The organism is Micromonospora sp. NPDC049060, from assembly GCF_040649055.1.
GTDB lineage: Bacteria > Actinomycetota > Actinomycetes > Mycobacteriales > Micromonosporaceae > Micromonospora > Micromonospora reichwaldensis.
In genome coordinates this window covers 1-55,282 of sequence record NZ_JBEZEV010000013.1, presented here as the reverse complement: position 1 = coordinate 55,282, position 55,282 = coordinate 1, and the positions used below count along the sequence as shown (strand labels likewise).

Sequence of the window (55,282 nt, the reverse complement as noted above, 5' to 3'; positions counted from 1 at the left end):
GCTGGTCGACCAGCAGGCGAGCGATGACGAACGGCGAGAGCATCGCCACGGGTCCGCCGATGAGAACCAAGGCCAGGGCGTGAGCGGCAGTGGCGTTCATCGGCCACCCGCCAGAGCCTCGGAGCGGCACGCGCCGCAACGGTGGGCGGGCATCCCTCGGTGCTTCGGGCACTGCGCCATGTCCCGCTGAACGGGCAGGGCAGCGCCGGTGAGAGCGCGAGGGGTGAAGGTCTTCTTGCCGTTGATCTTCGGAGAGATCTCTCCCGCGCTTGCGCGGTAGGACGGTTCTTGATGGTTCAAGGACGGTTTGTAGGAAGCTTGCTTCCGGTCGGTGCGGAAGCCTGCTTCCGGCCGCTCAACGCTGTGCTTCCGGTCGGTCGGTACCGGGCGGAAGTCTGCTTCCGGGCGGTTATCCACAGGCTCGGGAACCTCGGTCGGGCGACCGGGCTGCGGCTCGGCGAACGGGTCAAGAGCAACCGGAACGGTCCGCCGACGCTCCATCGCGAGATCCCACACCACCGGCCGCCGGTCGGTCGGCAGGTGGAAGACGTGCCGCTGATCGCCACGCCGGATGATGCCGAGCCGTTCCAGCGTCGCCAGGTCGGTACGAACCGAGCGGGTCGACTTGCGGGAGTAGTGGGCGAGCCGTTCCTGAGACGGGTACGCGGCTCGGCCGTTGGCGTGCGCGTGGTTGGCGAGACCGATCAGCACAGCCAGGCAGGCGGGGGGTACGTCAGGCGCGTCGTTCAACGCCCACGAGACAGCCTCTACACTCACAGCGGGCGGACCTCCTGTGTCCGTCAAGAGCCCGGATCACAGGTGTTGGCGCACCTGCCGGGCTCGTTTCTACTCACCTCCCTAAGTCGCGTTCACTGGCTCCAACGTGGCCATCGTCGTCGGGGCGGTGCTGCTGCTGGCCCGGTGGGCGCGGGCCGGGCCGTGGCTGGCCGCCGGGCTCTGCGGGCTGGCGCTGGTGGGCTTCGTCATCCTGGTCCGTCCCTCGCCGAGCGTGGTACGCGCCGCCACCATGGGCGCCATCGGGCTGGCGGCGTTGGCGGCCGGGCGCCCCCGGGCGGCGCTGCCCGCCCTCTCCGCCGGGGTGGCCGTGCTGGTGCTGGTCGACCCGGAGCTGGCCGGCGACGCCGGCTTCGCGCTCTCCGTGCTGGCCACCGGCGGCCTGCTGCTGCTCGCCCCGAGGTGGCGCGACGGGCTGCGTCGGCGCGGGGTGCCGGCCGGGCTCGCCGAGGCGCTGGCCGTGCCGGCGGCCGCGCAGCTCGCCTGCGCCCCGGTGGTGGCCGGGATCTCGGGCACGGTGAGCCTGGTTGCCGTGCCGGCCAATCTGCTGGCGGTGCCGGCCATCGCGCCCGCCACGGTGCTCGGGGTGCTGGCGGCGGCGGTGTCGCCCGTCTGGCCGGCGGGGGCGGAGTTCGTCGCGTGGCTGGCCAGCTGGCCGGCCTGGTGGCTGGTCATGGTGGCGCGGCACGGCGCGCGGCTGCCGGCGGGCACGCTGCCGTGGCCGGGCGGGGTGCCGGGGGCCCTGCTGCTGGCCGGGCTGACCGTCGCGCTGCTGGTGGCCACCCGGCACCCGGTCGTACGCCGGCTGGTGGCGGTGGTCGTCGTCGCCGTCGTGGCCGGCACGCTGCCTGTACGGCTGGCCGCCCCCGGCTGGCCCCCGGCGGGCTGGGTGGTCGCCGCCTGCGCGGTCGGCCAGGGCGACACCGTCGTGCTGCCGGTGGCGGCCGGCCGGGCGGTGGTGGTCGACGCCGGGCCGGACCCGGGGGCGGCGGACGGCTGCCTGCGTCGGCTGGGCGTACGGGAGGTCGCGCTGCTGGTGGTCAGCCACTTCCACGTCGACCACACCGGCGGCGTGGCGGGCGTGTTCCGGGGTCGACCGGTGGGCGCCGTGCTCACCCCGCAGTGGTCCGAGCCCGCCGCCGGGCGGGAGTTGGTCCTCGCCGAGGCCGCGGCGCACTCCGTCGACGTGGTGGCGGGCGCGGCCGGGTGGCGGTACCGGGAGGGTGGCGTCGAGTTCACCGTCATCGGCCCGCCCCGCCCGTTGCGCGGCACCCGGTCGGATCCCAACAACAACTCGCTGATGCTGCTCGCCACGGTCTCCGGCGTACGGATCCTGCTCGCCGGGGACGCCGAGACCGAGGAGCAGCGGGCGCTGCTGGACGGCACCTCGCCGGGCGGCCTGCGGGCCGAGGTGCTGAAGGTCGCGCACCACGGGTCGGCCTACCAGGACCCGGCCTTCCTGGACGCGGTGCGTCCCGTGGTGGCCCTGGTGCCGGTGGGGACGGGCAACACCTACGGGCATCCCAATCCGGCGGTGCTCGGGCGGCTGGTCCGGGGCGGGGCGCGGGTGCTGCGTACCGACACGGAGGGGGACGTGGCGGCGGTGCTCGGCCGGGCCGGCCTGGGGGTGGCGACACGAGGCACGCCGCCGGGCCGACAACGGTAGGAATCGACGCCGATTATCGGCTTTAGCGGCGTACTGAGGTAAATGTCTGGATTTGCGCTGAGTGCGGGCTCCGCAACCGGAGTGCCGACGAGCAGACTGGATCCAACCGCCGGCCGTGCGAATATGGGCGGCGTGACCGCCGCCAGCTTCGCTCCTATTCTGCTCGTCCTCGGCGACGAGGAGCTGCTCGCCACGCGTGCGGTCACCGAAGCCGTCGCGAAGGCCCGCAGCGTCGACCCCGACGTGGACGTCCGCGAATACCAGGCGGGGGCCCTCGTCGTCGGCGAGATCGCCGAGATGCTCAGCCCGTCCCTCTTCGGCGGGCGACGGGTGCTCGTGCTGCGCGCCGGCCAGGACGCCCGCAAGGACCTGGTGGCGGCTCTGCTGGCGTACGCGAAGAATCCCGACCCGGACGTGCAACTGATCGTGCTGCACCTCGGCGGGGCCAAGGGCAAGGCGTTCGCCGACGGGCTGAAGGCGGCCGGGGCGACGGTGGTGCCGGCGGCAAAGCTCAAGGGGCCCGGCGCGCACCGGGACCGGGTGGCCTTCGTCCGGGACGAGATCCGCCGGGCCGGCGGGAAGTGCACCGACGACGCGGCCGAGGCGCTCATCGCGGCGGTCGGCAACGACCTGCGCGAGCTGGCCGCCGCCTGCTCCCAGCTGATGGCCGACACCGACGGCCGCATCGGCGCCGACACGGTCTCCCGCTACTACCGGGGGCGGGTCGAGGTGACCGGCTTCACCGTCGCCGACGCCGCGATGGTGGGCGACGTGCCGGCGGCGCTGGAGGCGTTGCGCTGGGCGCTGCACGTGGGGGTCGACCCGGTGCCGATCGCCGACGCGATCGCCGACGGCGTACGCACCGTGGCCCGGGTGGCCGCCGCTGGCCGGGGCGACCCCTTCCAGTTGGCGAGCAGCCTCGGCATGCCGGCGTGGAAGATCAGGTCCGCTCAGCAGCGGGCCCGTGGCTGGACGCCCGAGGGGCTGGTCGAGGCGATGCGGGCCGCGGCCGAGTGCAACGCGGCCGTCAAGGGCGGCTCGGACGACCGCGCGTACGCGCTGGAGCGGGCCGTGTTCTCGGTCGCCGCCGCCCGGCAGGGTGGCGCCCGGTGAGCGGAGCACCCCGCGGCTCGTGGGCCACGATCCCCGCCGACGAGGAGCGGTACCGTCCGCTCTACGCGCGCCTGCTCCGGCTGCGCTTCGTCAACCCGGGCGGGGTGCTCTGCTTCCTCTTCTTCGAGGGCACCGTCGCGCTCGCCGCGCTGCTCGCCCTCGCCGAGCTGGTCACCTGGTGGTCGGTGCTCGTCCTGCCCGCCACGGTGGCCGCGATGGTGAAGCTCAACGACATGGTGGCCGCGATGGTGGTCCGCACCGCCGCCCTCGTGCCCGAGCAGGAACGGGACCGCTTCCGCCAGCAGATGGAGCCGGTGGTCGGGCGGGCCAGGGTCGACTGGGTCGCGCACACCGTGCAGGGCATCGTCGTCACGGCGTCGCCGGTGCCGCACGCCGCGCGTGCCGTACGCGACCGGCAGATGTACCTGGACGCGCAGCGCGGCACGGGGGAGCGCGACGGTGGCCGCGCGGACGCCGAGTTCGGCCCGCAGCGCGCCCACCCCGATCCGCTGGGCTGACGACCCGCCACCGGTCACGGCGATCCGACGACCGACCCGCCGGCGACCGATCGGTGCCTGGCAGGCCGTGGCGCACCCGGTGTCGCCCCGCTTGAGATCTTGGAAGGAAACGGCCCCGGTGAGGGCCCGTTCCCGCCAAGATCTGCTGTGCGACCGACGGCGAGCCACGAAGAGCCGCAGCGAACGACGCCAGGGCACGGCGGACGACGGGCGTCCGCAGCGCGGCGCGTGAAACGCAGACAGCCGGAAGCCCCGGGTCGTGCCCGGGGCTTCCGGTCAGGTCTGAGGTCGCCTCGTCAGGCGGAGAGCGACACCACGCGCCGGGCGATCGCGGACTTGCGGTTCGCGGCCTGGTTCGAGTGGATCACGCCCTTGCTGACCGCCTTGTCCAGCTTGCGCGAGGCGTCCCGCATGAGGATGGTGGCCTTCTCGACGTCACCGGCCTCAGCGGCCTCGTTGAACTTCCGGACGGCGGTCTTCAGCGACGACTTGACCGACTTGTTACGCAGCCGGCGCTTCTCGTTCTGCCGGTTGCGCTTGATCTGGGACTTGATGTTCGCCACGCGACAGCCTCGTCTTGATAGCTCGGGTTGGTCTGCATTCCGCGCGCGACGAGCATGCGTCATCGCTGCGCGAAGAGCCAGGTTACCAGGTCGCCCGGGACGAGCCAAAACGGCTCGGTCCCCGCCCTGGTCGGCGCCGCGGGCATGGCACCACGGCGAGCGGTCGTGGGCATGCCACAACGCGGCGAGCGGTCCGGTCAGGTCCAGCCCTGCCGGCGGGCGAGCCAGCCGAGTGACTGCTCGCCGCTCCACCGCTGGTGCGCCGGCAGGTGCGGCGACGCGGTACCGGGCGCCGAGGCGGCGGTGGTGAGGAAGTAGCCGGACAGGGCGGCGAGGCTGGCGTCCAGCGCGTCGGGAGGTGCGCCGGCCGATGCCGGGTGCCGGGCGAAGAGCGCGTCGGCGTCCAGGCCGTCGGCGTACGCGGTGAGCAGGAGGGTCACCAGGTCGAACCAGGGCGGCCCCTGGCAGAGCCACGTCCAGTCGCAGAACCAGGCCCGCCCCGCCCCGTCGATCAGCACGTTGTCCAGCCGCAGGTCGCCGTGGATCAGGCCGGTGGCGCCGGCGGCGTACGCGGGGAGACGGGACTCCAGCGCGACCAGCTCGGGCAGGCGGTCCCGGAGCGGCGTGGGCAGCGGCGGTGCCGGCTCCCGGCCGGCGGCCACCTCGCCCCACCAGAGGATGTCGTCGCGGGCCAGGTCGGCGAGGTGGGGCAGCCCGAGTTCGCGCAGCCCGGCCGGCGCACCGGCCAGCGCGGCGGCGACGTCGGCGTACCCGGTCAGGGTCGCGGTCAGCTCGGTGGGGTCCCAGGGCAGCCGGGGCGTGTGCCCGTCGACGGCGTCCAGGCAGAGCGCGAACCAGCCGGCCTCGTACAGGGTCCACCGGGGGCGGGGCGCCGGCAGTCCGGCCGGGAGCCGGTCGAGGATCGCGGCCTCCCGGGCGTACCAGTCGACCAGCCGCGGTTGCGCGGCGGTGGCCGCGGCCTTGACGAAGGCCCGGCCCCCGGCGGCGGTGCGGAGCACGGCGGCGAAGCCGCGGGTGAAGCCGGCGCCGGCGACCCGGGCCGCGACCACGGGCGCGCCGAGTCGGTCGCCGATGGCGGTACGCAGCGCCGCCGGCAGCGTCGCCCACTCCGGCCGACGGGCGGTCGCGTGGTACGGCACGGGCGGCGGGGACGTCGGGGTCACGCCACCATGCTGCCGGGTGGCGGGCCGGCCCGCACCGCCTCTGCGCCCGGCGCCCGCGACCCGCCGTGCCTGCCGTGGCGGGGCGGGAGCGGCGCGCGGTCTGCCAGACTGCCAGGCCATGAGGACCGACGACTTCTGGCAGTTGATCGACCGGGCCCGGGCCGGCGGCGGGGGAGAGCCGCACGCGGTCGCCGCGCGGGCCGTCGCCCTGCTCGCCGAGCGCGACCCGGAGGACATCGTCGGGTACGCCCGCCACCAGGCGCGGGTGCTGTCCGCCTCGCACAAGGTCGACCTCTGGGGCGCCGCCTACCTGATCAACGGTGGCGTGTCCGACGAGGGCTTCCACCACTTCCGGGGCTGGCTGATGACCCAGGGGCGCGAGGTGTTCGCACGTGCCGTCGCCGACCCGGACTCGCTGGCCGGGCTGTCCCAGGTGCGGGCGGCCTCGCTCAGCGGTGAGGAGTTCTCAGCCGCCGGGATGCTGGCGGCGCCGTGGGACGCGTACCGCCGGGTCACCGCCGCCGAGCTGCCGGCGGACCCGGAGCCGGCGCCGGTGCCCGACCTCAACGACTTCTGGGACTTCGACGACGAGGAGGAGGCGAAGCGGCGGCTGCCCAGGCTCGCCGCCCTCTTCGTCGAGCCCCCCGCCGAGTGACCCCGCTCGGCCCTCCGCCGCTCGGCGCGACACCGGGCGCGGTGCGCCAGGCGACGCTGGGCGAGGCGGCGCTCGCGGGGTGGTCCCGGCGGCGGGGATCGCCCGCGCAGCGGACGCGCGGCGGCGACGTGGGAGCATAGAGGGGGCCGGCGACGTGCCGGCCCGCTCACGTCAGCCGATCAGAACGGACCGCTGTGCCACCGACGCTCGATTCCGGCGCGAACGCTCCTGGTGCCACCGACCCGGCGCGCATCCGGAACTTCTGCATCATCGCCCACATCGACCACGGGAAGTCGACCCTGGCCGACCGGATGTTGCAGCTCACCGGCGTGGTCGACCCCCGGCAGATGCGTGCGCAGTACCTCGACCGGATGGACATCGAGCGCGAGCGCGGCATCACGATCAAGAGCCAGGCCGTCCGGATGCCCTGGACCATCCGGGAGGGCGACCGGACCGGCGAGACCGCCGTGCTCAACATGATCGACACCCCGGGCCACGTCGACTTCACCTACGAGGTGTCCCGGTCGCTGGCCGCCTGCGAGGGCGCGGTCCTGCTTGTCGACGCCGCGCAGGGCATCGAGGCGCAGACCCTGGCGAACCTCTACCTGGCGCTCGAGAACGACCTGCACGTCATCCCGGTGCTCAACAAGATCGACCTGCCGGCCGCCCAGCCGGAGAAGTACGCGGAGGAGTTGGCGCACCTCATCGGCGGCGACCCGGCGGACTGCATCAAGGTCTCCGGCAAGACCGGCGAGGGCGTGCCGTACCTGCTCGACGAGATCGTCCGGCAGTTCAAGCCACCGGTCGGCGACGCGGAGGCGTCCGCCCGCGCCATGATCTTCGACTCGGTCTACGACGTCTACCGGGGCGTGGTCACCTACGTCCGGGTCATCGACGGGCGGATCAGCGCCCGCGACCGGATCAAGATGATGTCCACCGCCGCCGTGCACGAGCTGCTGGAGATCGGCGTCATCTCGCCCGAGATGGTGAAGGCCGACGCGCTCGGCGTCGGCGAGGTGGGTTACCTGATCACCGGCGTGAAGGACGTCCGCCAGTCCCGGGTGGGTGACACGATCACCATCAACTCGCGGCCGGCGAAGGAGGCCCTCGGCGGCTACAAGGACCCGAAGCCGATGGTCTACTCGGGCCTCTACCCGATCGACGGCTCCGACTACCCCAACCTGCGCGAGGCGCTGGACAAGCTCAAGCTCAACGACGCCGCGCTCGACTACGAGCCGGAGACGTCGGGCGCGCTCGGCTTCGGCTTCCGGTGCGGCTTCCTCGGCCTGCTGCACCTGGAGATCATCCGGGAGCGGCTGGAGCGCGAGTACAACCTCGACCTCATCTCCACCGCGCCGAACGTGGTCTACCGGGCCATCACGGAGGACGGCGAGGAGATCGTCGTGACGAACCCGAGCGAGTACCCCACGGGCAAGATCGCCGAGGTGTACGAGCCGGTCGTGCGCGCCACGGTGCTCACCCCGAACGACTACGTCGGCGCGGTGATGGAGCTCTGCCAGGGCCGCCGGGGCAGCCTGCTCGGCATGGACTACCTCTCCGCCGACCGGGTCGAACTCCGTTACACGCTGCCCCTCGCGGAGATCATCTTCGACTTCTTCGACCAGTTGAAGAGCCGCACCAAGGGCTACGCCTCGCTGGACTACGAGCCCTCCACCGAGCAGGCGTCCGACCTGGTGAAGGTCGACATCCTGCTGCACGGTGAGCCGGTGGACGCGTTCAGCGCGATCGTGCACAAGGACAAGGCGTACAACTACGGCGTCACGATCGCGGCCAAGCTGCGCAACCTGATCCCGCGCCAGCAGTTCGAGGTGCCGATCCAGGCGGCGATCGGCAGCCGGGTGATCGCCCGGGAGACCATCCGGGCGATCCGCAAGGACGTGCTCGCCAAGTGCTACGGCGGTGACATCAGCCGCAAGCGCAAGCTGCTGGAGAAGCAGAAGGAGGGCAAGAAGCGGATGAAGATGGTGGGCCGGGTGGAGGTCCCCCAGGAGGCCTTCATCGCCGCGCTCTCCTCCGACTCCGGCGACGGGAAGGCCCCCGGCAAGAAGTGACCCGCCGCCGGTGCGTCCGGCGGATGACGACGTACGACGGCCGGCGCCCCGGCCGGGCTGCGGACCCTCGGTGGTCCCGCCCGCCCCGGGGCGCCGGCCGTTCGCGTTGAAGGAATTTTTCGGCCCCGTGGCCCCGCGCTCCGCTCGCCGGGCAGAAGGGCGCCACCTGCGCGAATGATCGCGCGGGTGTGGTCGCCGCCTGTGCGCCATTGATGTACGACGTCGTCTTCGTCGGTCGAACCGGTTTGGGTTTTCTGCGGGTCGGGAACTTAGCGGTCACGACAGGAACACCACAGACAGTGGAACTGATTCTTTTTGAAGGAGGAGGGCGACGTGGAGCTCACCGTTTGGGGCATCGTCACTGCGCTCATCGTTGGTCTTATCATCGGCGCTCTGGGTCGCCTGCTCGTGCCGGGCCGCCAGAACATGCCGATGTGGCTGCACATGCTGATCGGTGTCGGCGCCGCGCTGCTGGGCACCGTGCTGGCCCGGGCGATGGGTATCGCCACGGAGACCGCCGGTGTCGACTGGGGCGAGCTGCTGGTCCAGGTGGTGCTGGCTGCGATCGCCGTGGCGCTGGTCGCCGGTGTGGGTCGTCGCCGCAGCGTCACCCACCGGTAATCCCCGTACCGCTCGACGGGCGTCCGACCGCACAGGTCGGGCGCCCGTTTCGCGTACGCCGCGGGGCCCTTCGCGGGCAGTCCGGGGCGTCTGTCCGCCCGGTCCCGGCCGGACCCGGCGGCGCTGCGGCGGTGCCGGAAGTCCGGTCTGGAGCGTGCCGAACCGGTGCCCCAGAAAAGCGGTTTGGAATTTCGGCGGGTCGGGAACTTAGCGGTCACGACAGGAACACCACAGATCGTGGAACTGACTTTCTCAAGGAGGAGGGCGACATGGAGCTCACCGTTTGGGGCATCGTCACTGCGCTCATCGTCGGTCTCATTGTCGGCGCTCTGGGTCGCCTGCTCGTGCCGGGCCGCCAGAACATGCCGATGTGGCTGCACATGCTGATCGGTGTCGGCGCCGCGCTGCTGGGCACCGTGCTGGCCCGGGCGATGGGTATCGCCACGGAGACCGCCGGTATCGACTGGGGCGAGCTGCTGGTCCAGGTGGTGCTGGCTGCGATCGCCGTGGCGCTGGTCGCCGGTGTGGGTCGTCGCCGCAGCGTCACCCACCGGTAATTCCCGTACCGCTCGACGGGCGTCCGACCGCACAGGTCGGGCGCCCGTTTCGCGTACGCCCCGATCGTCTGGGTGCGCCCGGTTTCGCCCCTGCGGCCGGCCGCGCGTGACCGACCCGCTGCGGTACCGTCGCCTCTCTTTCGCCAACCGCCCACTGTCGTAAAGGAATTTTTCCTACTAAGGTGCGGCGGAGAAGGTTAGTGCCAAGCGGCGCGAGGGAGATGTGGCGTGAACAGGTGGAAGCGGCTGGCTCCGGTCACCGCCGTCGTGGCCTCGGCCGCGATGGTCCTGGCCGGTTGCGGTGGCTCGGATGACGACAAGGCCGCCGACAACAGCAAGCTGACGGTCTGGATGATGGGCGAGGGCAGCGAGGCGCAGACCAAGTTCCTCGACGGCGTCGAGACCGAGTTCCGGCAGAAGCACCCGGACACGGACGTGGTGGTCCAGTACATCCCCTGGCTCGAGGCGCCGAAGAAGTTCCAGGCCGCGCTCGCCGGTGGCGAGGGGCCGGACATCACCGAGCTGGGCAACACCGAGACCCAGGGCTGGGCGGCGCAGGAGGCGCTGGCCGACGTGACCGACCGGATGAACGGCTGGACCGAGGGCAAGGACCTCCTCCCCGACCTGGTCAAGAACGCCCAGCTCGACGGCAAGCAGTACGGCGTTCCGTGGTACGCCGGCGTCCGGGGGATGTACTACCGCGCCGACTGGTTCGCCGAGGCGGGCGTGAAGCCGCCGACCAACTGGGACGAGCTGGTCGCCGCCGCCAAGACCGTGCAGGCCAAGAAGCCGGGCACCTACGGCATCGCGCTGCCGGGCAACTCCGAACTGCCCTTCTACTCGTTCCTGTGGGGCGCCGGCGCGGAGATCGCCACGCAGCAGGGCGACTCCTGGAAGTCGGGCTACAACACGCCCGAGGCGCAGAAGGCCGTCAAGTTCTGGACCGACCTGGTGACCGTGCACAAGGTGGCCCCGCCGGCCGCCGCGGGCTGGAACGAGATCGACGCCCGGACCCAGTTCGCCACCGGCAAGGCGGCGATGGCCTTCGGCGGCAGCTGGCAGCAGGGCGCCATCAAGAAGGACAACCCGGAGATCGAGAAGGTCTGGGGTACGTTCCCGATTCCCGGCCCCGACGGCAAGGCGGCACCCGGCTTCGCCGGCGGCTCCGACGTCGCGATCTGGAAGGACAGCGAGCGGCAGGATCTCGCCTGGGACTACCTGACCGTGCTGGTGAACAAGAAGAACGACCAGGCCTTCGCCGACAGCCTCGGCTTCTTCCCGGTCTACAAGGACCTGGTCGGCGGCGACAAGTACGCCAACGACAAGATCATGTCGGCGTTCGCCACCACGATGCAGAACACCAAGCTCACGCCGCTCACCCCGAAGTGGGTGGAGGTCAGCCGGACCAAGACGGTGACCCAGGCGATGAACAGCTCGGTCATGAAGGGTCAGAAGACGGTCGAGAAGGCTACCGCCGACGCGGCCGCGGAGATGGAAAGCATCCTCAACGCCAAGTGACCACGCTGACCGAGGCGCCGGAGACGGCCGCCGCGCGGGAGACCCCCGCGCGGCGGCGTCGCCGGGTGGACCGCCTGCCCTACCTGCTGCTCCTGCCCTGCCTGGTGATCATCGGCGTGCTGCTGCTCTGGCCGCTCGGCCAGGTGGTGGTGATGTCCTTCCACCAGCTCAACAACGTCCGACAGTTGCGCGGCGACCGTGAGTGGCCGTGGGTGGGCTTCGGCAACTACGCCGAGATCCTCAGCGATCCGTTCTTCCTGACGGTGCTGCGCAACACCGTGCTCTTCGCGGTGGCCAACGTCGTGCTCACGATGGTCCTGGGCACCCTGGTCGGGCTGCTGCTCAACCGGCTCGGCAAGAAGATGGCCGCATTCGTGGCCAGTTGCGTGATGCTCGCCTGGGCCACCCCCGCGCTGACCGGCACGATCGTCTGGAAATGGATCTTCGACGACACCAGCGGCCTGGTCACCTGGTTGTTCAACGCGCTGCCCGACGGGCTGTCGCAGAGCCTCTTCGGGCGCAGCGACTGGACGGGCTACGGCTGGTTCAACTCGCCGCTGCTGTTCTTCTCGATCCTGACGCTGGTGGTGGTCTGGCACTCGTTCCCGTTCATCGCGGTCAGCGTGCTCGCCGGCCTGAAGAGCGTGCCGAGCGAGCTGCACGAGGCGGCCCGGGTCGACGGGGCCGGACCGTGGAAGGTGTTCTGGAAGATCACCTTCCCGCTGCTGCGGCCGGTCTTCGGGATCCTGATCGTGCTCTCCACGATCTGGGACTTCAAGGTCTTCACCCAGCAGTTCGTGCTGGCCGGCGGCACGCAGGACCGGCCGACGTTCATGCTCTCCATCTACTCGTACGCGGAGGCGTTCTCACCCCCGCCGAAGTACGGTCTCGGCGCCGCGATCGCGGTGATCCTCACCCTGATCCTGCTGGTGGTGACCGGCCTCTACGTCCGCATGGTGCTCAAGCAGGAGGAGGACGCGTGACGCGACGCGGAGGCGGCGGGGGCGCGAAGCGACTCGCGCTCAACGGCGCGGGGCTGCTGGTGGCGCTCTTCGCCGCGTTCCCGGTCTACTGGATGATCGCGACCTCGCTGAAGCCGAGTTCGGAGATCTTCTCGTCCACCCCCCGGCCGGTGCCCACCGAGCCGACCCTGGAGCACTACCGGCAGATCCTCACCGGGAACCTGATCCCGGGCGTCACCTTCGGCGACTTCTTCCTCAACAGCGCGCTGGTCGCGGTCTGCACCGTGGTGCTCAGCGGGCTGGTGGCGCTGCTGGCCGCCACCGCCGTGGCCCGGTTCCGGTTCAAGCTGCGGACGACCTTCCTGATCATGCTGCTGATAGTGCAGATGATCCCGCTGGAGGCGCTGGTCATCCCGCTGTTCCTGATGATCCAGCGGCTCGGGCTCTACAACACCCTGCCGAGCCTGATCCTCACCTACCTCGGCTTCTCGCTGCCGTTCGCGGTGTGGATGCTGCGCGGCTTCGTCGCCGCGGTGCCCAAGGAACTGGAGGAGGCCGCCGCCATCGACGGGGCCAGCCGGGCGCAGATCTTCCGCAAGGTCCTCTTCCCGCTGGTGGCGCCCGGGCTGGTGGCCACGAGCATCTTCTCGTTCATCACCGCTTGGAACGAGCTGATCTTCGCGCTGACCTTCATCAACGACCAGGAGAGCTACACCCTGCCGGTCGCGATGACGTTCTTCTTCGGTCGCGACGACACCGCCTGGGGCCCGGTGATGGCCGCGTCCACGCTGTTCACCCTGCCGGTGATCATCTTCTTCCTGCTGGTGCAGCGGCGGATGGTCTCCGGGCTGGTGGCCGGCGCCGTCAAGGGCTGACCCCGCACGCGTCGGGGCGGTCTGCGGGGCGGGCTAGGCTGGCCGCCATGACGGGCAGGCTGGCTTCGGTGAACCTCGGCGGCGTGACCGAGGCGGAATGGGCGGGCGACGCGAGCGGTCGCAGCGGCATCGACAAGCGGCCGGTCGGCGGCCCGGTGCTGCTGCGCGTGGACGGGGTGGCCGGCGACTTCATCGGCGAACGCGCCCACCACGGCGGTCCGGAGCAGGCGGTCTACGCGTACGCCGAGGAGGACGCGTCCTGGTGGGCGGGGGAGATGGGCCGCAGCATCCGCCCCGGCGGCTTCGGGGAGAACCTGACCACGTACGCGGTGGACGTGACAGGTGCCGTCATCGGCGAGCAGTGGGCGGTCGGGTCGGCGCTGCTCCAGGTGACCAAGCCGCGCACGCCGTGCACCACCTTCGCCGGCTTCTGGGGCGTACCCGACCTGATCAAACGGTTCACGGTACGGGCGACGCCCGGGGCGTACCTGCGGGTGCTGCGCGAGGGGGAGGTCGGCGCGGGGGACCCGGTCGAGGTGGTGGACCGGCCCGCGCACGGGGTGACGATCGGCGAGGTGTTCCGGGCCCTGAGCCTGGAGCCTGAGCTGCTGCCCCGGCTGCTCGACGCGCCCGACCTGCCGGACGGGGTCCGGGAGAAGGTGCGCCGCCGGCTCGCCGGCCGGAGCTGACGGCGGGCGGGTGAACGGGAACGGGCCCCGTCCCGTGGGGGAGGGGGCCCGTCCGACGTCGGCTCGGCGCGCGCCAGGTGACCGGCTCAGCGCAGCCAGGGCACGTTGCGGTCGAGCAGGCCGCGCTGCTTGAGCTCCTTGCGCAGCGGGATCTCGTCGTCGATGTAGCCGTCCCAGTTGATGCCCCAGTAGTTGGCGGTGTGGGTGCCCTCACCGCAGAGCTGGCGCTGCACCGGCGTGCGGTTGGCCCACCACTCGCCGTCCTTGTCGATGTGCAGCTCGTCCAGCGGCCGGATCCACCGGTAGGTGTAGCCGACGAAGAGCATCTTGCGGGTGATGGTCGACAGGTTGGTGGACCGCGAGTGCCACTGGCGGCGGTCGAAGATGAAGGCGTCACCGGGGTTGGCGGTGATCTCCACCGTGCCCTCCGGGTCCGGGTTGTGCACGGAGGTGTCCGCCGGGCGGGGCAGCGAGTTCCACAGGTGGCTGCCCGGGATCACCTTGGTGGCGCCCCGGCCGTTCTCCGACAGGTCGGAGAGGACGTAGGCCACCTTGAGCGAGAACATCGGCCGGGGCAGGTTCGGGTCCATCGTCTCCGGGTCGGAGTTCTGCCGGTAGCCGTCCTGGTGCCACCCCCAGTAGGGCTTCTCCGGCTCCGCAGCCGGCGGGGTGACGTCCAGGTGGTTGTGGTGGGTGTAGATGTTCCAGCCGGCCAGGCCCCACATGTACGGGAAGGCGATCGGGTGGGTCAGCAGGTCGCCGAAGAGCTCGTCGCGCTCCAGGAAGCCCAGCAGGTGCAGGGTGCCGTCCTTGGTGGTGGTGCCCTTCGCCTTCTCCTCGGCGTAGACGCGGTCGACCGCCGCCTCCAGCGCCGCCCGGTGGTCCTCCGTCAGGACGTTGCGCAGCAGGAGGAAGCCCTGCTCGTGGAATTCCTTGCGGTCGGTGTCACTGATCGGTTCGTAACCGGTCCGGTCGCCGTAGTCGAACACTTCGACGTACCCCTCCCCATGAGGCGAAACCATTGCTGGCACAGGCCGCCGATCGTAACCCGCTGGTTCCGAGGCGGGGTACTGCCCAGCACGATATGCGACCGTTGTCCGGACTGTGGGGAGCGGCGCGGTGACGAAAAGTCACAGTCGGGTGGCGAGACGGGACTTATCACCGGTAATGCCGGTTTGCGCGGTGACTGCCGGTAAGGAGATCGGGGCCACTACGCCTCGGCGAAGACCTCCGCGACGACCCGCCCGGTGGCCGGCGTGTCGTCGGTCCGGTTCCAGGTGCCGTCGCGGGCCGTCCACTCCAGGTCGCCGAAGCGCACCCGCTTCACGCCGTGGTCCTGGGCGTGCGAGACCAGCCAGTGCGCGTACCGCCAGCCCCGCAGCTCGTCGGCGGCCGGGACCGTCAGGCCCGTCAGGTCCGCCGCGGTGGTCGCGCCGGCCAGGCCCCAGTCCAACGACAGGCCGCGGGTCAGCGCGGTCGCCGCGGCCTCGCCGCGCATCGCCGGGTCGCGGCCCACCGTGCAGGCGACCGCGCCGGTGGCGTGCCCGAGCAGGGCCCGGGTCAGCACCTCGGACTCGTCGGCCCACTTCTCGTACGCCTCCGGGAAGGCCGAGCGCTGCACCTTCTGCGCCGCGTCGGTGACCCGCATCTGCTCCCAGCCGCGCACCTTCTTCAGCCCGGCGTAGAACTTCCTGGCCGCGTAGCGGGGGTCACGGATCTGCTCCGGGGTGCCCCACCCCTGGCTGGGGCGCTGCTGGAACAGCCCGACCGAGTCACGGTCGCCGCCGGCGAGGTTGCGCAGGCCGGATTCCTGGTAGGCGGTGGCCAGCGCCACGACGACGGCCCGCTCGGGCATCTTCCGCTGGATGCCGATGGCCGCGATCGTCGCCGCGTTGGCCATCTGGTCGGGGTCCAGCGCCACCCGGCCGTCCGCCTGCACCGTGCAGGTCCGGCTGGCCAGGGGGAGGCGCAGCTGCCCGCCCATCTGCCGGATGACGATCCAGATCCCGACCGCGACGAGGACGACGAGGACGACACCGCCCGCCACGACTGCCCGAGTACGCACCCACACCCCCTGATCGACAGTCCGACAAGCGTACGTCCCTCGTGGTGCCTTCCGGGTCGTCCGACCGGTTCTCCACGAGCGCCGGGCGTGGCCCCGGCCCGCCGGGCGGACGCCCCGGCGGGCCGCCGGGACGCAACCCGCAGTCCCCGCTCACCGCGCGGCCACACCCCCGCCGCAGCCCGGTGTCACCGCTCGGCGCCCGCGTCGCCGTCGGCGGGCACCCAGCGCGCCGGCCGCTTCTCCCGGAACGCCAGGACGCCCTCGCGTCCCTCCTCCGACAGGAAGTACCCGGTCGAGAGGGTGGACAGGTCGGCGATCTCCGCCCGCAGGTCCGCGGCGGGCGGCCGGCGCAGCAACTGCTTCGCCCCGGCCAGCGCGCCCGGTGCCCCCCGCACCAGAGAGTCGCAGTACCCCGCAACCGCCGCGTCCAGTCCGTCCGCCGGCACGGCGGCGGTGACCAGGCCGATATCGGCCGCCCGCCGGCCGTCGAAGGTGTCGCCGGTCAGGTAGAGCGCGGCAGCCGCGCGGGGGTGCAGGCGGGGCAGCACGGTCGCGGAGATGACCGCCGGCACCACGCCGATCCGCACCTCGGTGAAGGCGAACGTCGCCTCCCGCGCGCACACCGCCAGGTCGGCCGCCGCGATGAGACCGAGGCCGCCCGCCCGGGCCGGGCCGGCCACCTTCGCCACCACCGGCTTCGGGCACTCCCAGACCGCCGCGAGCACGTCGCCGAGCATCCCGGCCGGCACGGTCCCGCTGGCGTACGCGGCGGCCGTCTCCTTCAGGTCCGCGCCGGAGCAGAAGACCGGGCCCGCGTGGTCGAGCACGATCACGCGTACGGCGTCGTCGGCGACCGCCTCGGCGAGGCCGGCCAGCAGCTGGGTCATCAGCGGCGTGGAGAGCGCGTTGCGGTTGTGCGGGCTGTCCAGGGTGAGCGTGGTCACCCCACGGGCCGTGGCGACCCGTACGAGCGCGTCGGGAGAGGTCATGGAAGGGCACACTAGTGGCCATGCCCGGCGTCCTTCCAGAAGGCGAAACCGTCCCCGTCGACGGCTCGCTGCCCGCCACCGCCACCCGAGCCGTCGGCGCGCGCGGCTTCGGCGTGTACGTGCACGTGCCGTTCTGCGCCAGCCGCTGCGGCTACTGCGACTTCAACACGTACACGGCCGCCGAACTGGGCGGCGGGGCCAGCCGGGAGGGCTACGCCGACACCGTGCTGGCCGAGCTGGCGCTCGCCCGCCGGGTGCTGGGCGACGTACCGCCGCCCCGGGTGGACACGGTCTTCGTCGGCGGCGGCACCCCGACCCTGCTCCCCGCCGACGATTTGGCCCGGATCCTCGACGGCATCGACCGCACCTGGGGGCTGGCGCCCGGCGCCGAGGTGACCACCGAGGCCAATCCGGAGTCGGTCACGCCCGAGTCGCTGAAGGCGCTGCGGGCCGCCGGCTACACCCGGATCTCGCTGGGCATGCAGTCCGCCGCGTCGGGGGTGCTGGCGATCCTCGACCGCACGCACAGCGCCGGCCGGGCCGTCGCCGCCGCCCGCGAGGCCCGCGACGCCGGGTTCGACCACGTCAACCTGGACCTGATCTACGGCACGCCGGGGGAGACCGAGGCGGACTTCGCCGCCTCCCTCGACCAGGTCGTCGCCGCCGGGGTGGACCACGTCAGCGCGTACGCCCTGATCGTGGAGGACGGCACGCGGCTGGCCGCCCGGATGCGGCGCGGCGAGCTGCCGTACCCCTCCGACGACGTCGCCGCGGACCGCTACCTCGCCGCGGACGCCGCCCTCGGCGCGGCCGGCCTCTCCTGGTACGAGGTGTCCAACTGGGCCCGCGACGAGGCGGCCCGGTGCCGGCACAACCTGCTCTACTGGACCGGCGCCGACTGGTGGGGCCTCGGCCCGGGGGCGCACAGCCACGTCGGCGGCGTGCGCTGGTGGAACGTCAAGCACCCCACGACGTACGCGAAGCGGCTGGCGGCGGGCGGCTCGCCCGGCCTGGCCCGCGAGGTGCTCACGGCCGACGAGGCGCACATGGAGGACGTCATGCTCCGGCTGCGCCTCGCCTCCGGGCTGCCCCTGGACGCCCTCGACGACGCCGGTCGGGCCGGCGCCGCGCGGGCCCTCGCCGACGGGCTGCTGGCCGCCGACGAGCACGCGGCCGGCCGGGCCGTGCTGACCCTGCGGGGCCGGCTGCTCGCCGACGCGGTCGTCCGCGACCTGCTGCCCTGAACCGCGTGCCGGGGCCGGCCGGGGGAGCGGCCGACCCGGGTCACTTGGTGAAGGTGTAGGTCAACGGGTAGCGGTAGAGCACGCCTTCGTTGGCCTTGAGCCCGCCGATGATGCCGAAGATCAGCGGCACCAGCCAGACGAGCATGGGAACGAAGAACAGCACCCCGCAGGTGATCAGCGTGACCACCCAGCTCAGCACCCCGACGATCGTCCAGGTGAGCTGGAAGTTCAGCGCCGCGGCGGCGTGCGCCCGGGCGGTCGGCGACTGTTGCCCCCGGACCATCAGCGCGATGAGCGGCGCCAGCCAGCCGAGCATGCCGCCGCCGACGATCACGCCGGCCGCGCCGCCGAAGTGGGCGATCAGGGCCCAGTTCTTGTCCTCGTTGCTGGCGTAGCCGCCCGTCGGCGGTCCATAGCCGCCACCGGCCGGATAGCCGGCCCCCGGCGCTCCGTAGCCGCCGGGCGCTCCGTAGCCGCCGGGCGGTCCGTAGTCGCCGGGCGGGGGATAGCCACCAGGCGGTGGGTAGTCGCCGGGCGGAGGGTAGCCGCCCGACGGCGGCTGGTCACCGGTGGGCGGCGGATAGCCACCGGGTGGAGGATGGCTGCCCGGGCCCGGTGCCCCGGACAGTGGTGCGGTGGGGTCGCCGTAGCCGGCGGGGCCGGGAACCCCCGACGGGGCGGTCGGGTCCGGCGGGAAGCCGGGGTCCCCCGCTCCGGGAGGGCGAGGTGGTTCAGTCATGGAGGTCACGGTAGGGGCAGCCGGCAAGGCGGCACCAGCGCGACACCGGCCGGGACGCCCGGAACACCGGCCCCACGGGGGCGTCGGGCGGGCCCGCGCGGTCGCCGATCGGACTGATCACCCCAGGTCGATCATCGCGCGGGCGGCCCCGCCGACGTAGACTGGCACTCGCTACAGTCGAGTGCCAGCAGCCCGCCCCGGCCCCCCGCGTGCCGGGGCCGACGTGCGACAGGAGGTGGGGAGGATGGGTCTCGACGACCGCAAGCTCGCCGTGCTGCGCGCGATCGTCGAGGACTACGTCGCCACGCAGGAGCCCGTCGGCAGCAAGGCGCTGGTCGAGCGGCACCAGTTGGGGGTCTCACCGGCGACCGTCCGCAACGACATGGCCGTGCTGGAGGAGGAGGGCTACATCCGCCAGCCGCACACCAGTGCCGGCCGGGTGCCCACCGACCGGGGCTACCGGCTCTTCGTGGACCGGCTGTCCCGGGTGAAGCCGCTCAGCCCGGCCGAGCGCCGGGCGATCGAGCGTTTCCTGGTCGGCGCCGTCGACCTCGACGACGTGGTGCACCGCACCGTCCGGCTGCTGGCGCAACTCACCCGGCAGGTCGCCGTCGTGCAGTACCCGAGCCTGGCCCGTTCCTCGGTGCGCCACCTGGAGCTGGTGCCGATCTCCACCACCCGGCTGATGCTGGTCATGATCGCCGACACCGGCCGGGTCGAGCAGCGGCTGGTCGAGCTGCCCGCGCCGATCCCCGCCGACGACGTCACGGACCTGCGCCGGCTGGTCAACGAGAAGCTGGTCGGCACCCGGCTGTCGGAGACCCCGCCGCTGGTGCAGGCGCTCGTCGAGGAGTCGGTGCCGCACCTGCGCCCGGCCATGACCACCCTCTCCACCGTGCTGCTGGAGACGCTGATCGAGCGGCACGAGGAGCGGATCGCGCTGGCCGGGACGGCCAACCTCACCCGCGGCGGCCTGCTCGACTTCCAGGGCTCCCTGCGCCCCATCCTGGAGGCGCTGGAGGAGGAGGTCGTCATGCTCAAGCTCATCGGCGAGGCGGAGCCGAGCACGACGCGGGTGCTGATCGGCGACGAGAACGAGATCGACAACCTGCGCGCCGCCTCGGTGGTCAGCACCGGCTACGGGCCGGGCGCGACCAGCGTCGGCGGCCTCGGCGTGCTGGGGCCGACCCGGATGGACTACCCCGGCACCATCGCCACGGTGCGGGCCGTGGCACGCTACGTGGGCGAGCTGCTGGCCCAGAACTGACCAGTCAGGGCCGACGGCCGGCTCCGGCCGCCGACCGGCGCAACGCGAGACGAACATGAGGACACGGAACGCAGTGGCCAGGGACTACTACGGCATTCTCGGCGTGAGCCGGGAAGCCTCCGACGACGAGATCAAGCGCGCCTACCGCAAGTTGGCGCGGCAGTTCCACCCGGACGTGAATCCGGATCCGGAGGCCCAGGAGAAGTTCAAGGACATCAACGCCGCGTACGAGGTCCTCTCGGACGACCGGAAACGGCAGATCGTCGACCTGGGCGGTGACCCGCTCGCCCCCGGGGGCGGGGGCGCGGGTGGCCCGGGCGGCCCCGGCGGCGCCGGCCCGTTCGTCGGCTTCCAGGACATCATGGACGCGTTCTTCGGCGGCGCGGCCGGCGGTTCGCGGGGTCCGCGACCGCGGACCCGGCCCGGCGCCGACGCGATCCTGCGGCTAGAGCTGGACCTGCACGAGACCGCGTTCGGCGTCGAGGCGCCGATCACCGTCGACACCGCCGTGCTCTGCACCACCTGCTCCGGCGCCGGCACGGCGGCCGGCACCCACCTGGCCACCTGTGAGGCGTGCGCCGGCCGGGGCGAGGTGCAGTCCGTGCAGCGCACCTTCCTCGGCCAGGTGGTCTCCGCTCGGCCGTGCACGGTCTGCCAGGGCTACGGCACCACCATCCCGCACCCGTGCCCGACCTGCGCCGGCGACGGCCGCGTCCGCACCCGCCGTTCGCTGACCGTCAAGATCCCGGCCGGCGTCGAGGACGGCATGCGCATCCGCCTCGCCCAGCAGGGTGAGGTCGGCCCGGGCGGCGGCACGGCCGGCGACCTCTACGTGGAGATCCACGAGCGGCCCCACGACGTCTACTCCCGCAAGGGCGACGACCTGCACTGCCGGGTCACGGTGCCGATGACCGCGGCGGCCCTCGGCACCCGGCTGACCATCAAGACGCTGGACAGCGAGGAGACGGTCGACGTCAAGGCCGGCACCCAGCCGGGCAGCACGCTGCGGCTGCGCGCCCGGGGCGTGCCGCACCTGCGTGGCACCGGCCGGGGTGACCTCTACGTCCACCTCGACGTGCGCACCCCCACCAAGCTCGACGCCGACCAGGAGAAGATGCTGCGCGACTTCGCCAAGACCCGGGGCGAGGAGGTCGCCGAGCTCACCAAGCAGGGCGGCTTCTTCTCCCGGATGCGCGACGCCTTCAACGGCCACGCCTGAGCGGCCTGACCGCCCCGGCGTCCGCCGGGGCGGCTAGCCTGATCGTCGTGTCCGCGCCGCTGTTCCTGGTCGAGTCGCTGCCCACCGCCGACCAGCTCACCCTGGGCGGCCCCGAGGGGCACCACGCCGCCACGGTGCAACGACTGCGCGTCGGCGAGGAACTCCTGCTCGCCGACGGCCGGGGCGGCACCGCGTCCGCGGTGGTCACGGCCGTCGGCCGGGGCAGCCTCGACCTCGAGGTCACCTCCCGGGGGTACGTGGACGCGGCCGTCCCCCGGCTCGTCGTGGTGCAGGGCATCGCCAAGGGCGACCGGGGCGAGCTGGCCGTGCAGGCGATGACCGAGGTCGGGGTGGACGAGATCGTGCCCTGGGCGGCGTCCCGCTCGGTGGCGCAGTGGCGCGGCGACCGGGGCGCCCGGGCCCGGGAGAAGTGGGTGGCGACGGCCCGGGAGGCGGCGAAGCAGGCCCGCCGGTCGTGGCTGCCGGTGGTGGCCGGCGCCCCCGACGAGTCCACCGCGACGGTGGCCCGCCGGATCGCGGGCGCCGCCGCGACGTTCGTCCTGCACGAGGAGGCGCGGGAGCGGCTGACCACCGTCGAGCTGCCCGCCGCCGGTGAGATCGTGCTGGTCGTCGGCCCGGAGGGCGGCATCGCCCCGGCCGAGCTGACCGCCTTCACCGAGGCCGGCGCCCGGCCGGTGCGGCTGGGGCCCTCGGTCCTGCGTACGTCGACCGCCGGGGTGGCTGCCCTCAGTGTCCTGGCCACCCGCCTCGGCCACTGGTGACCGCCGGCGGCACCCGACCCGACGGGGGCGGTCACGAGCGGTGCGGCCTCGTCGGCGACCGTCGCTGGCCACGGCATCTCGTCCGGGATGGTCGGGGCGCGCGTCCGGCGGGGGTCAGAGCCTGGGAAAGACGTGCACCGTCTGCTCCTCCGGGTCCAGGTCCAGCCCGGCCGGGCCGATGATCAGCGGGTCCGGTACGCCGACCACCTCGTGGTCCTTGTCGTAGTAGTCGAAGCGGCTCAGCACGTGGCGCATCGCCTCGATCCGGGCCCGCTTCTTGTCGTTGCTCTTCAACACCGTCCACGGTGCGTCGGCGGTGTCGGTGTAGAAGAACATCGCCTCCTTGGCCTCGGTGTACTCGTCCCACTTGTCGAGCGAGGCGATGTCCATGTCGGAGAGCTTCCACTGCCGCACCGGGTCCACCTGGCGGACGGCGAACCGGGTGCGCTGTTCGTTCTGGGACACCGAGAACCAGAACTTGACCAGGCGGATGCCCGAGCGCACCAGCATCCTCTCCAGTTCGGGGGCCTGGCGGAGGAACTCGAGGTACTCCTTGCGGGTGCAGAAACCCATCACCCGCTCCACCCCGGCGCGGTTGTACCAGGACCGGTCGAACAGCACGATCTCGCCGGCCGCCGGCAGGTGCCCGAGCCACCGCTGGAAGTACCACTGGGTGGACTCCCGCTCGTTCGGCTTGGCGAGGGCCACCACCGACGCGCCGCGCGGATTGAGGTGCTCCATGAAGCGCTTGATCGTCCCGCCCTTGCCGGCCGCGTCGCGCCCCTCGAAGAGGATCACGAGCCGCTCACCGGACTCCCGGATCCAGTCCTGGAGCTTCAGCAGCTCGATCTGGAGCAGCCGCTTGTGGTGGTCGTACTCCGTGCGCTCCATGCGCTCGTCGTACGGGTAGTCCTCCCGCCAGGTGTCCACCGGGCTGCCGTCCGGGCGCAGCAGTACGGGATCGTCGTCGTGACCGTCGACCACCTGGTAGTCGTCGGTGAGGTCCAGCACGCTGTCCGTCATGCCGGCAACCCTTACCCCGGCAGTGCCCACCGTCACCCCCGCCACGCTGGGAGTTCGCTGAGGACCGGGCCGGTCAGCTGCGCAGGTAGGAGGCGCCGTTGAGGTCGACGATGGTGCCGGAGGCCCACTCCGCCTGCGGGGAGGCGAGCCAGTGCACGGCGGCGGCGATCTCCTCGGGGCGGGCCACCCGGTTGAACGGGCTCTGCGCCCGGATCGCGGCGCCCCGCTCCCCGCTCAGGTGTCCGGTGGTCATGTCGGTCTCCACGAAGCCCGGGGCGACCGTCGCGATCGTGATGCCGTACGGGGCGAGGGCCACCGCCAGCGACTGCCCCAGCGCGTTCAGCCCCGCCTTGCTCGCCCCGTACGCCGGCTGCTCCGGCTCGCCCCGGAACGCCCCGCGGGAGGAGACGTTGACGATCCGGCCGCCCCGGTCGCGGCCCGTACGGCGTCCGGGTCGGTGAGGTCGGCGCGGACCACGACGTGCCCCTCACCGGGCAGTTCGGCGCGTAGCCGCTCGGCCAGCTCCGCCGAGTCCCGGTGGTGGATCGCCACCCGGTCGCCGCCTGCCGCGAACGCGGTCGCCACCGCCCGCCCGATGCCGCGCGAGGCCCCCGTCACCAGTACCGCCCGTGAAGTCACGCCGGCCATCATGCCCGGCCCGCCCGGGTGCAAGGAAGGGACCCTTCCGCTACCGAAGGCGTTGACAGGGTGCCCTTCCTTACACTGCCCCGCATGGGAACCGACTGCCTCTTCTGCCGCATCGTCGCCGGCGAGATCCCGGCCACGATCGTCCGGGAAACCGCCACCACGCTCGCCTTCCGTGACATCGACCCGAAGGCGCCGGTGCACGTGCTGGTCATCCCGAAGGAGCACTACGCCGACGTGGCGGCCCTCGCCCAGGGCGATCCGGCGCTGGCCGGGGAGGTGCTCGCCACGGCCGCCACCGTGGCCGAGGACGAGGGACTGCTCGGTGACGGCTTCCGGCTGATGTTCAACACCGGCGCGTACGGCGGCCAGGAGGTCTTCCACGTGCACGCGCACGTGCTCGGCGGGGCGCCACTGGGCCCGATGCTGGCCCGGAACCTCGCATGACGGCGGTCGACGACCGCCTGTCGCGGATGGTCCGGACGGTCCAGGCGCAGGCCCGGGTGCCGGCGGTGTCGGCGGCCCTGCACCGGGCGGACCGCCCGCTCTGGACGTGCGCCGTCGGCGGGACCGGCAACGACACCGAGCTGGGGCCGGGCACCCGGTTCCGGATCGGGTCGGTCACGAAGACGTTCACCGCCGTGCTGACCCTCCAGTGCCGCGACGACGGCCTGCTGGACCTCGACGATCCGCTGGACCGGCACCTGGACCTGCCGGCCCACGGCGAGCTGACGGTGCGCCGGCTGCTGTCGCACACCGCCGGCCTGCAACGCGAGCCGTACGGCGACGTCTGGGACACCCTGCGCACGCCGGACGCCGACGGGCTGGTCGCCGACCTGGCCCGGGCCGAGCGGGTGCTGCCCCCGGGCCGCCGCTACCACTACTCGAACCTCGGCATGGCGCTGCTCGGCCGGCTCGTCGGCCACCTGCGGGGCGGCACCTGGGCGGAGGCGCTCGCCGAGCGGGTGCTGACCCCGCTGGGACTGGCCGCGACCTCGACGGAACCCGGGCCGCACGCCGCGACGGGGTTCCTGGTCGACGCCTACTCCGACGAGGCGCGCCCCGAGCCGCCGACCGACTTCAGGGCGGTCGGTCCGGCGGCGCAGCTCTGGAGCACCGCCTCCGACATGGCCCGCTGGGCGGCCTTCCTCGCCGACCCGGCGGCGCTGGACCCGGCCGGCGCCGTGCTCGCCCCGGCCACGCTGGACGAGATGCGCTGGCCGGCGACGGTCACCGACGAGACGCTCTGGGCCGGCGGCTTCGGGCTGGGGCTGATCCTGGTGCCGCAGGGCAAGCGGATCATGCACGTCGGCCACGACGGCGCGATGCCCGGCTTCCTGGCCGGCGTCTACGGCCGGCGCGGCGGGGAGGGCACTCCCGGCGCCATGGGGGTCGCGGTACTCGGCTCCTCCGGCACCGCCGGCGAGGTCCTCGACCTGCCGCACCGGCTGCTGGCCGCCGCGGTCGAGCACGACCCCGCCGACGTCACGCCGTGGCAGCCGGGCCCGCCCGCCCCCGAGGGCGTACGCGGGCTGCTCGGCCGCTGGTGGGGGGAGGGTTTCGAGTACGTCTTCTCCTGGCACGACGGCGAGCTGCGGGCCCGGGGCGCCGACGATCCGGCCGGAAAGCCGCCGTCGGTCTTCGTCGCGCTGCCGGACCGGCCGGACGTGTTCCGCACGGTCTCCGGCCGGGAGGCGGGGGAGCTGCTCCGGCTGACCCGGGACGAGCGCGGCACGGTGGTGCGGATGCACTGGGCGACCTACCGGTTCACCCGGCACCAGGAGACCTTCGAGCGGTACGACTTCCGAGCCGGCTCCTGACGTGCGCGACCGGACGGCCCGGACGGACCAGCCCCGGCCGGATCCGTCCGGGCCGCGGACGAGGTGACCGGTCCGCCCGTGCCCCACGCGCGGAAATGGGCAGGGTGCCGCCGCTGTTGGAAAGATAAGATGGCAGTAACGTCAGCGCGCCGCGCCAGCAGGCCGGCGCCGAGATCGAGAGCAGGTGCGCAGGGCCCCTCGGCCCGACCTATGACCGGCACCCCACCTCCCGGCCCGCCCCGGGTGCAGACCAGGATCACCGTCCCGGATTCCAAGATCATGGTCAACCTGCTCGGCGCGGGTGACGAGATCCTGCGACTGGTCGAGCGCTCGGTCGACAGCGACGTGCACGTCCGGGGCAACGAGATCACCATCACCGGCGCCCCCGCCGACAACGCCCTCGCCGAGCGGATCTTCAGCGAGCTGCTGGAACTCATCGAGAAAGGCGAGACCCTGACCACTGACGCCGTGCGGCGTACCGTCGGCATGCTCGAGCAGGGCGGCGCCGAGCGGCCCGCCGAGGTCCTGACGCTCAACATCCTCTCCCGGCGCGGCCGCACCATCCGTCCCAAGACGCTGGGGCAGAAGCGCTACGTCGACGCGATCGACGCGCACACCATCGTCTTCGGCATCGGCCCCGCCGGCACCGGCAAGACCTACCTGGCGATGGCGAAGGCCGTCCAGGCGTTGCAGGCCAAGCAGGTCAACCGGATCATCCTGACCCGGCCGGCGGTCGAGGCGGGGGAGCGGCTCGGCTTCCTGCCCGGCACGCTCAACGAGAAGATCGACCCCTACCTGCGCCCGCTCTACGACGCGCTGCACGACATGCTCGACCCGGATTCCATCCCCAAGCTGATGGCGGCGGGCACGATCGAGGTCGCGCCGCTGGCATATATGCGGGGAAGAACTTTGAATGACGCCTTCATCATCCTCGACGAGGCGCAGAACACCACGCCCGAGCAGATGAAGATGTTCCTCACCCGGCTCGGCTTCAATTCCAAGATCGTCGTCACCGGTGACGTCACCCAGGTGGACCTGCCCGGCGGCACGACCAGCGGCCTGCGGGTGGTCCGGGAGATCCTGGAGAACGTGGAGGACGTGCACTTCGCCGAGCTCTCCAGCTCCGACGTGGTCCGCCACCGGCTGGTCGGGGAGATCGTCGACGCGTACGCCCGCTGGGACGAGCGGGAGAACCAGCAGGCGCAGAGCGTGCACGCCGTGCCGGGGCGGTCCGCCCAGGGCGGCCGGGCCGGCCGGCGCCGCTAGACCGAGGGAAGACTGTTGTCCATCGAGATCGCCAACGAGTCGGGTGTCGACGTCGACACCGACGCCGTGCTCGCCGTGGCCCGGCACGCCCTCGACGAGATGGGGGTCAACCCCCTCGCCGAGCTGTCCGTGCTGCTGGTCGACATCGACTACATGACCGAGCTCAACCACCGGTGGATGGGCGGCGACGGCCCGACCGACGTGCTCGCCTTCCCCATGGACGAGGGCAGCGTCGACCACGGGCCCGGTGAGACGTCCGCCGCCGGCGGCGAGCCCGCACTGCTCGGCGACATCGTGCTCTGCCCGGAGGTGGCGGCCAAGCAGGCGGCCACCGCCGGTCACGCCGCCGCCGACGAGCTGCACCTGCTCACCGTGCACGGGGTGCTGCACCTGCTCGGCTACGACCACGCCGAGCCGGAGGAGGAACGGGAGATGTTCGCCCTCCAGGCCCGGCTGCTGGCGAGCTGGCGGTCGACCCGGTCCCGGTGATGGCCACCCCGACACTGGCGGCCGCCGCCACCGGCCTGCCCGACCTGCAACTGCTGGTCTTCGCGGCCGGCCTGGTGGTGCTGGCCGGCCTCATCGCCATGACCGAAGCGGCCCTCGCCGCGGTCTCGCCCGCCCGCGCCGCCGAGCTGGCCCGCGACGGCGCGCGGGGCGCACGGACGCTCCAGGCCGTCGCCGGGGACGTGGTCCGCCACCTCAACCTCCTGCTCCTGCTGCGGCTGCTCGCCGAGCTGACCGCCACCACCCTGGTGGCGCTGGTCGCGGTCGACACCTTCGGCGCGGGCTGGCGTGCGGCGCTGGTCACCGCCGGCGCGATGACCGTGATCAGCTTCGTGGTGGTCGGGGTCGGCCCCCGGACCATCGGTCGGCAGCACGCGTACGTGGTCGGGCGGTCCGTCGCCCCGCTCGTCCGCTGGCTGGGCCGGGCGCTCAACCCGCTCGCCTCGCTGCTGATCCTGATCGGCAACGCGGTCACGCCGGGCCGGGGCTTCCGGGAGGGGCCGTTCGCCACCCAGGTGGAGCTGCGCGAGCTGGTCGACCTGGCCGAGCAGCGCGGCGTCGTGGAGCACGGCGAGCGGCAGATGATCCACTCGGTCTTCGCGCTCGGCGACACCATCGCCCGGGAGGTGATGGTGCCGCGTACCGAGATGGTGTGGATAGAGGAACGCAAGACGCTCTCCCAGGCGTTGGCGCTCTTCCTGCGCTCCGGTTTCTCCCGGATCCCGGTCATCGGCGAGAGCGTCGACGACGTGCTCGGCGTGCTCTACCTCAAGGACCTGATCCGGCGGACCCAGGGCGGTGCCCCGGAGGACCGGCAGCTCCCGGTCGCCGAGCTGATGCGCCCCGCCACCTTCGTGCCCGAGTCCAAGCCGGTCGACGACCTGCTCTCCGAGATGCAGGCCGCCCGCAACCACCTGGTCATCGTCGTCGACGAGTACGGCGGCACCGGCGGGCTGGTCACCATCGAGGACATCCTGGAGGAGATCGTCGGTGAGATCACCGACGAGTACGATGTCGAGCGCCCGCCGGTCGAGCACCTCGACGACGGGGCGGTGCGGGTCACCGCGCGGCTCCCGGTGGAGGATCTGGGCGAGCTGTTCGACACCGACCTCCCCACCGACGAGGTGGAGACCGTCGGCGGCCTGCTCGCCCAGTCCCTGGGCCGGGTCCCGATCCCCGGGGCGCAGGTCGAGGTCGCCGGGCTCCAGTTGGTCGCCGAGGGCACCACCGGCCGACGCAACCGGATCGACACCGTGCTGGTGAGCCGGGCGGAGTCGACCGACACGCAGAACGGCCCGGGGCGTGGCGAGCACGCCGAGCCCCGGGACGACACGAACCGATCCGAGGAGAGGCAACCCGCCGATGCCTGAGTCACCCGCCGTACCGGCCGCCCGGCCCACCCCGTCCGACCCGGTCGAGCTGAGCGCCGAGGACGGCAAGCTGGTCGTCCTGGCGCGGGGCGCGCGTGGCCGGGTGGGCGCCGTGGAGGGCGCGGCGGTCCGCGACCAGGACGGTCGGACGTACGCGGCGGCAAGCGTGTCGCTGCCCTCGTTGACGATCACCGCGCTCCAGCTCGCGGTGGCGTCCGCGGTGGCGGCCGGCGCGACCCGGCTGGAGGCCGCCGTGGTGGTCACCGAGGCGTCGACGCTGGACGGCGCGGGGCACGCGGCGGTACGCGACCTCGCCGCGGACGCGCCGATCCACGTGGCCGCCCCGGACGGGTCCGTCCTCGGCACGGTGGTCGAGTGAGCGATCTCCAGCCGCGCCCCTACCGGGCCGGGTTCGCCTGTTTCGTCGGCCGGCCGAACGCCGGCAAGTCGACGCTGACCAACGCGATCGTCGGGCAGAAGATCGCCATCACCTCGAACAAGCCGCAGACGACCAGGCACATCATCCGGGCCGTCCTGCACCGCCCGGAGTCCCAGCTCGTGCTGGTCGACACCCCGGGCCTGCACCGCCCCCGTACGCTGCTCGGCGAGCGCCTCAACGACCTGGTCCGGCAGACCTGGAGCGAGGTCGACGTGATCGGCCTCTGCATCCCGGCGGACGAGCCGATCGGGCGGGGCGACCGGTTCATCACCGGCGAGCTGGCCGAGTTGAAGGCCACGGTGCTGGCGGTGGTCACGAAGACCGACCTGGTGGACCGCAAGCGGCTGGCCGAGCAACTGCTCGCGGTCAGCGAGCTGGGTGAGTTCGCCGAGGTGGTGCCGGTCAGCGCGGTCTCCGGGCACCAGGTGGACACCCTGGTCGACGTGATGACCGGCTACCTTCCCGAGTCGCCGCAGCTCTATCCCGACGACATGCTCACCGACGACCCGGAGCAGGTGCTGGTCGCCGAGCTGATCCGGGAGGCCGCCCTGGAGGGCGTCCGCGACGAGCTGCCGCACTCCATCGCGGTGGTCGTCGAGGAGATGGTCCCCGAGGGCCGGCTCATGAAGATCTATGCCGATGTCTACGTCGAGCGCCCCAGCCAGAAGGCGATCGTGATCGGCCACCGGGCGAGCCGGCTCAAGCACGTCGGCACCACCGCCCGCCGGCAGATCGAGGAGCTGCTCGGCACCCGGGTCTACCTCGACCTGCACGTCCGGGTGGCGAAGGACTGGCAGCGGGATCCGAAGCAGCTACGCAAGCTGGGCTTCTGACGCCAGGGGCCGGGGCGCGCCGCGTCCCGGCCCAGAGCCCGTCCGACGCATGATCGGTATCGGTCGGACGTATGGAAGATGTCACCTTCTGGTGGGTTCTCTTCTGTTTGGCATGCTCGGCCCGGAGGGTAGGGGGTAGGAGAGCCCCCGTATCCCCGGACATAGATGCAGGCTGATGCGAAACCGATACCTGGACCTGCTCCGCTTCCTGGCCATCGTTCGAGTCGTCGTCTACCACGTCACAGGTTGGGCCACGCTGACCCTCGTCTTCCCGGCGATGTCGGTGATGTTCGCGCTCGCCGGCTCGCTGATGGCGGCCTCACTGCACCGGTGGGGGCCGGGGGCGGTCGTGCGCCGGCTGCGGCGCCTGCTGCCGTCGCTGTGGGTGCTCGCCGCCGTCTTCGTGCCGGCCATGCTGCTCACCGGGTTGCCGCTGAGCCCGAAGGTGCTGCTCTGGCTCTTTCCCATCGCCGACCCGCCGGCCAACGGCTGGGGCGCGATCGCGCTCAGCGTGATCTGGTACCTGCGCGACTACCTCTGGTTCGTGCTCGCCTCGCCGGTGGCCCTCTGGCTGTTCCGGCGCGCCCCGGTGCCGACCCTGATCGCCCCGTACGCCCTGCTCGCGGCGGCCGAACTGGGCCTGCTCCCGGCGCTGCCGGTGGCGCTGCACCAGTTCGGGCTCTACTTCGGGGCCTGGCTGCTCGGCTTCGCCCACCAGGCCGGCATGCTGCGCCGCCTCGCCAACCGGGTGCTGGTCCCGGTCGCGCTGGCCCTCGCCGCCGCCGGGGCCGCCTGGATCGTCACCCACCCCGGACCGCGCGGGTACGACCTGAACGACAACCCCCTGGGCAACGCCCTCTGGTCGGCGGCCTTCGTTCTCGTGCTGCTCGGTCGGGGGCCGGCGAGCGCACCCTGGGTGGACCGCAGCGCCGCGTTCGGCCGGGTGGTGACCATCTTCAACCGGCGGGCGCTCACCGTCTACCTGTGGCACATGCCGTTCGTGGTGGCGCTCACCCCGCTGGTCGACGTGGTGGGCTGGTCGCACCAGGACCCGCTCGGCCTGGCGATCCGGGTGGCGCTGGTCTTCGCGCTGGTCGCGGCGGTGACCGCCCTCGTCGGCTGGGTGGAGGACGTGGCCGCCCGCAGGCCGCCGGAGCTGGTCCCCGGCCGGGCCCGCCCCGGCCCGGCCACCATCGGCGCGCCCGCCGACGGCAGGGCCGGCGGACCGGCCACCCGGCACGGGGGCGACGGCAGGGCCGGCGGACCGGTCAGCGTGCGGGCGGTGGTGCCGGCGCCCCGGGCCGCGCGCGAGCCGGAGACCGTCGAGATCAACGCTGGGTGAGCGTGATGTCGCCGCTGCCGGTGGAGAGGTCGAGCACCAGCGTGGCGGACGGGTCGTCGGTGACGCCCAGCTCGGCGTCGCCGCCGTCGGTGGTGGAGCGGACCCGGTAGCGGCCCGCCGGCACGACCAGATCGACGCTCCCGCTGGAAGCGTGCACCCGCGCCGAGGCCGGCGTCGTGAGGTCGACGGTGATGTCCCCGGAGCCCGTCTCCGCGTCCACCCCGCCGCCGAGGCGGTGCCCGGTGATGTCGCCCGACGAGGTACGCAGCGTGGCCGCGGCCGCGACCTCGTCGACCTCGACGTTGCCGGAGCCGGTCTGGGCGCGTACGGGCCCGCCAGCGCCGGCCACCTGGATGTTGCCGGAGCCGGTCTCGGCGCGTACGGGGCCGCTGGAGGCGGTCACCCGGATGTTGCCCGAGCCGAGCCGCATCTCCACCGGGCCCACCCTGCTCAGGTCGACGTCACCGGAGCCGGTCTCGCCCTTCACGCTCACCCCGTCCGGGGCGGTGACCTCGTAGGAGATGCTGCACCGGGAACCGCAGTCGGTGTCCAGCACCAGCTCGCCGCCCTTGACCTCGTACGTCGCGTCGGGCTGACCGCCCTGGTAGCGCACCACCCGCTTGATCCGCACCTCGTCCTGCGCGCCGATGGCGCGGACGGTCACGTCGCCGGCCCCCGGGAGCACCCGGATGCTGTTGATCCGGACCGCCTCGGTGTTGTCGTAGTCGAGCCGGCGGAAGGACAGGTTGTCGCACCCGGCGGCGACGATCAGGGTGGTGGCCGCAGCGAGCGCGGCGGCGGTGCGGTGCAGAGCCATGCGAGCACGCTACGAGGCGTGACGGCCCCCGCGCATCGGGGTTCCGCGCGCGGACACCCCGAGCTGACCCTGATTCCGCACCCCGAGAGAGAATGGTCCGATGGCCGGGTACCGCCGACAGCTCTACCGCGACGACGCGGTGGTCCTGCGCGTGCAGAAGCTCGGCGAGTCCGACCGGATCATCACCCTGCTCACCCGCCGGCACGGCCGGCTCCGCGCAGTGGCCCGGGGGATCCGCCGCACCACCAGCAAGTTCGGTGCCCGGCTGGAGCCGTTCGGTCACGTCGACCTCCAGCTCGCCGGCGACCCGAAGGGCAACCTGGGCAGCTCGCTGCACACGGTCAGCCAGGTCGAGGGCATCGACCTCTACGGCAAGCGGTTCCTCGGCGACTATCCCCGCTACACGGCGGCCAGCGCGATCGCCGAGACCGCCGAGCGACTCACCCCCGTCGAACGGGAGCCGTCGCTGCGGCTGTTCCAGCTCACCCTGGGCGCGCTGCGGGCGCTCGCCGAGGGCAGCCACGCCACCACCCTGGTGCTCGACGCGTACCTGCTGCGGGGCATGACGCTCGCCGGCTGGGCGCCGGCGCTGACCGCCTGCGCCGTCTGCGGCACGCCGGGGCGGCACCGGGCGTTCTCCGTACCGGCCGGGGGCGCGGTCTGCCCGGACTGCCGGCCGCCCGGCGCGGCCCATCCGGCCCCGGCCACCATCGACCTGATGTCCGCGCTGACCAGCGGCGACTGGCGGGTCGCCGACGCCACCGAGACCGGCGTACGCCGGGAGTGCAGCGGCCTGGTCGCGGCACACCTGCAGTGGCACCTGGAGCGCGCGCTACGCTCGCTGCCGCTGGTCGACCGGGGCGCCCCGGGGGCCGGCCCGGTCCCGCCGCCGCCCGGCGTCGGGTCCGGTGCGGACGGTGTGAACAGGGGGAGAACCGAGTGATCCGATCGATGAGGGCCGGGCGTCGCGAGCCGGTGCCGCCGACTCCGCACCCGTCGGGCGCCCGGCCGCCGGCGCTGCCCGCCGACGCGGTGCCGAAGCACGTCGCCGTGGTGATGGACGGCAACGGCCGGTGGGCCAAGGATCGCGGGCTGCCCCGCACCAAGGGCCACGAGGCGGGGGAGTTCTCCCTCTTCGACACGGTCGAGGGCGCCATCGAGATGGGCATCCCCTACCTGTCGGCGTACGCCTTCTCCACGGAGAACTGGCGGCGCTCGCCGGACGAGGTCCGGTTCCTGATGGGCTTCAACCGCGACGTCATCCGCCGCCGCCGCGACCAGCTGGTCGACCTGGGGGTGCGGGTGGTCTGGTCCGGCCGGGCCGGCCGGCTCTGGAAGAGCGTCATCTCCGAGCTGCAGACGGCGGAGGAGATGTCCCGGGGCAACTCGACGCTGACCCTCCAGTTCTGCGTCAACTACGGCGGTCAGGCCGAGATCGCCGACGCCGCCGCCGCCATCGCCCGCGACGTGGCGGCGGGCCGGCTGGACCCTGAGAAGGTCAACGAGAAGACCGTCGCGAAGTACCTCTACCACCCGGAGATCCCCGAGGTGGACCTGTTCCTGCGTCCCTCCGGCGAGGAGCGGATCTCGAACTTCCTGCTCTGGCAGACCGCGTACGCCGAGCTGATCTTCCTCGACACGCTCTGGCCCGACTTCGACCGCCGCCACCTCTGGTACGCCTGCGAGCTCTACGCGCAGCGGGACCGTCGCTTCGGCGGCGCGCTGCCCAACCCGGTCGCCCCGCCGCCCGCCTGAGGCTTACCGCCCGCTCGTACGGGGTACCACGGTGGTCAGCAGCCACCGACGGAGGTGAACCCACATGATCCAGAAGCGTATTGCCCAGTGGGCGATGATGGCCGTCGCCGTGCCGTTGGCGGCGGCGGGCGCGCGCCGGCTCAGCCACACGCTGGAGGCCCGCCGCGGCCCGACCGGGGTGAGCCGCCTGCTCACCAAGGGCGCCGACATGCTCCGCCCGCAGAAGGCGAAGCGCCGCCGCTTCTTCTGACCACGCACCCGCCAACCCGTGACCTGACCCCACCCCCGACCCGTTCGTCGATCATGCAGTCGTGGTGCTCCGCGAAAGCCCCACCCCGGGGCGTTCCGCCCACCGGAAGTGCATGATCGACTCGCGGGTCGGGGGTTTGGGTCAGGTTCTCGTTTCGGTGCGGTCGGTGGGCCAGCTCGTGTGGAAGGTGCCCTCGCGGTCCACGCGCTGGTAGGTGTGCGCCCCGAAGTTGTCCCGCAGCGCCTGGATCAGGGCGGCCGGCAGCCGCTGGGCGCGCAGCGCGTCGAAGTACGCCAGCGACGAGGCGAACGCCGGGGCCGGCACGCCCGCCCGCGCCGCGTCGGCGACCACCCGCCGCCAGCTCGGCACGCCGTCGTTCACGGTGTCCGCGAACCACGGCGCCACCAGCAGCGTCGGCAGGTCGGGCCGCTCGTCGTACGCCTGGCGGATGCGGTCGAGGAAGCGGGCCCGGATGATGCAGCCGCCCCGCCAGATCGTCGCGGTGCCGCCCAGGTCGATGCCCCAGTCGTACTCGCGGGAACCGGCGCGGATGTGGTCGAAGCCCTGCGCGTACGCGACGATCTTCGAGGCGAGCAGGGCGCGGCGGACGTCCTCGACGAAGGCGTCGGGGTCCTCGACCCGCCAGGTCGCGCCCGCCTCCGGAAACGCCTGCCGGGCCGCCTCGCGCTGGTCGGCGTGCCCGGACAGCGAGCGGGCGAAGGTCGCCTCGGCGATGCCGGTGATGGGGATGCCCAGGTCGAGCGCGCTCTGCACCGTCCAGCGACCGGTGCCCTTCTGCTCGGCGCGGTCCAGCACGACGTCCACGAACGCCCGCCCGGTGGCCGCGTCGGTGTGCGCCAGCACGTCGGCGGTGATCTCGATCAGGAAGGACTCCAGCTCGCCGGAGTTCCAGCCACGGAAGATCTCCGCGATCTCCGCCGGCTGCGCGCCCAGTCCGGCCCGCAGCAGGTCGTACGCCTCCGCGATGAGCTGCATGTCGGCGTACTCGATGCCGTTGTGCACCATCTTGACGAAGTGCCCGGCGCCGTCCGGCCCGATGTGCCGGCAGCACGGCACCCCGTCCACCTGGGCGGCGATCCGCTCGAAGATCGGCCCGAGCGTGCGGTACGACTCCGCGGATCCGCCCGGCATGATGCTCGGGCCGCGCAGGGCGCCCTCCTCGCCACCGGAGACGCCGGTGCCGACGAAGTGCAGGCCGTGGGCCCGTAGCGCCTCCTCCCGCCGGCGGGTGTCGGCGAAGTGCGCGTTGCCGCAGTCCACGACGATGTCGCCCGCGTCGAGCAGCGGGACCAGCTCGTCGACCACGGCGTCGGTGGGGCCGCCCGCCTTGACCATCACGATGACCGCGCGGGGCCGCTCCAGCGACGCGACGAAGTCGGCCATCGACTCGGCGGGCAGGAACGTCCCCTCGTCCCCGTGCTCCGCGACGAGGCTGCGGGTGCGCTCCGGCGACCGGTTGTGCACCGCCACGGCGAGACCGTTGCGGGCCAGGTTGCGGGCCAGGTTCCGGCCCATCACCGCCAGCCCGGTCACGCCGATCCGTGCCGTCGCCCGCCCGGCCATCCGTCCGCCCTCCGCCGTCGACACCCGCCGGTGCGACCGTATCGCCGGGCGGGGGGTCCCGGAGGCATGTCGGGCACCCCGTCACCGCCACGTGGCGGTCGCCCCGAAGGGCGCGAGGGCCTGCCGACGATCCCGCGCCGGGCGGCCTCCCCGGGCCGTGATCGGCCAGCCGAGATCCTGCGCCGGAGGGCCTCCGCGAGGCGCGACCGGCCGACCCGCCGGGCTGCCTCCGTGGGACGCGGCCGGCCGGTCCCGGACCCCGCCGGTAATTCGGCTGCGCGCGGACCGGTCGGGCGGCTAGCGTGTGGGCACGCGCAACTGACGCCCCACTTCCGAGCCGACCCGCCGCATCGCCGCGGGTCCGCGTGCTCCCGGGCGTCCGCATTCCGCACCTGCCGTCGAACGGCGGTGTTCCTCGTGGTCGATCCCGGGCAGCTGTCCCGATCCCGCCCGACCGTCGCGTGACGGTCGCCGAACGAGACGGGCCCCGGTCACCGGACGTCGCTCCGGTGCGGCAGGGCCCGCAGACCGAGGAGGCACCGGATGCCCGCCAGGCGCAACCCGAAGAAGTCCCGTACCACCGTCCCCACGCCGTCCGTCGCGGACCTGACGCCCGTCAACCTCGACGAGGTGGCGGTCGCGCCGGTCGTGCCGGCGCTGCCGGTCGACCGGCCAGCGGCGCCGAAGGCCGGTCCGCCGGTCTCCGGCGCCGGCCGCTCCGGCGCGCTGCGCGGCCAGAAGGCCGGGCAGGCCCGCCGGTACGCCTTCCGGCGCAGCTGACGGTGCCGGTCGGGTGGAGTCGTCGTCACGGCGACTCCACCCGGCCCGCCCGCCGATCAGCGGGCGGCGTCAGCCGATCAGCGGGCGGAAGGTGCCGAGCAGCACGCTGACGGTCAGCGCGGCCCCGGCGAGCACCGCCGCGCCGGCGATCAGCAGGCCGTCGGCGGCGACGAAGCGCTGTCGCCGGGCGACGGTGCGCGGGACCCCGGCGTCGAAGCCCCGGGCGTCCATCGCCACGGCCAGCCGGGTGCCCCGGCGGATCGCCCCGACGAGCAGCGCGAAGGCCGTCGACACGAACAGCCGCAGCTTCGCCAGGGGATTACGGCCGGCCTCGACCCCCCGGGCGCGACGCGCCATGGAGATCATCTGCCACTCCTGCCCGAGCAGCGGCACGAGCCGGAACGCGGCCAGCGCCCCGATGGCGAACCGGGCCGGCGCCTTCGCGTTCTGGATCAGCGCGTCCGCCAGGTCGGTCGGGTCGGTGGTGGCGAAGACGATCACGCCGGGCAGCGCCACCGCGAACATGCGCAGCACCAGGCCGAGCGCGGTGAGCAGCACCCCGGAGGTGACCACCACCGGGCCGGCCTCGACCAGCACCCGGCCGGAGCGCTCGGCGGCGAAGAGCACCAGCGTCACCACCACGCCGACCGCGCCGACGAGCAGTGGCCAGGCCCGCCGCGCCAACACCCGGAAACGGACCCCGAACAGCGGCAGCAGGGCCAACTCGACGGCGATCGCGATGGCCGGGGCCACCGGGTCCAGGGTGGCGATCAGGATGAACGAGAACACCAGCGCCGCAGCGAGCTTGGCCACCGGGTTGCGCCGGGCCAGCAACGCCTCCGGCGCGGCGACCGGCTCGAAACTGATCACGCCCGCTCCAGGGTGGGGCGGCGGTCCGGGTGGGTGACCGGTGCGGCGTTCGGGCTGGTCACGGGCGCTCCAGGGTGAGGCGGCGATCTGCCAGGGCGGCGACGAACTCCGGGTCGTGGGTGACGGCGACCAGGCCGTGCCCGGCGTCGCGCAGCTCGGCGAAGAGGTCCACCAGCTCCAGCCAGGTCCGCCGGTCCTGACCGAAGGTCGGTTCGTCGCAGATGAGCAGGCGGGGCGCGGTGGCCAGGGCGGTCGCCACGCTCAGCCGCCGCGCCTCCCCGCCGGAGAGGGTGTACGGGTTGGCGGCGGCGAGTTTCGTCAACCGCAGCCGGGACAGCAGGGTGTCGACGGTGGCGTGGACCGCCGCCTCGGGCTGGCCGGTGCGGCGCGGGCCGAGCGCCAGCTCGTCGAAGACGGTGTTGGTGACGAACTGGTGCTCCGGGTCCTGGAAGACCGAGCCGATCCGGCGGGCCAGCGCCGGGGCGCGCCAGCGGTGCGGAGGCGTGCGGGCGTCGTCACCGGCCAGTGCCGTCGTCGCCGCGATCCGGCCGGCCCCGGGCTTGAGCAGCCCGCCCAGCAGCAGGGCGAGGGTCGACTTGCCGGCCCCGTTGGGCCCGACGACGGCGAGCGCCTCGCCGGCGCGTACCGCCAGGTCGACGGGGGCCAGCCGGGGCGGCAGGCCGAGCCGGTCGGCGGTGAGCAACACGTCGCCGGGCGGCGCAGTCGCGTGGCGGGGCGGTACCGGGCGGCCGGGCACCCAGACGCCCTCGTCGGCGAGCGCGTCGCCGTGCATACCGAAAACGGACTCGGGCGTGCCGTCGGCGCGGACGCCGCCGCCGGGTTCGAGCACGACCACGCGGTCGACCAGGGGCAACGCCTCGGCGACGCGGTGTTCGACCAGGATCAGCGTGGTGTCGGCGTCGAGCGCGCCGGCCACCGCCGCCCGGATCAGCGCCGCGCCGGTCGGGTCGAGGTTGGCGGTCGGCTCGTCGAGCAGCAGCAGGCCGGGGCGCAGGGCCAGCACCCCGGCCAGGGCGAGCCGCTGCTGCTCGCCGCCGGAGAGCGCGGCGGTGGGGCGGTCCCGGGGGTACGGGAAGCCGACCCGGGTCAGCGCCTCGTCGACGCGGGGCCAGATCTCCCCGGCGGGTGTGCCGCGGTTCTCCAGCCCGAACGCCACGTCGTCGCCGCTGCGGGCCATCACGAGCTGGGTCTCCGGGTCCTGGAAGACGATGCCCACCCGCTCCCGGCCCTTGCGGGGGTCGAGCCCGTCGATCTCGACGGTGCCCTCCTGCTCGCCCGAGTCCTCGGGCAGCAGCCCGGCCAGCGCGGCGAGCAGCGTGCTCTTGCCGGCCCCGGAGGGCCCCAGCAGCAGCACCCGCTCCCCGGCTTCCACGCGCAGGTCCACCCCGCGCACGGCCCAGGCCCGCCGCCCGGCGTGCCGCCACCCGAACCCCCGCAACGTCACCGCCCCCACGCCGCCCCCTTCCTTCCTGCCTGCCCGCGGGCGTTGATCATGAGGTTGTTGTCGTTCGGCACGGCGTGTCGTGGCAACAACTTCATGATCAACGCGGCCGGGTCGTGGGTGGGTGGGGTGGGTGCGTGGGGGTGGGGGTCAGATTGGGGTGCGGTCTCGGGCGGCGGGGAAGCGGTCCAGGGCGCCCGTGGTGGCCAGGGCGCGGGTCAGGGCCCAGCCGCCGGCGCCCGCGACGATCGTGGCGCTGACGATGGTGAGCAGGGCGTAGGGGATCCGGTAGCTGCCCAGGGCGTACTCGCTGTTCCAGACGAAGAAGTCGAACAGGGCCGCGCCGAGGCCGGTCAGCGCGCCCGCGATCAGCGCGGTGGGCAGCCGGAACGAGCGGTACCGGAACGCGGCGAAGGCCAACTCGGCGCCGAGCCCCTGGATCAGGCCCTGGACGATGGTGACGCCGCCCCACTCCGAGCCGAGCAGCGCGGAGACCGTCGCCGCCACCGCCTCGCAGAAGAGCGCCGCGCCGGGCTTGCGGATCACCAGACCGCCGAGGACGGCCGGGACCAGCCAGACGCCGTACATGATCGCCTGGCTGGCGGGGAAGAACGCGAACGCCGGGTCGACGGCCCGCCACAGCAGGCCCCAGGCCCAGAAGATGACGCCGAAGGCCACCGCGATCACGGCCGCGACGACGACGTCGACGGTACGCCAGCGGGTGGCGGTGTTGTTGTCTCGCATGATTGCTCCCAGTCCCGAACGAGAACCAGGAGAAGACGCACGCCGCGCCCGGAACGTGCCGGACGTCGACGCGGCTGGAGGTCGACCGAACTCCCTGCGCTGGCATTACCCAGATCAGGTTCGAGGGTCTGCGGGCGGTGCCCGCACTCTCAGCGCTGTGCGCTCCCCTGTCGGATGTGAAGTTGTGGCCCGACGCTAACACCTTTGAAGATCATCGGGCAAAGTGATCTTTCCGCAGCTCACCAGCGCAGTCGATCGACGGCGTCGATTCCGGCCCGGTACTCTCGGGCGGCCACTGGGAATCCGGCAGAGGGACACGTACGTGACATCCGAGGCTGACCGCCGCGCGCCGGACGGGTCGCACCCGGGCGCGGTGGGCGTGGCCGCTCCAGGCGTACGCGAGGAGAAGCCGGCGGCGCCCCGCGGCCCGGACCGGCGGGTCGGGTCGGGTCGGTGGAGGTCCTCGCCGGCCTGCTGATCCTGCTGGTCGTCTTCCGCGAGCCGCTCGCCCGGGCCCTCTCCGCGCCCCGGTTGCAGACCTGGACCACCGTCTTCGTCTCGGTCATGGTGCAGGCGGTGCCGTTCCTGGTCTTCGGGGTGCTGCTCTCCGCGGTGATCGCCGTCTTCGTGCCCCGGTCGTTCTGGGCCCGGGCGCTGCCGCGGCACCCCGCGCTCGCGGTGCCGGTGGCCAGCGCGGCCGGAGTGGTGCTGCCCGGCTGCGAGTGTGGGGCGGTGCCGATCGCCGGGTCGCTGATCCGGCGCGGGGTCACCCCGGCCGCCGCGTTGGCGTTCCTGCTCGCCGCCCCGGCGATCAACCCGATCGTGCTGACCGCCACCGCCGTGGCCTTCCCCGACGACCCGGCGATGGTCCTCGGGCGGGCCGTCGCGAGCCTGCTCGTGGCGATGGTCATGGGCTGGCTGTGGCTGCGCCTCGGCCGGGCCGACTGGATCCGGCTGCCGCGCCGGCCGGAGCTGGACGGCGGCCCGCGCGGGCGGGCGTTCTGGGGGGCGGTCCGGCACGACGTCACGCACGCCGGCGGCTTCCTGGTCATCGGCGCGGCGGCCGCCGCCACGATCAACGTCGTGGTGCCGGAGCGCTGGTTGCAGACGCTCGCCGACGAGCCGGTGCTGTCGGTGCTCGCGCTGGCCGTGCTCGCCGTGCTGCTCTCCCTCTGCTCCGAGGCGGACGCCTTCGTCGCCGCCTCGCTGTCGCAGTTCTCGCTGACCTCCCGACTGGTCTTCCTGGTGGTGGGGCCGATGGTCGACCTCAAGCTCATCTCGATGCAGGCCGGCGTCTTCGGCCGGCGGTTCGCGCTGCGGTTCGCCCCGACCACCTTCGCGGTGGCCGTCACCGTGGCCGCCGCGACCGGGGCGGTGCTGCTGTGAACCGGCAGGCGCAGGCGGTCGTCCTGCTGCTGCTCGGCGGCGCGGTGGTCCGCGCCAGCCTCACCGACCTGCACCTGCGCTACGTCAAGGAGGGTCTGCGGCCCTTCCTGATCGCCGCCGGCCTGCTGCTGGTGGCCGCCGCGGTCATGACCCTCTTCTACGAGCTGCGCCCGCTCCTGCGACGCACGCCCGCCGGCGACCACGACGGCCCGGCCGGTGGATGGCGGCCCCGGCGCGCACCCGGCCCCGACGCTCCCGGCGATGGCGACGACGGGCACGAGGGCGACGGCGGGCACGGCGACGACGACGGGCATGACGGGCACGGGCACCGCGAGCCGCGGGTCGGCTGGCTGCTGATCCTGCCCGTGCTGGGCCTGCTGCTGGTCGCCCCGCCGGCCCTGGGCTCGTACGCGGCCGGTCAGGCCGGCACCGCCGTCACCACCCGGCAGCAGCCGTCCGACTATCCGCCGCTGCCCGCCGGCGACCCCGTGCGGGTGACCGTGCTCGACTACGCCTCCCGGGCCCTGTTCGACCGGGGCACCTCGATCGGCGAGCGCCGGGTCCAGCTGACCGGCTTCGTCACCACCGGCCCCGACGGCCGGCCGCTGCTGGCCCGGATGGTGCTCTCCTGCTGTGCCGCCGACGGGCGGCCGGTCAAGCTGGGCCTGACCGGCGCGGCCCCCGACGGGCTCGCCGACGACACCTGGATCGAGGTGACGGGCCGCTACAGCGACCGCATCGCCCGCGACCCGGTCAACGACGCCGAGATTCCCTACCTGGACGTGGAGTCCTGGCGGCAGGTGCCCGTCCCCCGGCAACAGTACGAGTGACAGGTGGGCCCGGCAGTCCCGGGCGGCCAGGTGCGGCGCTGGGTAGGCTCACGATCATGCGGATCGAGGCCCGGGGGTTCACGTTCGACGTCCGCGTCGGCGGACCGGAGGGCGGCACGCCCGTCCTGCTGCTGCACGGCTTCCCCCAGCACGGCGGGGAGTTCGACGACGTGGTGCCCGCGCTGCACGCCGCGGGCCTGCGCACGTACGCGCCGGACCAGCGCGGCTACTCGCCGGGCGCGCGGCCCGAGGCGGTCGAGGCGTACCGGCTGCCGGAGCTGGTCGCCGACGCGGTGGGCCTACTCGACGCGCTGGGCGTCGACGCGGCGCACCTGGTGGGGCACGACTGGGGCGCGGTCGTGGCCTGGGCCGTCGCGGCCCACCATCCCGAGCGGGTCCGCACGCTGACCGCGGTCTCCGTGCCGCACCCCGCCGCCATGGCGTGGGCGCTGACCGAGGACGCGGGGCAGAAGGCGCGCTCGGCGTACATGACGGTGTTCCGCAAGCCGGGCACGGCGGAGAAGGCGCTGCTGGTGCTGGGCGCGACCGGGCTGCGCCGGATGCTGCACGGGGTCGGCGACGACGCGCGGGTGGCCGCGTACGCGGACCCGATGCGCGAGCCGGGCGCGCTGACCGCCGCCCTGAACTGGTACCGCGCGATGTCCCGCCGGGACCTGGCCGCCATCGGGCCGGTGGCGGTGCCGACCACGTACGTGTGGAGCGGTCGCGACATCGCGATCGGCCGGACCGCCGCCGAGGCGTGCGCCGAGCACGTGACCGCCGACTACCGCTTCGTCGAGCTGCCCCGGGTGAGCCACTGGATCCCCGACGAGGCGCCCGCCGCGCTGGCCGAGGCGATCCTGGCCCGGGTGCACGACCCGGTCTGACCTTCCCCCGCGACGACACCGGGCCGGCGGACGCCGGGCCCACCCCTCACGGAGGTACGACATGGACCGAGCAGACACGACGGTGAAGGCCGAGGACTTCCTGGCCGTGGTGACCGACACGATGCACCGGGTCGCCGAGAGCCAGCGCGAGGCGGTGGGGCGGGCCGCCGACCTGATCGCCGAGGCGGTACGCGCCGACGGCGTGGTCCACGCGTTCGGCACCGGTCACTCCGAGGCGCTGGCCATGGAGATCGCCGGGCGGGCCGGCGGGCTGGTCCCGACGAACCGCATCGCCCTGCGGGACCTGGTGCTGCTCGGCGGCGCCCCGGTCGACGTGCTCGGGCCGCTGCTGGAGCGGGACCCGGCGGTGGCGCACCGCCTCTACGAGCTGGCCCCGGTCGGCCCCCGGGACGTCTTCGTGCTCGCCTCCAACTCGGGCGTGAACGGCGCGATGGTGGAGTTCGCGTCGCTGGTCAGGGAGAAGGGCCACGGGCTCGTTGCGATCACCTCGGCGCAGCACTCCGGGCAGATGACCTCGCGCCATCCGTCGGGACGCAAGCTCGCCGACTTCGCCGACGTGGTGCTCGACAACGGCGCCCCGTACGGCGACGCGACGCTGCCACTGCCCGGCGGGGGCGCGGTCGGCGCGGTGTCGTCGATCACCGCGGCGCTGCTGGCGCAGCAGATCACGGTCGAGGTGGTGGCGCGGCTGCTGGCGGCGGGGGAGCGGCCCCCGGTCTACCTGTCGGCCAACATCGCCGGGGGCGACGAGCACAACAACGCCCTCGAGGCCCGGTACGCGGGCCGGATCCGCCGCGGCTCCTGACGCGTCGTGGCTACGGTCGGCCGCCTGACGATCGACAGGGAACCGGCGCGTCAGACAGTGACGTGAGTCGGTTTCGCGCGTCGACGGGTGGGGCATCAGCGATGCTGCCGCCGGCCGCCCCCGCCGGCAGTACCGTCTGACCGGAGGTAGCGCGTGTCCAAGGAAACCGAGAAGCAGCGCTGGCAGCGCAACTTCGCCGACCTGCTCCAGGAGCTTCGGGTCGCCCAGACCGGCGTGCAGATCCTCTTCGCGTTCCTGCTCACCCTGCCGTTCAGCAACGGCTTCACCCGTACGAGTGGCTTCCAGAAGGACGTCTACATCGTCGCGTTGCTGGCTGCTGCCGCCGCCACCGCGATGATCATCTCTCCGGTGGCGTTCCACCGTGCGCTGTTCCGGCAGGGCCGCAAGCCGGAGCTGGTCCGCTTCGCCCACCGGATGGCCAGCGGCGGGCTCGCCTTCATGCTGATCTCGATGGTCAGCGCGGTGCTGCTGATCACCGACTTCGTGCTGGACCGGAGCATCGCCCTGGTGCTCAGCGGCCTCACCGGCCTCTGGTTCCTCACCTTCTGGGTGTTCCTGCCGTTCTCCCGGCGCAACTGGGGCGAGGACGACGACGATGACGACGACGATGATCCCCGGTCCCTGAGCGACTGACCAACGTCGACACGACTCGATATTTACCGAACGCTACCCCTGGGTAACACCCGGGGGTAGCGTGCTTCTTGTCGCGCACGTTGACGCATCCGGACCGAGGTTCGAGGGGGCCGCCGTGACCACGACACACAACAGCCGACCCGCACCCGACGGATCAGGCGACGACCGACCGCCGGCCGGTGCCGCCGGACCGCTGCCGACGGAGGCCGGCCAGGTCTCCGAGAAGGAGGCCCGCCAGGTCGCCGAGGCGGCCCGGGAGTCCTCCTGGGACCGTCCCAGCTTCGGCAAGGAACTCTTCCTCGGCCGGTTCCGGCTCGACCTGATCAACCCCTGGCCGCGCTCCGACCCGGCGGACGTCGCCCGCGCCGACGAGTTCCTCGGCCGGTTCCGCGAGTTCCTCGCCTCCGACGTGGACGGTGCCGCGATCGAACGGGACGCGTCCATCCCGGACGAGGTGTTCCAGGGAATGGCCCGGCTCGGCGCGTTCGGCATGAAGATCGACCGGTCGTACGGCGGGCTCGGGCTCAGCAACCTGCACTACTGCCGGGCGCTCATGCTGGCCGGCTCGGTCAGCCCGGCGATCGGCGCGCTGCTCTCGGCGCACCAGTCGATCGGGGTGCCGCAGCCGCTGAAGATGTTCGGCACCGCCGAGCAGAAGCAGCGCTTCCTGCCCCGGCTCGCCGCCGGTGAGGTCTCCGCGTTCCTGCTCACCGAACCGGACGTCGGCTCCGACCCGGCCCGGCTGGCCACCACCGCCGAGCCCACGCCCGACGGCACCGGCTACCGCCTCAACGGCGTGAAGCTGTGGGCCACCAACGGCACCGTCGCCTCCCTGCTCGTGGTGATGGCCCGGGTGCCCGCCGCCGAGGGGCGGCGCGGCGGGATCACCGCCTTCGTCGTCGAGGGCGACAGCGAGGGCATCACGGTCGAACGGCGCAACGCCTTCATCGGCCTGCGCGGCCTGGAGAACAGCCTGACCCGCTTCCACGACGTCCTCGTGCCGAAGGAGAACGTCATCGGTGGCGAGGGCAAGGGCCTGAAGATCGCGCTGACCACCCTGAACACCGGGCGGCTGTCGCTGCCGGCGATGTGTGTCGGCGCCGGCAAGTGGGCGCTGAACGTGGCCCGGGAGTGGGCCGCCGACCGGGTGCAGTGGGGCCGGCCCGTGGGCGAGCACGAGGCGGTGGCCCAGAAGCTGTCCTTCATCGCCGCGACGACGTACGGCATGGAGACCATGCTGGACCTCTGCTGCCTGCTCGCCGACGACGACCGTAACGACATCCGGATCGAGGCGGCGCTGGTCAAGCTCTACGCCAGCGAGATGGCCTGGAAGATCGCCGACGAGCTGGTGCAGATCCGGGGCGGTCGCGGCTACGAGACGGCCGACTCCCTCGCCGCGCGGGGCGAGCGGCCGGCCGCCGTCGAGCAGCTGCTGCGCGACCTGCGGATCAACCGCATCTTCGAGGGCTCCACCGAGATCATGCACCTGCTCATCGCCCGGGAGGCGGTCGACGCGCACCTGTCGGTCGCCGGCGACATCATCGACCCGGACGCCGGGCTCGGCCGCAAGGCGAAGGCCGGGGCGCGGGCCGGCGCCTTCTACGCGAAGTGGCTGCCCACCCTCGCCGTCGGCAGGGGACAGCGCCCGTCGGCGTACGCCGAGTTCGGCCCGCTCGCCGGCCACCTGCGGCAGGTGGAGCGCGCCTCGCGCAAGCTGGCCCGCTCGACGTTCTACGCGATGTCCCGCTGGCAGGGCAAGATGGAGCGCAAGCAGGCGTTCCTCGGCCGGGTGGTGGACATCGGCGCGGAGCTGTTCGCGATGTCCGCGGTCTGCGTGCGCGCCTACGCCGAGCGGGACACCCGCCCCGAGAACGTCGAGCTGGCCGACCTGTTCTGCCGGCAGGCCCGGGTGCGCGTCGACGCGCTCTTCGCCGCCCTGTGGGACAACACCGACTCCGTCGACACGGCCGCCGCGAAGCGGATCCTGGCGGGGCGCTACGCCGCCCTGGAGGACGGCGTGCTCACCCCCGCCGACGACCTGCCCTGGGTGGCCCCCTGGTCGCCGGGCCCGTCCACCGCCGACGACACCCGCCGCCGCATCCCACCCCCGCCCCCACCCTCCTCCTGACCAGCCCTCCCCGCCCCCGTACCCAGGCGTCGATCATGCAGTTGTGGCGCCCCACGAAAGGCGCGAAAGCGGCCGTTCCAGGCACCACAACTGCATGATCGCCCGGCCGAGTCGGGCCGAGTCGGGCCGAGTCGGGCCGAGCCGGGCCGAGCCGGGCCGAGCCGGGCCGAGCCGGGCCGGGGCGGGCCGAGCTGGGGCGAGCCGGGCCGGGGCGGGCCGGGGCGAGCCGGGCCGAGCTGGGGCGAGCCAGGGGCGGGCCGGGGCGAGCCGGGGCAGGGTGGGGCAGGGGGTCAGCGGCTTGGGCGTAGGCCGAGGTGGCGTAGTTCCAGGGCGGCGAGGGCGTCGACGGTGGCGTCGTCGCCGCGCCGCCACGACTCGGCCACGTCGGGGGCGATCCGGGTCAGTCGCCCCAGCGGCTGGGTGGCCAGCGCGCGCAGGGCGAGCAGGTCCCGGCCGGCGGGCGCGGCGGCCAGCTTCGCGGCCGAGCCGGCCCGGCGCATCCAGCGCACCCGCAGCGGTAGCCAGCCGAAGAGCACCAGGCCGAGCGGGAAGACCAGCACGGCGACGGCCAGCGCGAGGGCGAGCTGGTCGACCAGTTCCTGCTGGTCGCGTCCCGCCTCGGCCAGCCCCCGGGCGGCGGTGGCGGCCCGCTCGAACGGCGCGGTCAGCTCGTCGCCGACCAGCGGCACCCGGCCGACCTTGCCGCCGGCGTCGGCCAGGTTGTCGGCCAGGCCGCCGCCGGCGCCCTCCAGCTTCTGTCCGGGTACGGCGAGCTTCTGGACCAGGTCGTGCAGCCACAGCGCGCCACGGATCGCGCCGTACACCCAGGCGACGACGAGCAGGTCGGTGATCAACTGTCGGACGGCGGTCGGGAAACGATCGGCGTAGATCTTCACGCCGGACAGCGTGCCACGTGCGCGGGCCCCTGGCACGGCGCGAACGACGGCACTCAGCCCGGCGAACGGCGGGCGCCGACGCAACGGGACCCGGCGCACGGCGCTACGGGCGGGGTCAGCTCGCGCAGGCCGGGCAGGTGCCGAAGATCTCCAGGGTGTGGCTGACGTCGGAGTAGCCGTGCTTCGCCGCCACCCGCTCGGCCCAGCTCTCCACCGTCGGCCCCGCCACCTCCACGGTGCGGCCGCAGGTGCGGCAGACCAGGTGGTGGTGGTGGCCCTCGCTGCACCGGCGGTAGAGGTGCTCGCCGCCCGGCGGGCGCATCACGTCGATCTCGCCCGTGTCGGCGAGCCCCTGGAGCGTGCGGTAGACGGTGGTCAGCCCGACCCGCTCGCCGCGCTCGCGCAGCATCGCGTGCAGCTCCTGCGCGCTGTGGAAGCCCTCCAGCTCGCCGAGCAGCGCGCTCACCGCCGAGCGCTGCCGGGTGTTGCGGACAGTGGAACCCGCCATGATCATGATCCCTCCCCGGCGTGGCTCACCGCGTCGGCCACGATGTGTGCGACGTGCTCGTCGACCAGCGCGTACGCGATCTCGCGACCCCGCCGGGAGCCGCGCACCACGCCGGCGCCCCGCAGCACCCGCAGGTGCTGGGAGACCAGCGGCTGGGCGGCGCCGAGCTTGTCGACCAGCTCGTGCACGCAGCGCTCGCCCTCGGCGAGCTCGCTGACGATGGCCAGCCGGATCGGTGCCGAGAGGGCACGCAACAGCTCGCTCGCGCCCTCGAAGGCGTCGTAGCCTGATCCGTCGGTCACCCTGTAACGGTAACCAATCCCACCGACACGGCGCTGACCAGGATCAGTGGAGCACGACCTCGTGCGGCTCCGGCGCGGGCGCGGCGGCGGGGGTGCGCCGCCGGCGCAGCATCCGCCACGCCGCGCCGAGGACCGCGACCACCCCGAACGAGGCGATCGCCATCAGCACCACCGAGGCGCCGGGGGCGGTGTCGGCGTTCGCGGCCACCCAGACGCCGGAGCCGGCGGCGAAGAGCCCGAGCGCCATCGCCGCCGCCATCGTGCTGCGGAACCCCCTGGTCACCTGCTGCGCGGTGGCCACCGGCACCACCATCAGCGCGCTGATCAGCAGCACCCCGACGGCCCGCATGGCGATCGTCACCGTGACGGCGGTGGCCACGGCGAGCAGCAGGTTGAGCGTGCGCACCGGCAGGCCTGAGACGCGGGCGTACTCCTCGTCGTGGCAGACCGCGAAGAGGGCCGGGCGCAGCGCCAGCATGGTCACTCCGATCGCGACGCCGAGCACCGCGATGGTGGTCAGGTCCTGCGGGGAGATCGTGGTCAGCGACCCGAACAGGTAGGCGTTGAGGTTGGCGCTGGTGCTGTCGGAGAGCCCGACCAGCGTCACGCCGCCGGCGATGCCGCCGTAGAAGAGCAGGGCCAGAGCCAGGTCGCCGGAGGTGCGCCCGCGGGCGCGGACCAGCTCGATGGTGATCGCGCCGGCGGTCGCCACGGCCACCGCGACCAGCACGGGGGAGCGGTTGAGCAGCAGGCCCGCGCCGACGCCGGTGAGCGCCACGTGCCCGACCCCGTCGCCGATCAGGGCGAGCTTCCGCTGCACCAGGTAGATGCCGAGCGCCGGGGCGGCCAGGCCGATGATCAGCGCGCCGATCAGGGCCCGCTGCATGTAGGGGTACTGGAAGAGTTCCATCTCAGCTGCTCCACAGCCCGGCGGGCTCGTCGGGACCGTGCGGGTGCACGTGGTCGTGGTCGGGCTCCGCGTGGTGGCCGGCGGGCTCGGGCACCGCGCCGTCGTGGCAGATCCCACCCTGGTGTACGACGACCGCCCGGCTGATCAGCGGCCGCAGCGGCCCGAGCTCGTGGGCCACCAGCAGCACCGTGCCGCCACCGGCGACGAAGGCGTGCAGCGCGCCGGCGAACGCCTCCTGGCTGGCGGCGTCGACCCCGGCGGTCGGCTCGTCGAGGACGAGCAGCTCCGGCTGGCCGGCCAGCGCCCGGGCGATCAGGGTGCGCTGCTGCTGCCCGCCGGAGAGGGTGGCCACGGGATCGCGGGCCCGGTCGGCCAGCCCGACCGCCTCCAGCGCGGCGGTCACCGCCGCCCGGTCCGCCGCGCCAGCCGGGCGCAGCACCCCGCGTCGGGCGAGCCGGCCGGAGGCCACCACCTCGCGGACGGTGGCCGGTACGCCGCTGCCGGCGCCGAGGCGCTGCGGGACGTACCCGATGCGGTGCCACTGCCGGAAGCGGCGCAACGGGCGGTCGAAGAGGGTGACCGACCCGGAGCTGAGCGGCACCAGGCCGAGCGCGGCGCGGATCAGGGTGGACTTGCCGGAGCCGTTGGCGCCGAGCACCGCGACCACCTCGCCGGCGGTCACGGTCAGCGAGACGTCGCGCAGCACGGGGCGGCCGTCGTAGCCGACCACCCCGTGCGCGACGGTGATGACTGGGGTTGTCACTGGCAGCTCAACGCCGTCCTCAGGGTCGCAAGGTTGGTACGCATCACCGAAAGGTAGTCGCCGCCGCCGGACGACAGCCCCTCCAGGGGGTCCAGCACCGCGGTCTTCGCGCCGACCTCGGCGGCGATGGTCTCGGCCACCTTCGGGCTGACCAGCGTCTCGAAGAAGATCGTGGTGGCCTTGTGCTCCCGGGCCTCCTGGGCGACCTCGGCCAGGCGCTGCGGGGACGGCTCGTTGTCGGGGCTCAGCCCGGTGATGCCGATCTGCTCCAGCTGGTAGCGCCCGGTCAGGTAGCCGAAGGCGGTGTGGCTCACCACGATCTCCCGCCGCTGGCAGGTCTTCAGCCCGGCCGTGAACTCGGCGTCCAGCTTCTCCAACTCGACGCGCAGCGCCTTGGCGCGGGCCGTGTAGTCGGCGGCGCGGTCCGGGTCGGCCCGGCCGAGCCGCTCGGCGAGCTTGTCGCCGACCGTGGCGAGGCGGGTCGGGTCCAGCCAGAGGTGCGGGTCCTTGGCACCGCCCTCCTCGTGGCCGGGCTCCTCGGCCTTGCCCGACTCCTCGGGGTGGGCGTGCTCGCCGCCCTCGTGGTCGTGGTCGTGGCCGCCCGCGGCGGCGTCCAGCAGCGGCTGCACGGTCGACACGTCGAACGCGCGCTCCTTGGCGTTCTGCTCGACGGCCTCGTCCAGCGCCGGCTGGAAGCCCTTGAGGAGCACGACCAGCTCCGCCTCGGCGACCTGGCCGACCTGGCCCGGGTTCAGCTCCAGGTCGTGCGGCTCCGCCCCGGGCTTGACCAGGTTGCTCACCTTGACCGCGTCGCCGCCGATGCGCTCGGCGAGGAACTGCAGCGGGTAGAAGGCGGCCACCACGTCGACCCGCTGCGGGTCGGCGCCGGTCGTGCCGTCGTCGGAACAGGCCGTGACACCACCCAGGGCGAGCAGGGCGGTGGTGGCGACGGCCAGGGTGCGCGGGGCGGAGCGGAGGTTCATGTCATGAACTCTCCGCGACAACGATAATGATTGTCAAAAACGCATGCTTGCATGTCAGAGCAGCTTCACCAGGCCCGCGGTGACCAGCAGGGTGAGCGCCACCAGCCGGATCACCCGGGTCGGCGCCGTCTGCACCGACCAGGTGGTGACCAGCAGCGCGGCCACGGCCGCGGCGAGCAGCAGGGTCAACAGCCCGCCGACCACGCCGGGGGTGAAGAACGCGACAAGCACCAGCACGAGGGTGACCAGGAACACCGTCGTCGGGTTCGCCCGGGCCAACCGGGCCGGCATCCGGCTCTGCGTACGCTGCATCCCACAGACTCTACGAGGAGGAACCCCGTGCTGGTGACGAACCGGTTCGTGGTGGACGTCGATGTCGCCGACGAGTTCACCGAGCGGGCGCACGCCGCCCTCGCCGCCCTCGCGGCCCGCCCCGGTTACCTGCGCGGCCAACTGGTCCGGGCGCTGGACGACCCCCGGCACTGGTGCCTGGTCACCGAGTGGGAGTCGGTCGGCACCTACCGGCGGGCCCTGGGCGGCTTCGACGTCAAGATCACCGCTGTGCCGCTGCTCGCCGAGTCGCTCGACGAACCGTCGGCGTACGAGGCGCTCGCCACCGCCGCCCCGGGCGGGGACGTCGTCGCGGCCGCCAGCGATCGGGCCGCTGGTCCTTACCGCTGAGCCCGTGGGCACTACATTGCTTGCATGACCGCTCCCGGACCGGCGACCCCGCCGGCGTACCCTCCGTCGCCCGGCCAGCAGGGGGCGCAGCCGCCCGCCGTGCCCGGCCCGCCGGCGGACCCGGGCGTGCCCGCCCCGCCGGCCGGGCCGGGGGTCACCCCGCCGTTCGCGGCGCCTCCCACCGAGGGGCGCAACACCCGGCTCTGGCTCGGGCTGGGCGCCGGGGCGCTCGCCGTGCTGCTCTGCTGCGGCGGTGGCGGCGCGGCCGTGGTGGGTCTGGCCGTGACCGGCGTGCAGGCCGTGCGCGAGCAGGGCCGCACCGTCTCCACCGACTACTACCGCGCGCTCGTCGAGCGGAAGTACGGCGCGGCGTACGACCAGCTCTGCGACGACGCGCAGCGGCGCGAGTCACGCCGCGAGTTCGAGCGCCGGGTGGCCGCCGAGCCGCAGATCGCGACCTTCCGGGTGGGCGACGTGGACGCCGTCTCCCTCACCGTGCCCGTCGACGTCACCTACACGGGCGGCCGACAGGACCGGCAGGAGGTCACCCTCGGGCAGGACCAGCAGACCGGCGGCATGGAGGTGTGCGGGGTGAGCTGACCCGCCCCCGGTATTCTGCTGGGCCCGGGACGGCACGGGTCGTACCGTTGTCCCGAACTGTTCCTTCCGTCCTTACCGCGTCCCCGCCGACCGCCAGTCGGCGTAGGAGGAAACATGCCAGCCGACCGTATCGACGCCGTCGTCAGCCTCGCCAAGCGCCGAGGCTTCGTCTTCCCCTCCAGCGAGATCTACGGAGGCACCCGGTCGGCGTGGGACTACGGTCCGCTCGGCGTGGAGCTGAAGGAGAACGTCCGCCGGCAGTGGTGGAAGACGATGGTCCAGCAGCGAGACGACGTGGTCGGCCTCGACTCCGCCGTGATCCTGGCCCGCGACGTCTGGGCCGCCTCCGGCCACCTGGACGCCTTCGTCGACCCGCTGACCGAGTGCCAGTCGTGCCACAAGCGGTTCCGGGCCGACCACCTCGAGGAGGCGTACGAGGCCAAGCACGGCAAGCCGCCGGCCTCGCTGACCGAGCTGAACTGCCCGAACTGCGGCAACAAGGGCACCTTCACCGAGCCGAAGATGTTCAACGGCCTGATGAAGACCTTCCTCGGCCCGGTCGAGAGCGAGGAGGGCATGCACTACCTGCGGCCCGAGACCGCCCAGGGCATCTTCGTCAACTACAAGAACGTCGAGACGGTCGCCCGCAAGAAGCCGCCGTTCGGCATCGCCCAGACCGGCAAGTCGTTCCGCAACGAGATCACCCCGGGCAACTTCATCTTCCGTACCCGCGAGTTCGAGCAGATGGAGATGGAGTTCTTCGTCGAGCCGGGCTCGGACGAGCAGTGGCACGAGTACTGGCTCTCCGAGCGCTGGAACTGGTACCTCGACCTGGGCCTGTCGGAGAGCAACCTGCGCTTCTACGAGCACCCGAAGGAGAAGCTCTCCCACTACTCGAAGCGCACCGTCGACATCGAGTACCGCTTCCAGTTCGGCGGGACCGAGTTCGCGGAGCTGGAGGGCATCGCCAACCGCACCGACTTCGACCTCACCACGCACAGCAAGCACTCCGGCGTCGACCTGTCCTACTTCGACCAGGCCAGGGGCGAGCGCTGGATGCCGTACGTCATCGAGCCGGCCGCCGGCCTCACCCGCGCGGTGCTCGCGTTCCTGCTGGAGGCGTACGACGAGGACGAGGCGCCGAACACCAAGGGCGGCGTGGACAAGCGCACGGTGATGCGCTTCGACCCGCGGCTGGCCCCGGTCAAGGTGGCCGTGCTGCCGCTGTCGCGCAACGAGGCGCTCTCGCCGAAGGCGAAGGGCCTCGCCGCCGACCTGCGCAAGCGCTGGGTGGTGGAGTTCGACGACTCGCAGGCGATCGGCCGCCGCTACCGCCGCCAGGACGAGATCGGCACCCCGTTCTGCGTGACTGTCGACTTCGACACCCTGGACGACAACGCGGTGACCGTCCGGAACCGGGACACCATGGCCCAGGAGCGCATCGCGCTGGACCAGGTCGAGCGCTACCTGATCGAGCGCCTCCCCGGCTGCTGAGCTGTCCAAGGGGCCCGGGCCAGCGCGGAAACGCGCCGGCCGGGGCCCCTTACACTTGTCCGGTGACTGCTGTGACTGCGCCCGCGCTGCGCCCGTTGTCCATCGGGCGGCACGAGGTGTGGCCGCCGGTGGTGCTCGCGCCGATGGCCGGCATCACCAACGTCGGCTTCCGGCAGCTCTGCCGGGAACAGGGCGGCGGCATCTACGTCTGCGAGATGATCACCACCGTCGCGCTTGTCGAGCGGAACCCGAAGACGCTGCGCATGATCGCGTTCGGCGACGACGAGCGACCCCGCAGCCTCCAGCTCTACGGCACCGACCCCGAGATCACCGCCGCCGCCGTGCGGATCGTGGTGGAGAAGGACCTCGCCGACCACATCGACCTCAACTTCGGCTGCCCGGTCCCCAAGGTCACCCGCAAGGGCGGCGGCTCGGCGCTGCCGTGGCGCCGCCGGCTCTTCGCGCGGCTGGTCAGGGCCGCGGTGGACGCCGCGTCACCCGCCGGGGTGCCGGTCACGGTCAAGATGCGCAAGGGCATCGACGACGACCACCTGACGTACGTCGAAGCGGGCCTCGCCGCCCAGGACGCGGGCGTGGCGTCGGTCGCCCTGCACGGGCGTACGGCCGCGCAGCGCTACTCCGGCACGGCGGACTGGGACGCCATCGCGACGCTCAAGCAGGCCCTCGACGTGCCGGTGCTCGGCAACGGCGACATCTGGGAGGCCGACGACGCGCTGCGGATGGTGGCGCACACGGGCGTCGACGGGGTGGTGATCGGCCGGGGCTGCCTGGGCCGTCCGTGGCTCTTCGCCGACCTGGAGGCCGCGTTCGACGGCCGCCCGGAACGCCGCCTGCCCACCCTCGGCGAGGTGGCGCTGACGATGCGCCGCCACGCCGAACTGCTGGTCGACCAGTTCACCGCCGGCTCCCGTACCCCCGCCCGGGGCGAGCGGGACGGCTGCACCGACTTCCGCAAGCACGTCGCCTGGTACCTCAAGGGCTTCCCGGTCGGCAGCGAGCTGCGCCGCGAGCTGGCCATGATCGAGAGCCTGGCCCAGCTCGACGACCTGCTCGCCAAGCTGGACCCGACCGAGCCCTTCCCCGTGTCCACCTTGGGCCAGCCGCGCGGCCGCACCAACTCGCCCGGGAAGGTCTTCCTGCCGGACGGCTGGCTGGCCAGCCGCGACGACGACACCGTCCCGGAGGGCGCCGAACTGGCAGACTCGGGCGGCTGAGCCCCCGGCCGTCACCCTGGGCCTCGGCTCCCGGCTCGGCTCCCGGCTCCCGGCTCCCGCCTCGGCTCCCGGCTCCCGCCTCGGCTCCCGGCTCCCGCCTCGGCTCCCGGCTCCCGCCTCGGCTCCCGGCTCCCGCCTCGGCTCCCGGCTCCCGCCCCGGGCCTCGGCTGCGACGCGGTCCGGCCTGCTCTGCTGCGGACGCCGGATGAAGGTGAAGACTCAGCTGCCCCGGGCTCTGGCTGCGGCTCGGCCCCGGCTGCCGCCCTGGGCCTCGGCTTCGGCTCGGCCCCGGCCTACCCGGCTACGGACGCTGGGGTGAAGGTGAGAGACGACGAAAGGGCCGGCCCCTTGTGGGGCCGGCCCTTTCGTTGGGTGTCGCTGGGTGGTGCGCGGTGCTGGGTGGTGCGTGTCGCGGGTGTGTGTCAGGCGGTGTAGCCGCGGGTGGCGATCCAGTCGGCGAGGTTGTCGACGCTCATCCGGTAGGAGGCCTGGTTGGGGTCCGCAGAGTCGGCGATGGTGACGGTGTTGCCGTTGTCGCGGTAGCCGACGACGCTGATGTAGTGCCCGCCTTCGAAGGAGTGGGTGGTGCCGTCGGTGTC

Annotated in this window: 56 protein-coding genes, 4 pseudogenes and 1 riboswitch (1 of these 61 cut by a window edge); of the genes and pseudogenes, 37 read left to right on the top strand and 23 right to left on the bottom strand. The window is 73.2% G+C overall.

The genetic code is table 11. From position 1 onward, the window contains the following. Together AB0B83_RS08515 and AB0B83_RS08510 are read right to left on the bottom strand one after the other, a co-directional pair. Positions 1-100: the 5' portion of a hypothetical protein gene (locus AB0B83_RS08515; RefSeq protein WP_357577611.1), read on the bottom strand. 86 nt of this gene lie to the left of the window's left edge; only the first 100 of its 186 coding nucleotides appear in the window; the start codon lies at positions 98-100; its stop codon lies off the left edge, out of view. Further along, on the bottom strand, positions 97-711 hold the full coding sequence (locus tag AB0B83_RS08510) for a helix-turn-helix domain-containing protein (protein WP_357577610.1): 615 nt from the start codon (positions 709-711) through the stop codon (positions 97-99). Before AB0B83_RS08510 ends, AB0B83_RS08515 begins: the two co-directional genes overlap by 4 nt. Positions 712-871: 160 nt before the next feature. Between AB0B83_RS08510 and AB0B83_RS08505 the strand changes: the two are divergent. The 3 genes and pseudogenes from AB0B83_RS08505 to AB0B83_RS08495 form a co-directional block, all read left to right on the top strand. Further along, a pseudogene (locus AB0B83_RS08505) lies at positions 872-2,461 on the top strand (ComEC/Rec2 family competence protein); the annotation flags it as partial. A 123-nt stretch (positions 2,462-2,584) separates the two neighbouring features. Further along, positions 2,585-3,574: a DNA polymerase III subunit delta gene (holA, locus tag AB0B83_RS08500; RefSeq protein WP_357577609.1), complete on the top strand. Its 990-nt coding sequence runs from the start codon at positions 2,585-2,587 to the stop codon at positions 3,572-3,574. Then, the gene (locus AB0B83_RS08495) at positions 3,571-4,092 is read left to right on the top strand and encodes a hypothetical protein (protein ID WP_357577608.1); all 522 of its coding nucleotides are present in this window, start codon (positions 3,571-3,573) and stop codon (positions 4,090-4,092) included. Before holA ends, AB0B83_RS08495 begins: the two co-directional genes overlap by 4 nt. A gap of 296 nt (positions 4,093-4,388) precedes the next feature. Here AB0B83_RS08495 and rpsT read toward each other — a convergent pair whose 3' ends face one another. Then, entirely contained in the window at positions 4,389-4,655 is a 267-nt protein-coding gene (rpsT, locus tag AB0B83_RS08490) for a 30S ribosomal protein S20 (protein ID WP_132240425.1), read from the bottom strand. Positions 4,656-4,852: 197 nt separating this feature from the next. Continuing rightward, positions 4,853-5,839 (bottom strand): aminoglycoside phosphotransferase family protein, encoded by a 987-nt coding sequence (locus tag AB0B83_RS08485; protein WP_357577607.1) that lies wholly within the window; start codon positions 5,837-5,839, stop codon positions 4,853-4,855. A gap of 118 nt (positions 5,840-5,957) precedes the next feature. Between AB0B83_RS08485 and AB0B83_RS08480 the strand changes: the two genes are divergently transcribed. The 8 genes from AB0B83_RS08480 to AB0B83_RS08445 all read left to right on the top strand — a co-directional run bounded on the left by AB0B83_RS08480 (position 5,958) and on the right by AB0B83_RS08445 (position 13,788). Then, positions 5,958-6,494 (top strand): DUF4240 domain-containing protein, encoded by a 537-nt coding sequence (locus tag AB0B83_RS08480; protein WP_357577606.1) that lies wholly within the window; start codon positions 5,958-5,960, stop codon positions 6,492-6,494. A gap of 194 nt (positions 6,495-6,688) precedes the next feature. Continuing rightward, positions 6,689-8,566: a translation elongation factor 4 gene (gene lepA / locus AB0B83_RS08475; protein WP_357577605.1), complete on the top strand. Its 1,878-nt coding sequence runs from the start codon at positions 6,689-6,691 to the stop codon at positions 8,564-8,566. Positions 8,567-8,899: 333 nt separating this feature from the next. Then, complete coding sequence (locus tag AB0B83_RS08470; protein WP_151452805.1) at positions 8,900-9,187, top strand: GlsB/YeaQ/YmgE family stress response membrane protein; 288 nt, start codon at positions 8,900-8,902, stop codon at positions 9,185-9,187. 269 nt (positions 9,188-9,456) lie between these two features. After that, positions 9,457-9,744 carry a GlsB/YeaQ/YmgE family stress response membrane protein gene (locus tag AB0B83_RS08465; protein ID WP_132240420.1) on the top strand — a complete coding sequence of 96 codons (288 nt, stop codon included), beginning with the start codon at positions 9,457-9,459 and terminating at the stop codon, positions 9,742-9,744. A 228-nt stretch (positions 9,745-9,972) separates the two neighbouring features. Further along, complete coding sequence (locus AB0B83_RS08460; protein WP_151452807.1) at positions 9,973-11,262, top strand: sugar ABC transporter substrate-binding protein; 1,290 nt, start codon at positions 9,973-9,975, stop codon at positions 11,260-11,262. Further along, the gene (locus AB0B83_RS08455; protein ID WP_132240418.1) at positions 11,259-12,245 is read left to right on the top strand and encodes a sugar ABC transporter permease; all 987 of its coding nucleotides are present in this window, start codon (positions 11,259-11,261) and stop codon (positions 12,243-12,245) included. Before AB0B83_RS08460 ends, AB0B83_RS08455 begins: the two co-directional genes overlap by 4 nt. Next, positions 12,242-13,099 carry a carbohydrate ABC transporter permease gene (locus AB0B83_RS08450; protein ID WP_311413787.1) on the top strand — a complete coding sequence of 286 codons (858 nt, stop codon included), beginning with the start codon at positions 12,242-12,244 and terminating at the stop codon, positions 13,097-13,099. The genes AB0B83_RS08455 and AB0B83_RS08450 overlap by 4 nt, the downstream gene beginning before the upstream one ends. Before the next feature lie 47 nt (positions 13,100-13,146). Beyond that, positions 13,147-13,788 (top strand): MOSC domain-containing protein, encoded by a 642-nt coding sequence (locus AB0B83_RS08445; protein WP_151452810.1) that lies wholly within the window; start codon positions 13,147-13,149, stop codon positions 13,786-13,788. A gap of 86 nt (positions 13,789-13,874) precedes the next feature. Here the strand turns inward: AB0B83_RS08445 and AB0B83_RS08440 are convergent, their stop codons facing one another. From AB0B83_RS08440 to AB0B83_RS08430, 3 genes are all read right to left on the bottom strand, one after another. Then, entirely contained in the window at positions 13,875-14,777 is a 903-nt protein-coding gene (locus tag AB0B83_RS08440) for a phytanoyl-CoA dioxygenase family protein (RefSeq protein WP_357577604.1), read from the bottom strand. Positions 14,778-14,998: 221 nt separating this feature from the next. Continuing rightward, positions 14,999-15,859, bottom strand: a complete 861-nt coding sequence (locus AB0B83_RS08435) for a hypothetical protein (protein ID WP_357577603.1) — start codon at positions 15,857-15,859, stop codon at positions 14,999-15,001. Positions 15,860-16,038: 179 nt separating this feature from the next. Next, positions 16,039-16,842 (bottom strand): enoyl-CoA hydratase-related protein, encoded by an 804-nt coding sequence (locus AB0B83_RS08430; RefSeq protein WP_357577602.1) that lies wholly within the window; start codon positions 16,840-16,842, stop codon positions 16,039-16,041. Positions 16,843-16,862: 20 nt separating this feature from the next. On the opposite strand from AB0B83_RS08430, the gene hemW reads away from it, so the two are divergent. Continuing rightward, positions 16,863-18,086 (top strand): radical SAM family heme chaperone HemW, encoded by a 1,224-nt coding sequence (gene hemW / locus AB0B83_RS08425; protein ID WP_357577601.1) that lies wholly within the window; start codon positions 16,863-16,865, stop codon positions 18,084-18,086. Positions 18,087-18,126: 40 nt separating this feature from the next. Here the strand turns inward: hemW and AB0B83_RS08420 are convergent, their stop codons facing one another. Beyond that, entirely contained in the window at positions 18,127-18,825 is a 699-nt protein-coding gene (locus AB0B83_RS08420) for a DUF4870 domain-containing protein (RefSeq protein WP_357577600.1), read from the bottom strand. Positions 18,826-19,069: 244 nt separating this feature from the next. On the opposite strand from AB0B83_RS08420, the gene hrcA reads away from it, so the two are divergent. From hrcA to AB0B83_RS08405, 3 genes are all read left to right on the top strand, one after another. Then, positions 19,070-20,092 carry a heat-inducible transcriptional repressor HrcA gene (hrcA, locus tag AB0B83_RS08415; RefSeq protein ID WP_151452815.1) on the top strand — a complete coding sequence of 341 codons (1,023 nt, stop codon included), beginning with the start codon at positions 19,070-19,072 and terminating at the stop codon, positions 20,090-20,092. 73 nt (positions 20,093-20,165) lie between these two features. Next, on the top strand, positions 20,166-21,311 hold the full coding sequence (gene dnaJ / locus AB0B83_RS08410) for a molecular chaperone DnaJ (protein ID WP_192581261.1): 1,146 nt from the start codon (positions 20,166-20,168) through the stop codon (positions 21,309-21,311). 47 nt (positions 21,312-21,358) lie between these two features. Beyond that, positions 21,359-22,093: a 16S rRNA (uracil(1498)-N(3))-methyltransferase gene (locus AB0B83_RS08405; protein WP_357577599.1), complete on the top strand. Its 735-nt coding sequence runs from the start codon at positions 21,359-21,361 to the stop codon at positions 22,091-22,093. Between the two features lie 114 nt (positions 22,094-22,207). On the opposite strand, the gene ppk2 is transcribed toward AB0B83_RS08405, so the two are convergent. After that, positions 22,208-23,116, bottom strand: a complete 909-nt coding sequence (gene ppk2, locus AB0B83_RS08400; protein ID WP_151452819.1) for a polyphosphate kinase 2 — start codon at positions 23,114-23,116, stop codon at positions 22,208-22,210. Between the two features lie 73 nt (positions 23,117-23,189). Then, positions 23,190-23,764, bottom strand: a pseudogene (locus AB0B83_RS08395) (SDR family oxidoreductase). An 84-nt stretch (positions 23,765-23,848) separates the two neighbouring features. Here AB0B83_RS08395 and AB0B83_RS08390 point away from each other — a divergent pair. The 8 genes from AB0B83_RS08390 to AB0B83_RS08355 all read left to right on the top strand — a co-directional run bounded on the left by AB0B83_RS08390 (position 23,849) and on the right by AB0B83_RS08355 (position 31,338). Next, positions 23,849-24,208, top strand: coding sequence for a histidine triad nucleotide-binding protein (locus AB0B83_RS08390; protein WP_132240408.1), 360 nt, complete (start codon positions 23,849-23,851; stop codon positions 24,206-24,208). After that, a complete protein-coding gene (locus tag AB0B83_RS08385) occupies positions 24,205-25,581 on the top strand; it encodes a serine hydrolase domain-containing protein (protein WP_357577598.1) in 1,377 nt (458 codons plus the stop codon). The genes AB0B83_RS08390 and AB0B83_RS08385 overlap by 4 nt, the downstream gene beginning before the upstream one ends. Positions 25,582-25,791: 210 nt before the next feature. Further along, positions 25,792-26,847, top strand: coding sequence for a PhoH family protein (locus AB0B83_RS08380; RefSeq protein WP_311413805.1), 1,056 nt, complete (start codon positions 25,792-25,794; stop codon positions 26,845-26,847). 15 nt (positions 26,848-26,862) lie between these two features. After that, positions 26,863-27,336, top strand: coding sequence for an rRNA maturation RNase YbeY (gene ybeY / locus AB0B83_RS08375; RefSeq protein ID WP_132240405.1), 474 nt, complete (start codon positions 26,863-26,865; stop codon positions 27,334-27,336). Further along, on the top strand, positions 27,312-28,724 hold the full coding sequence (locus AB0B83_RS08370) for a hemolysin family protein (protein ID WP_132240462.1): 1,413 nt from the start codon (positions 27,312-27,314) through the stop codon (positions 28,722-28,724). Before ybeY ends, AB0B83_RS08370 begins: the two co-directional genes overlap by 25 nt. Then, positions 28,717-29,103 (top strand): cytidine deaminase, encoded by a 387-nt coding sequence (locus AB0B83_RS08365; protein WP_101412356.1) that lies wholly within the window; start codon positions 28,717-28,719, stop codon positions 29,101-29,103. The genes AB0B83_RS08370 and AB0B83_RS08365 overlap by 8 nt, the downstream gene beginning before the upstream one ends. Then, positions 29,100-29,996: a GTPase Era gene (gene era / locus AB0B83_RS08360; protein ID WP_151452825.1), complete on the top strand. Its 897-nt coding sequence runs from the start codon at positions 29,100-29,102 to the stop codon at positions 29,994-29,996. Before AB0B83_RS08365 ends, era begins: the two co-directional genes overlap by 4 nt. A 175-nt stretch (positions 29,997-30,171) precedes the next feature. Further along, positions 30,172-31,338, top strand: coding sequence for an acyltransferase (locus AB0B83_RS08355; RefSeq protein ID WP_357577597.1), 1,167 nt, complete (start codon positions 30,172-30,174; stop codon positions 31,336-31,338). On the opposite strand, the gene AB0B83_RS08350 is transcribed toward AB0B83_RS08355, so the two are convergent. Further along, positions 31,325-32,155 (bottom strand): DUF4097 family beta strand repeat-containing protein, encoded by an 831-nt coding sequence (locus tag AB0B83_RS08350; protein ID WP_357577596.1) that lies wholly within the window; start codon positions 32,153-32,155, stop codon positions 31,325-31,327. The two genes, AB0B83_RS08355 and AB0B83_RS08350, sit on opposite strands and share 14 nt — an antisense overlap. Positions 32,156-32,255: 100 nt before the next feature. Between AB0B83_RS08350 and recO the strand changes: the two genes are divergently transcribed. From recO to AB0B83_RS08335, 3 genes are all read left to right on the top strand, one after another. Continuing rightward, on the top strand, positions 32,256-33,098 hold the full coding sequence (recO, locus tag AB0B83_RS08345; RefSeq protein WP_311413808.1) for a DNA repair protein RecO: 843 nt from the start codon (positions 32,256-32,258) through the stop codon (positions 33,096-33,098). 8 nt (positions 33,099-33,106) lie between these two features. Then, positions 33,107-33,910: an isoprenyl transferase gene (locus AB0B83_RS08340; protein WP_357577649.1), complete on the top strand. Its 804-nt coding sequence runs from the start codon at positions 33,107-33,109 to the stop codon at positions 33,908-33,910. A gap of 64 nt (positions 33,911-33,974) precedes the next feature. After that, on the top strand, positions 33,975-34,160 hold the full coding sequence (locus AB0B83_RS08335; protein ID WP_311413809.1) for a hypothetical protein: 186 nt from the start codon (positions 33,975-33,977) through the stop codon (positions 34,158-34,160). A 141-nt stretch (positions 34,161-34,301) separates the two neighbouring features. Here AB0B83_RS08335 and gndA read toward each other — a convergent pair whose 3' ends face one another. Next, positions 34,302-35,744 (bottom strand): NADP-dependent phosphogluconate dehydrogenase, encoded by a 1,443-nt coding sequence (gndA, locus tag AB0B83_RS08330; protein ID WP_357577648.1) that lies wholly within the window; start codon positions 35,742-35,744, stop codon positions 34,302-34,304. Positions 35,745-36,287: 543 nt separating this feature from the next. Here gndA and AB0B83_RS08325 point away from each other — a divergent pair. Further along, complete coding sequence (locus AB0B83_RS08325; RefSeq protein ID WP_357577595.1) at positions 36,288-36,524, top strand: hypothetical protein; 237 nt, start codon at positions 36,288-36,290, stop codon at positions 36,522-36,524. Positions 36,525-36,593: 69 nt separating this feature from the next. On the opposite strand, the gene AB0B83_RS08320 is transcribed toward AB0B83_RS08325, so the two are convergent. The 3 genes from AB0B83_RS08320 to AB0B83_RS08310 all read right to left on the bottom strand — a co-directional run bounded on the left by AB0B83_RS08320 (position 36,594) and on the right by AB0B83_RS08310 (position 39,600). Then, a complete protein-coding gene (locus AB0B83_RS08320) occupies positions 36,594-37,394 on the bottom strand; it encodes an energy-coupling factor transporter transmembrane component T (RefSeq protein ID WP_151452832.1) in 801 nt (266 codons plus the stop codon). A gap of 58 nt (positions 37,395-37,452) precedes the next feature. Continuing rightward, the gene (locus AB0B83_RS08315; protein ID WP_357577594.1) at positions 37,453-38,868 is read right to left on the bottom strand and encodes an ABC transporter ATP-binding protein; all 1,416 of its coding nucleotides are present in this window, start codon (positions 38,866-38,868) and stop codon (positions 37,453-37,455) included. Between the two features lie 138 nt (positions 38,869-39,006). After that, the gene (locus tag AB0B83_RS08310; RefSeq protein ID WP_132240395.1) at positions 39,007-39,600 is read right to left on the bottom strand and encodes an ECF transporter S component; all 594 of its coding nucleotides are present in this window, start codon (positions 39,598-39,600) and stop codon (positions 39,007-39,009) included. 73 nt (positions 39,601-39,673) lie between these two features. Continuing rightward, positions 39,674-39,779: riboswitch (TPP riboswitch) on the bottom strand. 259 nt (positions 39,780-40,038) lie between these two features. On the opposite strand from AB0B83_RS08310, the pseudogene AB0B83_RS08305 reads away from it, so the two are divergent. The 6 genes and pseudogenes from AB0B83_RS08305 to AB0B83_RS08280 form a co-directional block, all read left to right on the top strand. After that, positions 40,039-40,986: pseudogene (locus AB0B83_RS08305) on the top strand (permease); the annotation flags it as partial. After that, entirely contained in the window at positions 40,983-41,816 is an 834-nt protein-coding gene (locus AB0B83_RS08300) for a TIGR03943 family protein (RefSeq protein ID WP_357577593.1), read from the top strand. The pseudogene AB0B83_RS08305 and the gene AB0B83_RS08300, both read left to right, overlap by 4 nt. Positions 41,817-41,872: 56 nt before the next feature. Next, a complete protein-coding gene (locus AB0B83_RS08295; RefSeq protein WP_357577592.1) occupies positions 41,873-42,703 on the top strand; it encodes an alpha/beta hydrolase in 831 nt (276 codons plus the stop codon). Positions 42,704-42,764: 61 nt separating this feature from the next. Next, positions 42,765-43,529: an SIS domain-containing protein gene (locus AB0B83_RS08290; protein WP_132240392.1), complete on the top strand. Its 765-nt coding sequence runs from the start codon at positions 42,765-42,767 to the stop codon at positions 43,527-43,529. A gap of 153 nt (positions 43,530-43,682) precedes the next feature. Further along, positions 43,683-44,183 (top strand): DUF6328 family protein, encoded by a 501-nt coding sequence (locus AB0B83_RS08285; RefSeq protein ID WP_357577591.1) that lies wholly within the window; start codon positions 43,683-43,685, stop codon positions 44,181-44,183. Positions 44,184-44,298: 115 nt separating this feature from the next. Beyond that, the gene (locus AB0B83_RS08280; protein ID WP_357577590.1) at positions 44,299-46,311 is read left to right on the top strand and encodes an acyl-CoA dehydrogenase family protein; all 2,013 of its coding nucleotides are present in this window, start codon (positions 44,299-44,301) and stop codon (positions 46,309-46,311) included. 290 nt (positions 46,312-46,601) lie between these two features. On the opposite strand, the gene AB0B83_RS08275 is transcribed toward AB0B83_RS08280, so the two are convergent. The 7 genes from AB0B83_RS08275 to AB0B83_RS08245 all read right to left on the bottom strand — a co-directional run bounded on the left by AB0B83_RS08275 (position 46,602) and on the right by AB0B83_RS08245 (position 50,985). Then, positions 46,602-47,207 carry a hypothetical protein gene (locus AB0B83_RS08275; protein ID WP_357577589.1) on the bottom strand — a complete coding sequence of 202 codons (606 nt, stop codon included), beginning with the start codon at positions 47,205-47,207 and terminating at the stop codon, positions 46,602-46,604. A gap of 115 nt (positions 47,208-47,322) precedes the next feature. Continuing rightward, entirely contained in the window at positions 47,323-47,721 is a 399-nt protein-coding gene (locus tag AB0B83_RS08270) for a transcriptional repressor (protein WP_357577588.1), read from the bottom strand. After that, positions 47,718-48,017 carry a metalloregulator ArsR/SmtB family transcription factor gene (locus tag AB0B83_RS08265; RefSeq protein ID WP_088998913.1) on the bottom strand — a complete coding sequence of 100 codons (300 nt, stop codon included), beginning with the start codon at positions 48,015-48,017 and terminating at the stop codon, positions 47,718-47,720. The genes AB0B83_RS08270 and AB0B83_RS08265 overlap by 4 nt, the downstream gene beginning before the upstream one ends. Positions 48,018-48,060: 43 nt before the next feature. Then, on the bottom strand, positions 48,061-48,927 hold the full coding sequence (locus tag AB0B83_RS08260) for a metal ABC transporter permease (RefSeq protein ID WP_357577587.1): 867 nt from the start codon (positions 48,925-48,927) through the stop codon (positions 48,061-48,063). A gap of 1 nt (position 48,928) precedes the next feature. Further along, a complete protein-coding gene (locus AB0B83_RS08255; protein WP_357577586.1) occupies positions 48,929-49,690 on the bottom strand; it encodes a metal ABC transporter ATP-binding protein in 762 nt (253 codons plus the stop codon). After that, positions 49,687-50,673 (bottom strand): metal ABC transporter substrate-binding protein, encoded by a 987-nt coding sequence (locus tag AB0B83_RS08250; protein WP_357577585.1) that lies wholly within the window; start codon positions 50,671-50,673, stop codon positions 49,687-49,689. Before AB0B83_RS08250 ends, AB0B83_RS08255 begins: the two co-directional genes overlap by 4 nt. Before the next feature lie 54 nt (positions 50,674-50,727). Then, positions 50,728-50,985 carry a hypothetical protein gene (locus AB0B83_RS08245; RefSeq protein WP_151456937.1) on the bottom strand — a complete coding sequence of 86 codons (258 nt, stop codon included), beginning with the start codon at positions 50,983-50,985 and terminating at the stop codon, positions 50,728-50,730. 27 nt (positions 50,986-51,012) lie between these two features. Here AB0B83_RS08245 and AB0B83_RS08240 point away from each other — a divergent pair, with 27 nt between their 5' ends. From AB0B83_RS08240 to dusB, 4 genes are all read left to right on the top strand, one after another. Beyond that, the gene (locus tag AB0B83_RS08240; protein WP_151456936.1) at positions 51,013-51,354 is read left to right on the top strand and encodes an antibiotic biosynthesis monooxygenase; all 342 of its coding nucleotides are present in this window, start codon (positions 51,013-51,015) and stop codon (positions 51,352-51,354) included. Positions 51,355-51,480: 126 nt separating this feature from the next. Then, the gene (locus AB0B83_RS08235) at positions 51,481-51,954 is read left to right on the top strand and encodes a hypothetical protein (protein ID WP_132240457.1); all 474 of its coding nucleotides are present in this window, start codon (positions 51,481-51,483) and stop codon (positions 51,952-51,954) included. A gap of 114 nt (positions 51,955-52,068) precedes the next feature. Continuing rightward, positions 52,069-53,448 carry a glycine--tRNA ligase gene (locus tag AB0B83_RS08230; protein WP_357577584.1) on the top strand — a complete coding sequence of 460 codons (1,380 nt, stop codon included), beginning with the start codon at positions 52,069-52,071 and terminating at the stop codon, positions 53,446-53,448. 71 nt (positions 53,449-53,519) lie between these two features. Beyond that, complete coding sequence (gene dusB, locus AB0B83_RS08225; RefSeq protein WP_357577647.1) at positions 53,520-54,683, top strand: tRNA dihydrouridine synthase DusB; 1,164 nt, start codon at positions 53,520-53,522, stop codon at positions 54,681-54,683. A 422-nt stretch (positions 54,684-55,105) separates the two neighbouring features. Here dusB and AB0B83_RS08220 read toward each other — a convergent pair. After that, a pseudogene (locus tag AB0B83_RS08220) lies at positions 55,106-55,282 on the bottom strand (phytochelatin synthase); the annotation flags it as partial.

Excerpts from the sequence above, each read along its gene's own strand:
- AB0B83_RS08390 (WP_132240408.1), top strand. The coding sequence starts at position 23,849 with ATGGGAACCGACTGCCTCTTCTGCCGCATCGTCGCCGGCGAGATCCCG.
- AB0B83_RS08445 (WP_151452810.1), top strand. The coding sequence starts at position 13,147 with ATGACGGGCAGGCTGGCTTCGGTGAACCTCGGCGGCGTGACCGAGGCG.
- AB0B83_RS08340 (WP_357577649.1), top strand. The coding sequence starts at position 33,107 with ATGAGGGCCGGGCGTCGCGAGCCGGTGCCGCCGACTCCGCACCCGTCG.
- AB0B83_RS08295 (WP_357577592.1), top strand. The coding sequence starts at position 41,873 with ATGCGGATCGAGGCCCGGGGGTTCACGTTCGACGTCCGCGTCGGCGGA.
- ppk2 (WP_151452819.1), bottom strand. The coding sequence starts at position 23,116 with ATGACGGACAGCGTGCTGGACCTCACCGACGACTACCAGGTGGTCGAC.
- gndA (WP_357577648.1), bottom strand. The coding sequence starts at position 35,744 with ATGGCCGGGCGGGCGACGGCACGGATCGGCGTGACCGGGCTGGCGGTG.
- AB0B83_RS08380 (WP_311413805.1), top strand. The coding sequence starts at position 25,792 with ATGACCGGCACCCCACCTCCCGGCCCGCCCCGGGTGCAGACCAGGATC.
- holA (WP_357577609.1), top strand. The coding sequence starts at position 2,585 with ATGGGCGGCGTGACCGCCGCCAGCTTCGCTCCTATTCTGCTCGTCCTC.
- AB0B83_RS08430 (WP_357577602.1), bottom strand. The coding sequence starts at position 16,842 with ATGACCTCTCCCGACGCGCTCGTACGGGTCGCCACGGCCCGTGGGGTG.
- hemW (WP_357577601.1), top strand. The coding sequence starts at position 16,863 with ATGCCCGGCGTCCTTCCAGAAGGCGAAACCGTCCCCGTCGACGGCTCG.
- AB0B83_RS08350 (WP_357577596.1), bottom strand. The coding sequence starts at position 32,155 with ATGGCTCTGCACCGCACCGCCGCCGCGCTCGCTGCGGCCACCACCCTG.
- AB0B83_RS08290 (WP_132240392.1), top strand. The coding sequence starts at position 42,765 with ATGGACCGAGCAGACACGACGGTGAAGGCCGAGGACTTCCTGGCCGTG.
- AB0B83_RS08335 (WP_311413809.1), top strand. The coding sequence starts at position 33,975 with ATGATCCAGAAGCGTATTGCCCAGTGGGCGATGATGGCCGTCGCCGTG.
- AB0B83_RS08480 (WP_357577606.1), top strand. The coding sequence starts at position 5,958 with ATGAGGACCGACGACTTCTGGCAGTTGATCGACCGGGCCCGGGCCGGC.
- AB0B83_RS08260 (WP_357577587.1), bottom strand. The coding sequence starts at position 48,927 with ATGGAACTCTTCCAGTACCCCTACATGCAGCGGGCCCTGATCGGCGCG.
- AB0B83_RS08270 (WP_357577588.1), bottom strand. The coding sequence starts at position 47,721 with ATGATCATGGCGGGTTCCACTGTCCGCAACACCCGGCAGCGCTCGGCG.
- AB0B83_RS08420 (WP_357577600.1), bottom strand. The coding sequence starts at position 18,825 with ATGACTGAACCACCTCGCCCTCCCGGAGCGGGGGACCCCGGCTTCCCG.
- AB0B83_RS08325 (WP_357577595.1), top strand. The coding sequence starts at position 36,288 with ATGCCCGCCAGGCGCAACCCGAAGAAGTCCCGTACCACCGTCCCCACG.
- recO (WP_311413808.1), top strand. The coding sequence starts at position 32,256 with ATGGCCGGGTACCGCCGACAGCTCTACCGCGACGACGCGGTGGTCCTG.
- AB0B83_RS08230 (WP_357577584.1), top strand. The coding sequence starts at position 52,069 with ATGCCAGCCGACCGTATCGACGCCGTCGTCAGCCTCGCCAAGCGCCGA.
- AB0B83_RS08245 (WP_151456937.1), bottom strand. The coding sequence starts at position 50,985 with ATGCAGCGTACGCAGAGCCGGATGCCGGCCCGGTTGGCCCGGGCGAAC.
- AB0B83_RS08310 (WP_132240395.1), bottom strand. The coding sequence starts at position 39,600 with ATGCGAGACAACAACACCGCCACCCGCTGGCGTACCGTCGACGTCGTC.
- AB0B83_RS08465 (WP_132240420.1), top strand. The coding sequence starts at position 9,457 with ATGGAGCTCACCGTTTGGGGCATCGTCACTGCGCTCATCGTCGGTCTC.
- AB0B83_RS08385 (WP_357577598.1), top strand. The coding sequence starts at position 24,205 with ATGACGGCGGTCGACGACCGCCTGTCGCGGATGGTCCGGACGGTCCAG.
- AB0B83_RS08355 (WP_357577597.1), top strand. The coding sequence starts at position 30,172 with ATGCGAAACCGATACCTGGACCTGCTCCGCTTCCTGGCCATCGTTCGA.
- AB0B83_RS08250 (WP_357577585.1), bottom strand. The coding sequence starts at position 50,673 with ATGAACCTCCGCTCCGCCCCGCGCACCCTGGCCGTCGCCACCACCGCC.
- AB0B83_RS08365 (WP_101412356.1), top strand. The coding sequence starts at position 28,717 with ATGCCTGAGTCACCCGCCGTACCGGCCGCCCGGCCCACCCCGTCCGAC.
- hrcA (WP_151452815.1), top strand. The coding sequence starts at position 19,070 with ATGGGTCTCGACGACCGCAAGCTCGCCGTGCTGCGCGCGATCGTCGAG.